Annotated in this window: 48 protein-coding genes and 7 pseudogenes; 17 read left to right on the top strand and 38 right to left on the bottom strand. The window is 68.6% G+C overall.

Features of this window, described 5'->3' with window-relative positions:
* Positions 1–85 precede the first annotated feature (85 nt).
* The 4 genes from rbfA to nusA all read right to left on the bottom strand — a co-directional run bounded on the left by rbfA (position 86) and on the right by nusA (position 4767).
* The gene (gene rbfA, locus K1X59_RS08680) at positions 86–511 is read right to left on the bottom strand and encodes a 30S ribosome-binding factor RbfA (protein WP_021199404.1); all 426 of its coding nucleotides are present in this window, start codon (positions 509–511) and stop codon (positions 86–88) included.
* A gap of 92 nt (positions 512–603) precedes the next feature.
* Entirely contained in the window at positions 604–3372 is a 2769-nt protein-coding gene (gene infB / locus K1X59_RS08675) for a translation initiation factor IF-2 (protein WP_220174149.1), read from the bottom strand.
* Between the two features lie 94 nt (positions 3373–3466).
* Complete coding sequence (locus K1X59_RS08670; RefSeq protein ID WP_183152497.1) at positions 3467–3721, bottom strand: YlxR family protein; 255 nt, start codon at positions 3719–3721, stop codon at positions 3467–3469.
* A 62-nt stretch (positions 3722–3783) separates the two neighbouring features.
* Positions 3784–4767, bottom strand: a complete 984-nt coding sequence (nusA, locus tag K1X59_RS08665) for a transcription termination factor NusA (protein WP_183152496.1) — start codon at positions 4765–4767, stop codon at positions 3784–3786.
* 129 nt (positions 4768–4896) lie between these two features.
* Here nusA and K1X59_RS08660 point away from each other — a divergent pair, with 129 nt between their 5' ends.
* Positions 4897–6252 (top strand): FAD-dependent oxidoreductase, encoded by a 1356-nt coding sequence (locus tag K1X59_RS08660; protein WP_183152495.1) that lies wholly within the window; start codon positions 4897–4899, stop codon positions 6250–6252.
* Here the strand turns inward: K1X59_RS08660 and K1X59_RS08655 are convergent.
* Both K1X59_RS08655 and K1X59_RS08650 read right to left on the bottom strand, forming a co-directional pair.
* Positions 6221–7260, bottom strand: a pseudogene (locus K1X59_RS08655) (TIGR00730 family Rossman fold protein). The gene K1X59_RS08660 and the pseudogene K1X59_RS08655 sit on opposite strands and share 32 nt — an antisense overlap.
* On the bottom strand, positions 7223–8470 hold the full coding sequence (locus tag K1X59_RS08650; protein ID WP_258567189.1) for a P1 family peptidase: 1248 nt from the start codon (positions 8468–8470) through the stop codon (positions 7223–7225). Before K1X59_RS08650 ends, K1X59_RS08655 begins: the two are co-directional and overlap by 38 nt.
* 154 nt (positions 8471–8624) lie before the next feature.
* Here K1X59_RS08650 and K1X59_RS08645 point away from each other — a divergent pair, with 154 nt between their 5' ends.
* The 3 genes from K1X59_RS08645 to K1X59_RS08635 all read left to right on the top strand — a co-directional run bounded on the left by K1X59_RS08645 (position 8625) and on the right by K1X59_RS08635 (position 11314).
* The gene (locus tag K1X59_RS08645; RefSeq protein ID WP_183152494.1) at positions 8625–10085 is read left to right on the top strand and encodes an APC family permease; all 1461 of its coding nucleotides are present in this window, start codon (positions 8625–8627) and stop codon (positions 10083–10085) included.
* 21 nt (positions 10086–10106) lie between these two features.
* On the top strand, positions 10107–10706 hold the full coding sequence (locus K1X59_RS08640; protein ID WP_183152493.1) for a TetR family transcriptional regulator: 600 nt from the start codon (positions 10107–10109) through the stop codon (positions 10704–10706).
* Between the two features lie 104 nt (positions 10707–10810).
* Complete coding sequence (locus tag K1X59_RS08635) at positions 10811–11314, top strand: pyridoxamine 5'-phosphate oxidase family protein (RefSeq protein ID WP_183152492.1); 504 nt, start codon at positions 10811–10813, stop codon at positions 11312–11314.
* A 17-nt stretch (positions 11315–11331) separates the two neighbouring features.
* On the opposite strand, the gene K1X59_RS08630 is transcribed toward K1X59_RS08635, so the two are convergent.
* Both K1X59_RS08630 and K1X59_RS08625 read right to left on the bottom strand, forming a co-directional pair.
* Positions 11332–13092 (bottom strand): proline--tRNA ligase, encoded by a 1761-nt coding sequence (locus tag K1X59_RS08630; protein ID WP_220174148.1) that lies wholly within the window; start codon positions 13090–13092, stop codon positions 11332–11334.
* 40 nt (positions 13093–13132) lie between these two features.
* Positions 13133–13903, bottom strand: a complete 771-nt coding sequence (locus K1X59_RS08625) for an isocitrate lyase/phosphoenolpyruvate mutase family protein (RefSeq protein WP_220174147.1) — start codon at positions 13901–13903, stop codon at positions 13133–13135.
* A 79-nt stretch (positions 13904–13982) separates the two neighbouring features.
* Between K1X59_RS08625 and K1X59_RS08620 the strand changes: the two are divergent.
* The 3 genes and pseudogenes from K1X59_RS08620 (at position 13983) to K1X59_RS08610 (ending at position 16730) form a co-directional block, all read left to right on the top strand.
* Positions 13983–15396, top strand: a pseudogene (locus tag K1X59_RS08620) (RNB domain-containing ribonuclease).
* A gap of 639 nt (positions 15397–16035) precedes the next feature.
* A complete protein-coding gene (locus K1X59_RS08615) occupies positions 16036–16383 on the top strand; it encodes a hypothetical protein (protein ID WP_220174146.1) in 348 nt (115 codons plus the stop codon).
* Positions 16380–16730, top strand: coding sequence for a GntR family transcriptional regulator (locus K1X59_RS08610; RefSeq protein ID WP_183152489.1), 351 nt, complete (start codon positions 16380–16382; stop codon positions 16728–16730). Before K1X59_RS08615 ends, K1X59_RS08610 begins: the two co-directional genes overlap by 4 nt.
* A 16-nt stretch (positions 16731–16746) precedes the next feature.
* On the opposite strand, the gene K1X59_RS08605 is transcribed toward K1X59_RS08610, so the two are convergent.
* The gene (locus K1X59_RS08605; protein ID WP_258567188.1) at positions 16747–17523 is read right to left on the bottom strand and encodes a hypothetical protein; all 777 of its coding nucleotides are present in this window, start codon (positions 17521–17523) and stop codon (positions 16747–16749) included.
* Between the two features lie 133 nt (positions 17524–17656).
* Positions 17657–18787 carry a flavodoxin-dependent (E)-4-hydroxy-3-methylbut-2-enyl-diphosphate synthase gene (gene ispG / locus K1X59_RS08600; protein WP_183152788.1) on the bottom strand — a complete coding sequence of 377 codons (1131 nt, stop codon included), beginning with the start codon at positions 18785–18787 and terminating at the stop codon, positions 17657–17659.
* A 240-nt stretch (positions 18788–19027) separates the two neighbouring features.
* Here ispG and K1X59_RS08595 point away from each other — a divergent pair, with 240 nt between their 5' ends.
* Complete coding sequence (locus K1X59_RS08595) at positions 19028–20911, top strand: chorismate-binding protein (protein ID WP_183152488.1); 1884 nt, start codon at positions 19028–19030, stop codon at positions 20909–20911.
* Positions 20912–20926: 15 nt separating this feature from the next.
* Here K1X59_RS08595 and K1X59_RS08590 read toward each other — a convergent pair.
* Positions 20927–22239: pseudogene (locus K1X59_RS08590) on the bottom strand (M50 family metallopeptidase).
* 65 nt (positions 22240–22304) lie between these two features.
* On the opposite strand from K1X59_RS08590, the gene K1X59_RS08585 reads away from it, so the two are divergent.
* From K1X59_RS08585 to K1X59_RS08575, 3 genes are all read left to right on the top strand, one after another.
* Positions 22305–22889 (top strand): hypothetical protein, encoded by a 585-nt coding sequence (locus K1X59_RS08585; protein WP_183152487.1) that lies wholly within the window; start codon positions 22305–22307, stop codon positions 22887–22889.
* Positions 22890–22996: 107 nt separating this feature from the next.
* Entirely contained in the window at positions 22997–23671 is a 675-nt protein-coding gene (locus K1X59_RS08580) for a YcnI family protein (RefSeq protein ID WP_183152486.1), read from the top strand.
* Positions 23672–23764: 93 nt separating this feature from the next.
* On the top strand, positions 23765–25387 hold the full coding sequence (locus K1X59_RS08575) for a Mur ligase family protein (protein WP_220174145.1): 1623 nt from the start codon (positions 23765–23767) through the stop codon (positions 25385–25387).
* Between the two features lie 58 nt (positions 25388–25445).
* Here K1X59_RS08575 and dxr read toward each other — a convergent pair whose 3' ends face one another.
* Together dxr and K1X59_RS08565 are read right to left on the bottom strand one after the other, a co-directional pair.
* Positions 25446–26528: a 1-deoxy-D-xylulose-5-phosphate reductoisomerase gene (gene dxr, locus K1X59_RS08570; protein ID WP_220174144.1), complete on the bottom strand. Its 1083-nt coding sequence runs from the start codon at positions 26526–26528 to the stop codon at positions 25446–25448.
* Positions 26529–26563: 35 nt separating this feature from the next.
* The gene (locus K1X59_RS08565; protein WP_183152485.1) at positions 26564–27520 is read right to left on the bottom strand and encodes an FKBP-type peptidyl-prolyl cis-trans isomerase; all 957 of its coding nucleotides are present in this window, start codon (positions 27518–27520) and stop codon (positions 26564–26566) included.
* 123 nt (positions 27521–27643) lie between these two features.
* On the opposite strand from K1X59_RS08565, the gene K1X59_RS08560 reads away from it, so the two are divergent.
* The gene (locus K1X59_RS08560; RefSeq protein WP_220174143.1) at positions 27644–28441 is read left to right on the top strand and encodes a 1-acyl-sn-glycerol-3-phosphate acyltransferase; all 798 of its coding nucleotides are present in this window, start codon (positions 27644–27646) and stop codon (positions 28439–28441) included.
* Between the two features lie 13 nt (positions 28442–28454).
* Here K1X59_RS08560 and K1X59_RS08555 read toward each other — a convergent pair whose 3' ends face one another.
* A complete protein-coding gene (locus tag K1X59_RS08555) occupies positions 28455–28949 on the bottom strand; it encodes an OsmC family protein (RefSeq protein WP_183152484.1) in 495 nt (164 codons plus the stop codon).
* Positions 28950–29016: 67 nt separating this feature from the next.
* On the opposite strand from K1X59_RS08555, the gene K1X59_RS08550 reads away from it, so the two are divergent.
* Positions 29017–30012: an asparaginase gene (locus K1X59_RS08550; RefSeq protein ID WP_220174142.1), complete on the top strand. Its 996-nt coding sequence runs from the start codon at positions 29017–29019 to the stop codon at positions 30010–30012.
* A gap of 40 nt (positions 30013–30052) precedes the next feature.
* Here the strand turns inward: K1X59_RS08550 and K1X59_RS08545 are convergent, their stop codons facing one another.
* The 17 genes from K1X59_RS08545 to prmC form a co-directional block, all read right to left on the bottom strand.
* Complete coding sequence (locus tag K1X59_RS08545) at positions 30053–32809, bottom strand: FtsK/SpoIIIE domain-containing protein (RefSeq protein ID WP_220174141.1); 2757 nt, start codon at positions 32807–32809, stop codon at positions 30053–30055.
* A 57-nt stretch (positions 32810–32866) separates the two neighbouring features.
* Positions 32867–33664 (bottom strand): PP2C family serine/threonine-protein phosphatase, encoded by a 798-nt coding sequence (locus K1X59_RS08540; protein WP_183152481.1) that lies wholly within the window; start codon positions 33662–33664, stop codon positions 32867–32869.
* A gap of 87 nt (positions 33665–33751) precedes the next feature.
* Positions 33752–34723: an aldo/keto reductase gene (locus tag K1X59_RS08535; RefSeq protein ID WP_258567210.1), complete on the bottom strand. Its 972-nt coding sequence runs from the start codon at positions 34721–34723 to the stop codon at positions 33752–33754.
* Positions 34606–35613: a hypothetical protein gene (locus K1X59_RS21240; protein WP_258567187.1), complete on the bottom strand. Its 1008-nt coding sequence runs from the start codon at positions 35611–35613 to the stop codon at positions 34606–34608. Before K1X59_RS21240 ends, K1X59_RS08535 begins: the two co-directional genes overlap by 118 nt.
* Positions 35614–35729: 116 nt before the next feature.
* Positions 35730–36476, bottom strand: coding sequence for a YaaA family protein (locus K1X59_RS08530; RefSeq protein ID WP_183152478.1), 747 nt, complete (start codon positions 36474–36476; stop codon positions 35730–35732).
* A gap of 77 nt (positions 36477–36553) precedes the next feature.
* A complete protein-coding gene (locus K1X59_RS08525; protein WP_017830988.1) occupies positions 36554–36814 on the bottom strand; it encodes a F0F1 ATP synthase subunit epsilon in 261 nt (86 codons plus the stop codon).
* 2 nt (positions 36815–36816) lie between these two features.
* The gene (atpD, locus tag K1X59_RS08520; protein WP_183152477.1) at positions 36817–38271 is read right to left on the bottom strand and encodes a F0F1 ATP synthase subunit beta; all 1455 of its coding nucleotides are present in this window, start codon (positions 38269–38271) and stop codon (positions 36817–36819) included.
* 21 nt (positions 38272–38292) lie between these two features.
* The gene (locus K1X59_RS08515) at positions 38293–39189 is read right to left on the bottom strand and encodes a F0F1 ATP synthase subunit gamma (protein ID WP_183152476.1); all 897 of its coding nucleotides are present in this window, start codon (positions 39187–39189) and stop codon (positions 38293–38295) included.
* 19 nt (positions 39190–39208) lie between these two features.
* The gene (gene atpA / locus K1X59_RS08510; protein WP_183152475.1) at positions 39209–40849 is read right to left on the bottom strand and encodes a F0F1 ATP synthase subunit alpha; all 1641 of its coding nucleotides are present in this window, start codon (positions 40847–40849) and stop codon (positions 39209–39211) included.
* A 47-nt stretch (positions 40850–40896) separates the two neighbouring features.
* Positions 40897–41688: a F0F1 ATP synthase subunit delta gene (locus K1X59_RS08505; protein WP_183152474.1), complete on the bottom strand. Its 792-nt coding sequence runs from the start codon at positions 41686–41688 to the stop codon at positions 40897–40899.
* The gene (locus K1X59_RS08500) at positions 41688–42242 is read right to left on the bottom strand and encodes a F0F1 ATP synthase subunit B (RefSeq protein WP_183152473.1); all 555 of its coding nucleotides are present in this window, start codon (positions 42240–42242) and stop codon (positions 41688–41690) included. The genes K1X59_RS08505 and K1X59_RS08500 overlap by 1 nt, the downstream gene beginning before the upstream one ends.
* A gap of 27 nt (positions 42243–42269) precedes the next feature.
* Entirely contained in the window at positions 42270–42509 is a 240-nt protein-coding gene (atpE, locus tag K1X59_RS08495) for an ATP synthase F0 subunit C (RefSeq protein WP_045265023.1), read from the bottom strand.
* A 43-nt stretch (positions 42510–42552) separates the two neighbouring features.
* The gene (atpB, locus tag K1X59_RS08490; RefSeq protein ID WP_244632539.1) at positions 42553–43245 is read right to left on the bottom strand and encodes a F0F1 ATP synthase subunit A; all 693 of its coding nucleotides are present in this window, start codon (positions 43243–43245) and stop codon (positions 42553–42555) included.
* A gap of 237 nt (positions 43246–43482) precedes the next feature.
* On the bottom strand, positions 43483–44007 hold the full coding sequence (locus K1X59_RS08485) for a hypothetical protein (protein ID WP_183152472.1): 525 nt from the start codon (positions 44005–44007) through the stop codon (positions 43483–43485).
* Positions 44004–45176 (bottom strand): MraY family glycosyltransferase, encoded by a 1173-nt coding sequence (locus K1X59_RS08480; RefSeq protein WP_183152471.1) that lies wholly within the window; start codon positions 45174–45176, stop codon positions 44004–44006. Before K1X59_RS08480 ends, K1X59_RS08485 begins: the two co-directional genes overlap by 4 nt.
* Complete coding sequence (locus K1X59_RS08475; RefSeq protein ID WP_183152470.1) at positions 45173–45913, bottom strand: L-threonylcarbamoyladenylate synthase; 741 nt, start codon at positions 45911–45913, stop codon at positions 45173–45175. The genes K1X59_RS08480 and K1X59_RS08475 overlap by 4 nt, the downstream gene beginning before the upstream one ends.
* Positions 45914–45965: 52 nt before the next feature.
* Positions 45966–46826 carry a peptide chain release factor N(5)-glutamine methyltransferase gene (prmC, locus tag K1X59_RS08470; protein WP_183152469.1) on the bottom strand — a complete coding sequence of 287 codons (861 nt, stop codon included), beginning with the start codon at positions 46824–46826 and terminating at the stop codon, positions 45966–45968.
* Here prmC and cysK point away from each other — a divergent pair.
* Together cysK and epsC are read left to right on the top strand one after the other, a co-directional pair.
* Positions 46722–47863: pseudogene (gene cysK, locus K1X59_RS08465) on the top strand (cysteine synthase A). The gene prmC and the pseudogene cysK sit on opposite strands and share 105 nt — an antisense overlap.
* An 8-nt stretch (positions 47864–47871) precedes the next feature.
* On the top strand, positions 47872–48444 hold the full coding sequence (epsC, locus tag K1X59_RS08460; RefSeq protein WP_220174140.1) for a serine O-acetyltransferase EpsC: 573 nt from the start codon (positions 47872–47874) through the stop codon (positions 48442–48444).
* Positions 48445–48506: 62 nt separating this feature from the next.
* On the opposite strand, the gene K1X59_RS08455 is transcribed toward epsC, so the two are convergent.
* The 7 genes and pseudogenes from K1X59_RS08455 to lysA all read right to left on the bottom strand — a co-directional run bounded on the left by K1X59_RS08455 (position 48507) and on the right by lysA (position 56438).
* Positions 48507–49049 carry a dihydrofolate reductase family protein gene (locus K1X59_RS08455; RefSeq protein ID WP_183152468.1) on the bottom strand — a complete coding sequence of 181 codons (543 nt, stop codon included), beginning with the start codon at positions 49047–49049 and terminating at the stop codon, positions 48507–48509.
* Between the two features lie 58 nt (positions 49050–49107).
* Complete coding sequence (locus K1X59_RS08450) at positions 49108–49515, bottom strand: phage holin family protein (protein ID WP_183152467.1); 408 nt, start codon at positions 49513–49515, stop codon at positions 49108–49110.
* Positions 49516–49550: 35 nt separating this feature from the next.
* Positions 49551–50630, bottom strand: coding sequence for a peptide chain release factor 1 (gene prfA / locus K1X59_RS08445; RefSeq protein ID WP_183152466.1), 1080 nt, complete (start codon positions 50628–50630; stop codon positions 49551–49553).
* Positions 50631–50641: 11 nt separating this feature from the next.
* Positions 50642–52587: pseudogene (gene rho / locus K1X59_RS08440) on the bottom strand (transcription termination factor Rho).
* A 144-nt stretch (positions 52588–52731) separates the two neighbouring features.
* Positions 52732–53694: a homoserine kinase gene (thrB, locus tag K1X59_RS08435; protein ID WP_183152465.1), complete on the bottom strand. Its 963-nt coding sequence runs from the start codon at positions 53692–53694 to the stop codon at positions 52732–52734.
* A gap of 2 nt (positions 53695–53696) precedes the next feature.
* Positions 53697–55000: pseudogene (locus tag K1X59_RS08430) on the bottom strand (homoserine dehydrogenase).
* A 21-nt stretch (positions 55001–55021) separates the two neighbouring features.
* Positions 55022–56438 (bottom strand): annotated as a pseudogene (gene lysA, locus K1X59_RS08425) (diaminopimelate decarboxylase).
* A gap of 148 nt (positions 56439–56586) precedes the next feature.
* On the opposite strand from lysA, the gene K1X59_RS21230 reads away from it, so the two are divergent.
* Positions 56587–57069, top strand: a complete 483-nt coding sequence (locus K1X59_RS21230; RefSeq protein WP_258567186.1) for a YihY/virulence factor BrkB family protein — start codon at positions 56587–56589, stop codon at positions 57067–57069.
* The gene (locus K1X59_RS21225; protein ID WP_258567185.1) at positions 57039–57647 is read left to right on the top strand and encodes a YihY/virulence factor BrkB family protein; all 609 of its coding nucleotides are present in this window, start codon (positions 57039–57041) and stop codon (positions 57645–57647) included. Before K1X59_RS21230 ends, K1X59_RS21225 begins: the two co-directional genes overlap by 31 nt.
* Positions 57648–57671: the final 24 nt, after the last annotated feature.

Below are 57671 nucleotides of genomic sequence, written 5' to 3'. Positions count from 1 at the left end.
TCCCCGTCGTGCTGGTTCCCTCTATACCGATCCCCTTGAGCCTCGCGGGTACCTGACCCGCGAGGCCGAGCGTATCAAACCGCGCCTACTCCGCGTCGTCGTCGGTGCGGTACGGATCGGCGTCCCCCGCATGGGAGGCCGACGATGCGAGCTTCGCGACATCGGCATCGCGTTGCTGAGCCTCACGGAGCAGCGCACCGATGTGGTCCGCATTCTCCGGAAGCGCGTCCGGGATGAACTCGAGTGTCGGCACGAGCCTCGTGCTCAGCTGCCGTCCGACCTCGCTGCGCAGCATTCCGGTCGCCGATGTGAGAGCGGCGCCGCTGGAGATCCGCTCCTCCTCCGTGCCCAGCACGGTGTAGAACACGGATGCGTGCTGGAGGTCACCGCTCACGCGGACGTCGGTGATCGTGACGAAGCCGAGGCGCGGGTCACGCAGCCCCTTCTCCAGCCGTTCGGCGAGGATCACGCGGATCCGATCCGCGAGACGCGCCTGTCGTTCGCCTGCCATTGTTCTCTCCCTGTCCAGGAACCCTCAGGGCGTCCTTCGTCCCGCGCTCCGAGGAGCGGGACCGAAGGACGCCCGAAGGTGTTTCGAATTGATCAGCCGCGAGGCTTCTCGACCATCTCGGTGGTCTCGATCTCGTCACCGATCTGGATGTCGTTGTACTTGCCGAGACCGATACCGGCCTCGTAGTCCGTACGAACCTCGGTGACGTCATCCTTGAAGCGACGCAGCGACTCGATGGCGAGACCATCGGCGAGCACGACGCCGTCGCGGATGACACGAGCCTTGGCGTTTCGCGTGATCGTTCCCGACCGCACGATGACACCGGCGATGTTGCCGAACTTCGAGGAGCGGAACACCTCGCGGATCTCGGCGACACCCGACTGGACCTCTTCGTACTCCGGCTTGAGCATGCCCTTGAGCGAGCTCTCGATCTCGTCGATCGCGTTGTAGATGACGGAGTAGAAGCGGATGTCGACACCTTCACGAGCGGCGCGCTCGCGCGCCTTCGTGTCGGGGCGGACGTTGAAGCCCACGATGATCGCGTTGTCGATCGTCGCCAGGTTCACGTCGGACTCGGTGATCGCACCGACACCGCGGTGGATGATGCGCAGCTGCACCGAGTCGTCGACCTCGATCTTGAGGAGCGACTCCTCGAGCGCCTCGACGGCACCGGAGACGTCACCCTTGATGATGAGGTTGAGCGACTCGACCTTGCCCTCTTCGAGAGCACGGGTGAAGTCCTCGAGCGAGATGCGCTTGCGGGCCTTGGCCAGCTGGGCGTTGCGCTCGACCGCTTCACGCTTCTCAGCGATCTGACGGGCCATGCGGTCTTCCTCGGTGACGATGAAGACGTCGCCGGCGCGCGGCACGGAGTTCAGACCCTGCACCTGGACCGGACGCGACGGGTAGGCCTCGAGGACCTGCTCGCCGTTCTCGTCCGCCATCGCACGCACTCGGCCGTAGGCCGTGCCCGCGACGATCGCATCACCGATCCGAAGCGTTCCGGACTGGATGAGCACCGTGGCGACCGAACCGCGACCCTTGTCGAGCTTCGCCTCGATGGCGACACCGCGAGCGGCCTTGTTCGGGTTGGCGGTCAGGTCGAGACCGGCGTCAGCCGTGAGCAGCACGGCGTCCAGGAGCTCCTGGATACCGGTGTTGGCACGGGCGGACACGTCGACGAACATGACGTCGCCACCGAACTCCTCGGCCACCAGACCGTACTCGGTCAGCTGCTGACGCACCTTCGAGGGGTTGGCGTCGGGCTTGTCGACCTTGTTCACCGCGACCACGATCGGCACGTTCGCCGCCTGCGCGTGGTTCAGCGCCTCGACCGTCTGCGGCATGATGCCGTCGTCGGCTGCGACCACGAGGATCGCGAGGTCGGTGACCTGCGCACCACGGGCACGCATGGCGGTGAACGCCTCGTGACCCGGGGTGTCGATGAAGGTGATGGCGCGCTCGATGCCCTCGTGCTCGGTCCAGACCTGGTACGCACCGATGTGCTGGGTGATGCCACCGGCCTCACCCTCGATGACGTTGGTCTGACGGATCGCGTCGAGCAGTCGCGTCTTACCGTGGTCGACGTGACCCATGACGGTGACGACCGGGGGACGGATCTCGAGGTCGTCCTCGCTCTCCGCCTCCAGCTCGGCCTCGAGGTCGAGACCGAAGCCCTCGAGGAGCTCCTTGTCCTCGTCCTCGGGCGAGACCATCTGGATCTTGTAGCCGAGCTCCTCGCCCAGCACCTCGAACGTCGCCTCGTCCAGCGACTCGGTGGCCGTGGCCATCTCGCCGAGGTTGAAGAGGATCGTCACGAGGGTTCCGGGCTGGACCGTGTAACCGGTCAGCGTCTCGATCTTGTCGGCGAAGTCCGCGATCGATGCGCCGCGACGCATGCGGATGATCTCTCCGTTGCCGCGGGTGACGTTGACGCCACCGACGACCGGAGCACTCCGCATCTCGAACTCTTGCCGCTTCGCCCGCCGCGACTTGCGCTGCTTGCTCTTGCCGCCGCCCTTGCCGAAGGCACCTGCGGTACCACCGCCGGGACCACGGCCACGACCGCCACCGCCACCGGGACGACCGGCGAAACCGCCGCCGCCACCAGGACGGGCTCCGGGACCGCCGGCGCCGCCGGGTCCACCGGCACCGCCGGGACGGCCGGGGCCGCCTGGGCGTTGCTGGAACGGAGCGCCGGGACGACCGCCCTGGCCGCCACGAGGGGCACCGGGACGAGGCGAACCGGGTCGCGGAGCGCCCGGGCGGGGTGCACCGGGGCGCGGGGCCTGCGGACGCGGGATGTTTCCCGGCGTCGGGCGCTGGCCCATGCCCTGCGCGGAGGCGAACGGGTTGTTGCCCGGACGCGGACCGGCCGGGCGCTGGCCCATGCCCTGCGCGGACGAGAACGGGTTGTTGCCGGGGCGCGGAGCGCCAGGCGTCGGCGCGCCGTCAGCGGGCTTCGATGCGTCGGACTTCGACGCTTCGGAGGCCGCGGGCGCGGGAGCGGGAGCGGGAGCCGCCGGGGCGGGAGCCGCTGCGGCAGGTGCCGGAGCCGCGGGGGCAGGAGCCTCCGGGGCGGGCTTCGGACCGGGCTTGGGGCCCGGAGTGGGTGCCGGAGAGGCGCCCGGCTTCGCAGCAGGCTTCGCCGCGGACGGCTTGGCCGCGGGAGCAGCGTCGGCGGTGCCCTTCAGCGAGGGATCGGCCTCGATCGCCGCGCGCAGCTTGCGCGCAACCGGCGGTTCGATGGTCGAAGAGGGACTCTTGACGAATTCGCCGAGTTCCTTGAGCTTCGCAAGTGCGATCTTGCTGTCGACGCCGAGTTCGGCGGCGATCTCGTGTACGCGTGGTTTACCAGCCACAATTCTCCTGTCTGAGTCGGTCTACCCAGACAGGGCAGACCACTAGTCGCGGACGGGTCTCATTTCGAGCCGTTCACTTTGTTTCCATAGCTGTTCAGCCTTTGTTTCTTGGTGGGTGCTGTTCGAAGTTCCGTGTGTCCAGCTGAGTGGTCACACGCAGTGCTCGTCCGAATGCCCGTCGCCGCAGAGCGGCCTCCATGCATTCCTGTGTCGGATGCACCCACGCGCCGCGCCCCGGCAGGACTGCACGCTCATCGACGATGAGAATGTCGTTCTGGGACACCACCCTGAGCAGAGTGGAGCGGGGAGCACGCGTGCGACAACCGACGCACGTTCGTACGGGTTCCATCTTACACCTGCGTTTCACCCCGACCCGTCCGCGCAACGCGCGATCCGGAAGGCCGGAGTCTTTCAGTCGAGGATGCTGTCCGGCTGGATGTCGATCTTGGCACCCGTGAGCTTGGCAGCCAGACGCGCGTTCTGACCCTCCTTGCCGATCGCGAGCGACAGCTGGTAGTCGGGGACGAGCGCACGGACGGCCTTGGTGGAGGCGTCGAGCACGAACGAGCTCGTGACCTTCGCAGGAGACAGAGCATGGGCGACGAACACCGGGAGGTCCTGGTCGTAGTCGACGATGTCGATCTTCTCCCCCGCGAGCTCCTCGGTGACGGCCCTGACGCGACGGCCGAGCTCACCGATGCAGGCGCCCTTCGCATTGATCGACGGGTCGTTCGCCTTCACCGCGATCTTCGTGCGGTGCCCGGCCTCTCGGGCCAGGGCGACGATCTCGACCAGACCGGCCGCGATCTCGGGCACCTCGAGGGCGAAGAGCTTGCGGACGAGTCCGGGGTGGGTGCGCGAGACCGTGATCTGCGGGCCCTTGAGCCCCTTGGCGACGCTCGTCACATAGACGCGGAGACGCGAGCCGTGGGTGTACTCCTCGCCCGGCACCTGCTCCTCCGGCGGCAGGATCGCCTCGACCGCGCCGAGATCGACGTGGATCATGCGCGGGTTGGGGCCCTGCTGGATGACTCCGGCGACGATGTCGCCCTCTTTGTCCTTGAAGTCGCCGAGCACCACATCGTCGGCGATGTCACGCAGACGTTGGCTGATGACCTGCTTCGCGGCGAAGGCGGCGATGCGACCGAAGTCGTCGGGAGTGGCGTCCTCCTCGCCGATCACGGCGCCCTCCTCATCCCGGACGACCTGGAGCACGGCGACGTGCCCGGTCTTGCGGTCCAGGTCGACGCGGACGCCTTCGGGAGTCGCGCCGTCTTCGGAGACGTGCTTGGAGTACGCGGTCAGGATCGCCTGCTCGATGATCGCGACGAGCTCATCGAAGGGGATCGCCTTCTCCTTCTCGATCCCTCGCAGAAGACTCAGTTCGATGTCCATGACGGCCTCTCTATTCAGCTCTCGTCGCGCCTGTTCGCACGCGCGACATCCGTACCACGATACCCTGTGCCGACCGACTCCGGCGCGGCCGCGGCGGTGTGGGAAGCGGGATCGTTCGAGGAGGAGCACGTGAGCACATTCGACACCATCGTGATCGGCGCAGGGATGTCGGGGCTCACGAGCGCCCGGATGCTCGTCGACGCGGGGCAGAAGGTCGTCGTCCTCGAGGGTCGCGACCGCATCGGCGGACGAATGCACACCGACCGCAGCGCCGGGTACCCGGTCGACCTCGGCGCCTCGTGGATCCACGGGATCGAGGACTCTCCTCTGTGGGACCTCGTCCAGGCACTCGGCGTTCCCACGATCGAGTACACGGTCGGCAGCTTCCAGGTCGGCGGACGCCCGATGGAGTACTTCGACGGGGACGGTCGGCGCATGGGCTCCGCGGCCACCGCCGAGTGGATCGAAGACGTCGACATGGCCGACCGCCTCCTCCTGGAGGAGATCAGCTCCTCCTCCCCCGGCGACACCTACCTGGATGTCACCGAGCGCGCCCTCGACCGGTCGGGCCTGCCTCCCGAGCGCATCGACGAGATCCGAGAGTTCTTCCGCCACCGGGTCGAGGAGCAGTGCGGCGCGTGGATCGGCGACCTCGACGCGCACGGTCTCGACGAGGACGCGATCGAGGGCGACGAGGTGATCTTCCCCCGCGGATACGACGAGCTGCCGAGACGGATCGGCGCCGGCCTCGACGTGCGTCTCGAGCACGCCGTGACGCGGGTGAGTCGTTCCTCCGACGGGGTCGTCGTCCACGCGAACGGGACCGAATACCACGCGGATCAGGCGATCGTGACCGTGCCGCTCGGCATCCTCAAGGCAGGCGCGATCGCGTTCGAACCGGCGCTCCCCGATGCGGTCTCCGGCCCCATCTCGCGGCTCGCGATGGGTGTGTTCAACAAGGTGTTCGTCCAGTTCCCCGAACGCTTCTGGAACGACGAGGCGTATGTGGTCCGCGCGCTGGGCGAAGCCGGCGAGCACTGGCACTCCTGGTATGACGTCTCCGCCGTCAGCGGCGTCCCGACGCTGCTCACCTTCGCCGCCGGCCCGTTCGGTCGCCGGATGCAGCAGCACGCCGATGCGGAGATCGTCGCCGACGCGCTCGGCGCCCTGCGCCTCCTCTACGGACGTGCCGTCGGCGAGCCGCTCGCACACTGGGTCACCCGCTGGGGCGATGACCGGTTCTCGAACGGCTCGTACTCCTATCTGGCCACGGGTTCGTCGCATCACGACCACGACGCCCTGGCCGGCCCCGTCGACGGCGTCCTGCACTTCGCCGGTGAGGCCACCTGGGGCGATGAGCCGGCCACGGTCGGTGCCGCCTTCGCCTCCGGTCACCGGGCCGCTGAGCGCATCCTCGGCCGTGCCATCGACCTCGCGGACTTCGCCGATCGGATCACCGCGCGGGAGCGGACGGAAGCGCGTTGACGGCTCCGATCAGCCGGAACAGATTCCCCACCTGCCGCTGATCCAGGTGCAGGATCAGCCGGGGAGGTCGAGGTTGTCGTCGTCCGCGACCTCCGGCTGCCGCGGGGCCGTCCGTTCTATCCGCCCCGACGAGAGCATCGAGGCGAACTGCTCGTTGAGCTCCTCGATCTCGGCGTCCGTCGGCTCGGCCTTCAGCCGCAGCACCAGCGCGTCGCCGACCCACCGCAGCGAGTCGTAGTTGTGCCAGAACCCGGTGATCTCGGCACGGGCGGCCTCGACCGAATCGGTGATCACGACGCGATCGAAGTCGCCCTCCGAGATCACGCCGGTGGGCGCGAGGTGGTCGTCGATGAAGCTGCGAAGCCCCTGCCAGAACGTGCCGCCCGGTTGGTCCAGCAGAACGATCGGCGTCGGCTCCGCCTTGCCCGTCTGTTGCAGCGTGAGCAGTTCGAACATCTCGTCGAGCGTGCCGAACCCGCCCGGAAGGCAGATGAACCCGAGGGACTCCTTGATGAGCATCAGTTTGCGGGTGAAGAAGTACTTCATCGCGACGACGTGATCCTGACCCGTGACGAAGCCGTTCGGCTTCTCCTCGAACGGCAGCCGGATCGACACGCCGAGCGAAAGCGCGGGCCCGGCTCCCTCGGAGGCCGCCTGCATGATCCCGGGTCCTGCACCCGTGACGACCATCCATCCGTCGCCGGCCAGTGCTGTGGCGACATCGCGGGCAGTGAGGTACAAGGGGTCGTCCTGCCTGGTGCGAGCCGACCCGAAGACCGTCACTTTCGGGACTCCCCTGAAAGGCGCGAACAGCCGGAACGCGTCGCGCATCTCGGCCAGGGCCGCCGAGGCGATCTTCAGGTCGAGGCGATCGGCACCATCCTCGCCCAACAGGATCGCCGTGCGCAGCATGCGCATGACCAGCCGTCTGTCGGTGTGCACTCCCGCATCGTCCAGGACGGCGTTGATCTCAGAGCTGAGGGCTTCGGGAAGAGGTTCGTCGATCATGACACCAGGGTGTCATGATCCGGGGCGACCGCGACCCTGTGCCACACCGTCGGGACGAGCGACTCGCGTCCGGGCGACCGCCGCACGGATCTCGTCGTGCGGGAGCGCGGGACTCCTGTGGCCGTCTCGCCCCGTCATGTCCCGTGCCGCGACGAGAGCGTTCCACAGCCTCGTCCACGGCCTGGACGGCGGCCGTGAGGAACGGATCGATCCGCCCCCAGGGAATCAGGCGCATGGTCTCGTACTCCGCGTCGGTCCCGTCGGGGAAGGCGGAGGTCAGCGCGCCCTCGTTCGCGGTGGAGAAGGCCAGCACGATGTCGCCCGAGAAGTGGCTTCCCGCCGTTCCGCTGCGTCCGAGACCGAGCGCCCCGCGACGGGCCAGCGCGGCGCACTGCCCGGGAAGGAACGGGGCGTCCGTGGCGATGATCACGATCGCCGAACCGGCGCCACCCGGCGCGCGCTGTCCTCGGTCCCGAGCGAACCAGTCGTCCTCCCCCATCGGATTCGGGACGGTCGAGCACGCTCCGAGGCTCATGCCCGCGAGGTGCAACTCCTCGCGCGATCCGAAGTTCGCCTGGATGAGCACGCCGACCGTGTACTCCTCGTCGCCGTACGACACGACCCTGGACGAGGTCCCCGTGCCGCCCTTGAAGCCGTAGCAGTTCATGCCGGTACCGCCGCCGACGTTGCCCTCAGCCGGAGCATCGGAGGAGGCGGATTCGAGCGCAGCCCATGCATCCCGGGGCGTGACGTGTCCGCCGTTGATGTCGTTGAGGTAGCCGTCCCAGGTCTCCCCGACCACGGGGAGCATCCACTGCGCGGCGACGTCCGGCGCGATCTCGGCCACCCAGGCCTCGATGCCTGCGTGCACCGCCCCGACCGCATGCGAGCTCGTGATGCCGATCGGCATCGCGAGGGATCCGGATTCATCGATCCAGGAGCGACCGGTGAGCTCGCCGTTTCCGTTGAAGGAGTGGACGGCGGCCGCGCACGGCACACCGACGCCGCCCCGCCCACGAGGAAGAATCGCCGTCACTCCGGTGCGCGCAGCCCCGCGCCCTTCGCCCTCGATCAGAGTCCGGTAGCCCACCGCGACGCCCGGGACGTCGGTGATCGCTCCTCCGGGGCCGGTGCGCCCCTCGAACGGGATCCCGAGATCTCGCCCCCTCACCGATTCGCTCGACGATTCCGACGACAGCGATGCACCCATCCGCATTCCGATCTCACTTGAACAGTTGTTCAGATACTAGGTCACAATTCACGTTTTTACTTGACTTAAGAAGAGACAACCTTTTGACTCCATGTTCAGGCGGTCATCCGACCCCGTGCCGCGCCACCCGACCACGCAGATTCCGGAGCCGCAGATGTCTCAGTCGAATCCTCCCGCCGTCCGAACGACCACGACCACGCTCGCGCAGCGACGTCTCGGCGTCTGGGCGATCGTCTTCTTCGTCGTCTCGGCGGCAGCGCCCCTCACGGTCGTCGCGAGCGCAGCGGCCACCGACTTCCGCCTCGCCGGGATCGGAGGTCCGGGCGCGATGCTCGCGAGCGGTGTCGTGCTGATGCTCTTCGCCGTCGGCTTCACGGCGATGTCGCGGTACGTGCGGAACACCGGCGCGTTCTACGTCTACGGGGCTCGAGGTCTCGGGAAGCCGATCGGCATCGGCATCGTCTTCGTCACGATCTTCTCCTACACGGCGCTGTGCATCTGCTTCTACGGGTTCGTCGGCTTCTTCGGCGAGATGACATTCTCCGCGCTGTTCGGCATCGATCTCCCGTGGACGGTGTACGCCCTGCTGGCACTCGTCGTCGTCGGGGTCCTCGGCTACCACAAGATCGACGTCGGAGCGAAGGTCCTGGGCGTCCTGCTCACGGCAGAGGTCGCCATCCTGCTCATCCTCGCCGTCGCCGTCCTCGCCAAGGGCGGGCCGGAACCCGTCTCCTTCGCCTCGTTCGCCCCCGAGAACGTGTTCTTCGCGGCCGGGAGCGGTGCGCTCTTCGTGTTCGGCTTCGGCGCCTATCTCGGCTTCGAGAGCACCGCGATCTACACCGAGGAGGCGAAGGATCCTGCGCGCACAGTGCCGATGGCGACCTACATCTCGATCGCCTTCCTCGGCATCTTCTACGCATTCACCTTCTGGGTGCTGACCGTCGCCTTCGGAGTGGAGGGCGTGCTGAAGCTGGCGATGCAGGACGACTTCCAGGACATGGTGTTCCATGCCGGCGACGCATACCTCGGCGAGTGGGCCTCGGTGACCATGCGCGTGCTCATCGTCACGAGCTTCTTCGCCTGCCTCCTGGCGTTCCATAACGCCAGCTCGCGGTACCTCTTCTCGCTGGGCCGAGAACGCCTGCTGCCCGGCTGGCTCGCTCAGACGCAGCCGACCTCGCAGGCGCCGCACCATGCCAGCCTCGTGATCTCCGTCGTGTCGCTCGCGGCCATCGTGCTGACGATCGTCAGCGGAGCGGACCCGTTCCTCGGCTTCGCGCTCCCGGTGTACTCGATCGGTGTCGCCGGCCTCGTCTTCGCGCAGGCGGTGGCCGCGATCGCCGTCGTCGGGTTCTTCCTCAGAGGACGACGCGGGCACAGCATCTGGCGGGTCCTGGTCGCCCCCGCACTCGGAGCGATCGGACTGATGGTCGGGTTCGCCCTGATCGCCATGAACTTCGACCTCGTCACCGGCCTCACGGGTCCGATCAACCTCGCCCTCCTCGCCCCCACGCCCGTCCTGTTCCTCGCCGGCATCATCGTCGGCCTCGTCCTGAAGAAGCGTCGACCCCAGCACTATGCTGAACTCACCACGCTCGTTCCCGACGACGAGTAGCGCCAGGCACGAGGAGGATACGTGGCCGAGCAGCGCAAGCATGCGACCAGGCGAGCAGAGCTGATCTCCGCGACCCGACGCGTCGCCGGGCGCAGCGGCATCCTCGGAACGAACGTACGAGCGGTCGCGGCCGAGGCATCGGTCAGCGCGGGAAGCGTGCTGTACTACTTCTCGAGCTTCGACGAACTGATGTACGCGACCGTCGAGGGTGTGCTCGAGGAGATGTACGACCGCCGACGCTCCCTGGCCGAACGGGAGCCGGACCCCGCGAAGCGACTCGTGGCGCTCATCGTGGCCGGAGTCCCGGACGAGATCAGCGACCACCTGCGCATGGCATACGAGAGCATCCCGCTTCTGCGCGAGCAACCCCAGTACCGCCCCCTGCACCGTTCGATCGTCGAGCGTCAGGTCGCCCTCTACCGATCGACCATCGAGATCGGCACCGCCCTCGCCGCCTTCCGACCCCGCGCCGACATCGGCGTCATCGCGCGGAACATCGTGGCGCTCGAGGACGCCTACGATCTCTACCCCCTGATCGGCCTCGAACTGGGGGCCGAGACGTACCGCGCCAACATCCTGTCCTACGCCAGCACGGCGCTGGACTGCCCGCTCGAGCCCTGAGCCGCCCCGAGCGATCGTCCAGGACGGCGCCGTGCGCCGATCATGTTCCCGGGCCGCTGTCAACGCCCGTGCCGTGCCCGCACCTCTCGCGGCACAGTTGCATCATGACGGAGATCACAGGACCCGAAGCCCTCGCCCGCGTCGCCGAGCTCGTGGAGGACATCGACTTCACGATGCTCACCACGATCGACGACGACGGCCACCTCGTCAGTCGACCGATGTCGACCCGGCAGATGGACGACGCCGGCGACATCTGGTTCTTCACCGCGGAAGACACCGAGAAGGTCGAGGAGGCTCGACGCCACCATGACGTGGGCCTGTCCTACTGCGACAGCAAGGGGATGCGCTACGTGTCGGTCGCCGGCACCGCCGAAGTCGTGCACGACAGGGCGAAGATGGAGGAGCTCTACACTCCGTCGCTCGACATCTGGTTCGCCGACGGCCTCGACACACCGGGCATCGCACTGCTCAAGGTGACGCCGACCGTGACGGAGTTCTGGGAACCGTCGAAGGGCAGGATCGCCATGGCCGCCGGAGCGCTCAGATCCCTCGTCACCCGCGACACCCCGGACGACGACATCATGAACCACGGCCACATCGTCTGCTGACGACGCGGCCGTGAGGTTCAGACCGCGGCGGTGAGGCGCGCGACGACCTCGTCGACCGAGACCGCGTCGCGATCTCCGCTGACGCGGTCCCACAGTTCGACCTGCCCATCGGCCGCACCGCGCCCGACGATCACGATCTTCGGCACGCCGACCAGTTCCGCGTCGCCGAACTTCACGCCGGGCGAGACCTTCGGGCGATCGTCGTACAGCACGTCGATTCCCGTGGCCTCGAGCTGCGCGGAGAGGTGCTCCGCCACGTCGAACGCGACCTGATCACGGCCAGCCGCGACGACCTGCACATCGAACGGCGCGACGGACGCCGGCCAGATGAGGCCCTTGTCGTCGTTGTTCAGCTCGGCGATGATCGCCAGGATGCGCGTGACGCCGATGCCGTAGGAGCCCATCGTGACCGTGACGAGCTTGCCGTTCTCGTTCAGGACCTTCAGCCCGAGCGCCTCGGCGTACTTGCGGCCGAGCTGGAAGACGTGTCCGATCTCCATACCGCGGGCGAGTTCGACGGGACCCGAGCCGTCGGGGGCGGGATCGCCCGCGCGGACGTTCGCGATCTCCACGATCCCGTCGGCGGCGAAGTCGCGCCCGGCGACGACGGAGTGCGCGTGCTTCTGGTCGATGTTCGCACCCGTGATCCAGCTCGTCCCCTCGCTCACACGCGGGTCGACCAGGTAGCGGATACCGGTGGCCGACTCCTCGCCCAGCACGGCGCCTGTGGGCGACCAGGGTCCGATGTAGCCCTTCACGAGCAGCGGGTTGTTCTCGAAGTCGTCCGCGGTGGCGGTCTCGACCTCGGCGGGCGCGAACGCCACCTCTGCGCGCTTCTCATCGACCTCGCGGTCGCCGGGAATGCCCACGACGACGAGTTCGCGCGTCCCATCGAGGTGGGTGAGCGCCAGAACGACGTTCTTGAGCGTGTCGGCCGCCGTGTACTCGCCGTCCAGCACACGGTTGCTGTGGGCGACCAGGGTCTCGATGGTCGGGGTGTCGGGCGAGTCGAAGATCACAGGGGTCGCGTCGGGGTCGTATGCGATCGCCTCTGGAACAGCGGTCGTGAAGGCCTCGACGTTCGCGGCATAGCCTCCGGCGCTGCGTACGAAGGTGTCTTCGCCGACCGGGGTCGGGTGCAGGAACTCCTCGCTCCGCGACCCTCCCATCGCGCCGGCATCCGCCTGGACGATGACGTACTCGAGGCCGAGACGCTGGAAGATGCGCTCATACGCGTCGCGCTGCGCCTGGTAGCTGACGTCGAGCCCCTCGTCGGACGCGTCGAAGGAGTACGCGTCCTTCATCGTGAACTCCCGGCCGCGGAGCAGCCCGGCGCGCGGGCGGGCCTCGTCGCGGTACTTGTCCTGGATCTGGAAGATCGTGAGCGGCAGATCCTTGTACGACGAGTAGAGGTCTTTCACCAGGAGCGTGAATGCTTCTTCGTGGGTGGGGGCGAGCAGGTAGTCGCCGCCCTTGCGGTCCTGCAGACGGAAGAGCAGGTCGCCGTACTCCTCCCAGCGCCCGGTCGCCTCGTACGCCTCGCGCGGCATGAGCGCGGGGAAGTGCACCTCCTGCGCACCGGCTGCGGCCATCTCCTCGCGGACGACCGCCTCGATCTTCGCCTTCACGCGCAGGCCCAATGGCAGCCACGCGAAGATGCCGGCGGCCTGTGGGCGGATGTAGCCGGCCCGGATCAGCAGCCGGTGGCTGGCGACCTCTGCGCCTGCAGGGTCTTCGCGGAGCGTGCGGAGGAAGAAGTTCGAAAGACGAGTGACCACGCAGCAAGTCTAGTGAGCCGTGGTCACTCTTCTTTCGCGGTCAGTTGAGGGCCGGCAGGTTCGCCGGGACGACGCCGCCCGCGTACAGGTCGGCCGCGAACTCCTGCAGCGCGGTCAGGGCGACCCGCTGGGGAAGAGGGCCGTAGGAGATGCGCGTGACGCCGAGCTTCTCGTACTCGGACGCAGCGAGAGCTCCGGGAAGACCGATCACGCTGACCTTGCGCTCCCCGATGCCCTCGACGAGTTGGCGGGTGACGTTCATGTCGAGGATGCCCGGCACGAAGACGGCGGTCGCTCCGGCGTCGAGGAACGCGCGTCCGCGCTGGATGGCGTCGGCGATGCTCTCCTGCACCGGTCGGTGCCCTGCTCGGACGAACGCGTCGGTGCGCGCATTGAGGGCGAAAGGCACGCCCTCGGCCTCCGCCGCCTTGACGATCGCGTCGACCACGGCGACGGATTCGTCGAGCGGCTTGAGGCGGTCCTCGACGTTGGCGCCGACCACGCCGGCGCCGATCGCGAGCCGGGTGGTCTCCCCCGCGTCCCCGTAGCCGTCGTCGAGGTCGGCGGAGACGGGGACCTCGACTGCCGCGGCGATGCGCCCGACCATGTCGATCATGACCTCGCGAGGGGTCGCGCCGTCGTCGTAGCCGAACGACGCGGCGATGCCGTGGCCGGCGGTGGCGAGGGCCTTCGTCTCCGGGAGGGCGGCGACCGCGCGTGCCGAGACGACGTCCCACACGTTCACGACGCGGAGGATCTCCGGAGCGTCATAGAGTCCGACAAGGGTCTGGGCCTTCGCAGCAGTGGTCATGGCTCCACGCTAACGCGGTCTGGCCGGGCGGGGGCCGGTTCCCTGCTCCTCAGCCGGCTCCTCGCCATAGTGTGGAGCCATGCCCCAGCGCCGATCGCATGTCGCCCCGTCCGCCGCACAGACCGAACTCGCATCCGCGCTCGCCTCTCTGCGGGAGTCGCTGGACGCCCCGTCGTCGTTCCCCGAAGACGTGCTCGCCGAGGCCGAAGCGACATCGCCGACGACTCCCGAACTCGATCTCACCCACCTTCCTTTCGCGACCCTGGACCCCGCGGGTTCGCGCGACCTCGACCAGGCCTTCCATCTCGCGCGCGACGGCTCCGGATACTCGGTCCGCTATGCGATCGCCGACGTCCCCGGATTCGTCCGGCCCGGCGGCGCCGTCGATGCGGAAGCCCGGCGCCGGGGACAGACGCTGTATGCCGCGGACGGCCGGATTCCGCTGCATCCCCGTGTTGAGCGAGGACCGCGCCTCGCTGCTGCCCGGCGTCGACCGCCCGGCGCTGGTCTGGACGCTGGCGCTCGACTCCGCGGGCGCCGTCACGGACTTCCGCCTCGAACGCGCGCTCATCCGCTCACGGGAACAGCTCGACTACGCGACCACACAGGAGTCCCTCGATCGGGGCGCGGACGGCCCCGCGGCTCTCCTGCCCGTGATCGGCGCCCTCCGACTCGAACAGGAGCGGCTGCGCGGAGGTGCGAGCCTCAATCTGCCCGACGAGGAGGTCGTGCGCACCGAGGAGGGCACCTACGCGATCGAACGTCGCAGTCCCCTCCCGGTCGAGGAGTGGAACGCCCAGCTCTCGCTCATGACCGGGATGGCCGCGGCGTCGCTGATGCTCGAGGCCGGGGTCGGCATCCTCCGCACCATGCCCGAGCCGGACGACGCGGCGTTCGACACGTTCCGACTGCAGACCACGGCTCTGGGGCGCCCCTGGACGAGGGGCACGTACGGCGAATATCTTCGCGACCTCGACCGCAGCGACCCGCTCACCCTTCCCGTCCTCGAGGCCGCCGCATCGCTCTTCCGCGGTGCCGGCTACCGGGTGTTCGACGGCGAGACGCCGACGGATGCGCTGCAGGCGGCCATCGCAGCCCCGTACGCGCATGCGACCGCACCTCTGCGCCGCCTGGTCGATCGATGGACCCTCGCCATCTGCCTCGCGGTGTCGAACGGCGATCCGGTGCCGGAGTGGGCGCGCGACTCCCTCGCCGACCTCCCGGCACTCATGCAGGAGTCCGGGCAACGTGCGTCACGACTGAACACCGCCACGGTCGCCTGCGTCGAGGCCGCGGTCCTCACCCCGCTCGTCGGGACGATCATCGAGGCGACCGTGATCGAGCTGCGGGGCGAGCGCGCCGAGGTCCAGATCGCCGTACCGCCGGTCACCGCCACCGCCCCGGTGCCTGATGACGCCAAGCCCGGTGACCTCGTGCGCCTCCGCGTGGTGAGCACCGACATCGCCAAGGGGGACGTCGAGCTCGCCCTCTGAGGCGGCCGTCCGGGTTCGCCTTGAAGTGTGTCACCTCATTGATACATAATGTGTCGATACGGTGACACACTATGGAGGCGACCTTGGCCCTGTTCATGCTCCTTCTCTGGGGGCCGATCCTTCTCGCCCTGGGCATCGCCCTCGCCCTCCGATGGACGCTTCTCCGACACACGCCGCGGATGATGGGGCTGGACGCCGTCGCCGCCGTGATCGCGGGAGCTCTCCCCATCCTGGTGGTGCTGGCTCCTCGCGCGACAGCTTTCGGCGGGGTCCCCCGCTCTGGACCGACCTCGGCTTCCTGGCCGCGCTCCCCCTGGTCCTCGGGATCTTCGGCGTCGTCGTGCTCTCGTTCGCGGCGCGACCCGCACACGGACGAGCACATCCGCCCGGCTCGCGCCCCGCACGATCGGGACGTTCGTCCGTCCGCGCCAGCCGATCCTGCTGGGATCGCTCGCCGCCATCGCGCTCGCGCTCACCCTGGCCGCCGGCGCCGCATCCGAGACCGACGAGCTCGGTCACCACACCCGGTTCACGATCACCCTCGGCACGTCTGGCACCTCCGCGTCGTCGGGTATCTACGGCTGGTACCACTCCCTTCCGTCCCTGGCCCTGCTCGTCACCGTCCTCGTCGTCACCGCCGTGGCATGGATCCGGCTCCCGCGACCGGCATGGGGCGAAGACGTCGCCCACGACACGGCCATCCGCCGCACCCGCGCAGACAACATCACGCGCCTGGCGTCCGGAGCCGTCCTCCTCCACCTCGCCGTCGTGTTCAACTCCCTCCGCGGCACCGCCTCGATCATGCTGTCGGTGTCGGGGAACGAACTAGGCATGATCTCCCTCGGCACCCCTTTCGCCGCCATGCAACCGGTGCTCTTCATCGCGGGAACCGCCGCGACGGTCGCCGGGCTGGCGCTGTGGATGCTCGCGGCACTCACCGGCGTCGCGATCCGCACACGACGGCAGGTCCCGGTGCACACCTCATGATCATCACGATCACCCGGGACAGCGGTGAGTCCCCGGCGGAACAGGTGCACGGGCAGCTCCGCGGCCTGATCACGACCGGACACCTGCTGGCCGGGGATCGGCTTCCCTCGGTCCGCCAACTCGCATCGGACCTCGGCATCGCACCGGGGACCGTCGCCAAGGCGTATCGCATCCTCGAGGATGACGGTCTCGTGACGTCGCGGATCGGCTCCGGCACGAGGGTGAGCGACACCGTGCAGCCCGTCGCCGGAGGCATCGCCGACGTGGCCCGCGCCCTGTCCGCCGCCGCGAAGGCGGAAGGACTCACGCTGGCGGATGCGCAGCGCGTGCTCCGCGCCATCTGGTGACGGTCGGGGCCGGCGATCAGACCGCGGCCGAGGCCGTCGTCGTCATCACGAGCAGCTGCGGGTCGCTCAGATCGAGCGACACCGAGATCGAGGAGAAATCGGCGAGCGACGTCACGTGGGTGCCACCGCACAGGATCACCGCTTCTGCCTCGGGGAGCTCGCAGTGCCAGCGTCGCCTGTCCACGATCGTCGGACCCTCCGTCTCGATCCGGCTGGAGGCACCCGTCGCGATCCATGCGGCGAGCTGCGCGTTGATCCGCTCCTCACGTTCGGCCAGGGTGGCGGCGAAGGTCTCGGTGTCGAAACCCGCGCGACGGAGGCTCTTGCCGAGGCGATACTCATCGACCGCGCCGTCTTCGCGGATGCGGCTGGACTGATTCGCACGACCTTCGAAGTCGGGGTTCCCGATCGCGTCCTGTCCGGGATCCTTGCGCCACAGATCTGCGAGGGCCAGATCGAGGGCGAGGGAGGCGAGGTGGCAGGCGGTATGGCCGCGGCTGAGACCATCGCGATGCGCGACATCGACCGACATGCTCACGGGCGCTCCCTCGACGAGCGCGGCCGGCGGTTCCCCCTCGATCCGGTGTCCGACCAGCCAGGTCCAGCCTTCGGCGCCGCGCTTGACCGGGATGTCGCTTCCGACGGCGAAGGCCCCCTCCTCGGAAGCCGCGACCATGACCGCTTCGACGATCGACGCAGAATCGCCGCCGACGGTGAGAGAGCCGCGGTCACCGGGCTGATCGGGCCACGTGTGGTCCACGGGGTGGAAAGGTGTGGTGTCGACGATCACCACGACTCCATCCTGGCCGCGCTCGACGCGCGTGACGGCGCCGGAGCCCGTGACGGCTCCCCCGGGAAGGTCACGATGGTGGGTGTCGACATGGCTCTCCTCGGTGCGACGGCGCTGCCGTCTCGTGACGCGGGTTTCAGACCGTGACGACCTGGGCGGTGCCGAGAGGGGCGCCAGGACCCATCTCTGCGGCGATCCGGTTGGCTTCTTCGATCAGCGTCGCGACGATGTCGGCCTCGGGCACCGTCTTGATGACCTCGCCCTTGACGAAGATCTGCCCCTTGCCGTTGCCGGACGCCACTCCGAGGTCGGCCTCGCGGGCCTCACCCGGGCCGTTCACGACGCAGCCCATGACGGCGACGCGCAGCGGGACGGTCATGTCCTTGAGCCCCTCTGTGACGTCTTCCGCGAGGGTGTAGACGTCGACCTGGGCGCGACCGCACGACGGGCACGAGACGATCTCGAGCTTGCGCTCGCGCAGGTTGAGCGACTGCAGGATCTGGTGCCCCACCTTGACCTCTTCTGCCGGCGGTGCCGACAGGGAGACGCGGATGGTGTCGCCGATGCCCTCGCCGAGCAGGATGCCGAACGCCGTCGCGCTCTTGATCGTGCCCTGGAATGCCGGACCCGCCTCGGTCACGCCGAGGTGGAGGGGCCAGTCGCCCCGCTCGGCCAGCTGCCGGTACGCCTTGACCATCACGATGGGGTCGTTGTGCTTGACCGAGATCTTGAAGTCGTGGAAGTCGTGCTCCTCGAACAGCGACGCCTCCCAGACAGCACTCTCGACCAGAGCCTCCGCCGTGGCCTTGCCGTACTTGGTGAGGATCCGGCGATCCAGCGATCCCGCGTTCACGCCGATGCGCAGCGAGACGCCGGCGGCCTTGGCGGCCTCTGCGATCTTGCCGACGTTGCCGTCGAACTCCCGGATGTTGCCGGGGTTCACGCGGACGGCTCCGCATCCGGCGTCGATCGCCGTATAGATGTAGCGCGGCTGGAAGTGGATGTCGGCGATGACGGGGATCTGACTCTTCATCGCGATGATCTTGAGCGCGTCGGCGTCGTCCTGGTGCGGAACCGCGACGCGCACGATCTCGCAACCCGACGCGGTGAGCTCGGCGATCTGCTGCAGCGTCCCGTTGATGTCGGTCGTCTTCGTGGTCGTCATCGACTGGACGCTGACGGGAGCGTCGCCGCCCACGAGCACCTTGCCCACCTTGATCTGCCGGGACTTGCGGCGCGGGGCGAGGACTTCGGGGATCTTCGGCATTCCGAGGTTCACTGCTGGCACGCTCCCAGCCTACGCCGCCAGGATGCATGCGGGCTGGACGACCGCGCCATGTCATGCACCAGGGGCGCGCACCGCCGGTGTGGTAGTTTCGGCCCATGCTCGCGAACTTCACCTGGTGGCCCGCCTCCTAGGCGGTGTGTTCGCGTTCCCACGAATCCAGACCGCCTCCGGGGCGGTCTTTTCGTTGCGCCGAGCCGGAGCCTTGCACAGGAGACAGCCATGACCCTCTCACGACTCGCCGAGCTCAGCGCGGACCCGGCAGCATCCTTCGTGCTGATCGCGCGCCACGGCGCGGACACCGTGGAGCTGCTCAGCGGCGACGTCGTCGACGTCGACCTGCTCGCCGACATCCCGCTGACGATCGACGGCACACCGCGCGAGGTCTTCGCCATGGTCCCCTATCGCCAGGTGCGCGAGCGCGGGTTCGTGGCGCAGGACGACGGCGCTCCGTTGCGCTGCGTGATCGTCGACGAACATCTCCATCTGCCGACCGGCGAGCTCCTCACGGCGCTGCCCGATACCCCGGTTCCGCTGCACGACGACGGTTTCGACATCGCGGACGCGGACTACGCGACGATCGTCGAGAAGGTCATCGCCGAGGAGATCGGTCGGGGTGAGGGGGCGAACTTCGTCATCCGACGCGATTTCACCGCGAACATCGATGTCGACGACCGCACGGCCGCACTCACCTGGTTCCGCGCGCTTCTCCTGCACGAGCGTGGCGCCTATTGGACGTTCGCGGTCTTCACTCCAGGGCACATCGCTGTCGGCGCGAGCCCCGAGGCGCACGTCGTCGCCCGCGAGGGCGTCGTCACGATGAACCCGATCTCCGGCACGTTCCGTCATCCTGCCGGCGGCGCCACCAAGGAGACTCTCGTCGAGTTCCTCGCCTCCGCCAAGGAGACCGAGGAGCTGTTCATGGTCGTGGACGAGGAGCTCAAGATGATGAGCGCCGTGTGCTCCGACGGTGGGCGCATCACCGGCCCCCACCTCAAAGAGATGTCCCGACTCACACACACCGAGTACATGCTCCGCGGTCGCAGCGTCCTCGATCCGCGCGACATCCTGCGGGAGACGATGTTCGCCCCGACCGTCACCGGCTCCCCGATGCAGAACGCGTGCGCCGTGATCCGACGCCACGAGGAGAAGCCGCGCGGGTATTACTCGGGCGTCGCCGCGCTGTTCACCCCGAACGCGGACGGCGGTCACGACCTGGACGCACCGATTCTCATCCGCACCGTGTACCTGCGAGACGGCGCCCTCAGCGTCCCCGTCGGCGCGACTCTCGTGCGGCACTCCGACCCGCAGGGCGAGGTGTCGGAGACTCACGGCAAGGCCGCCGGCGTGCTGGGCGCGATCGGCGCCATCGACCGGGACCGGGCGGCGGAGGCCCGCAGCGACGCCGATGCACCGACGCAGCAGCAGGTTCTCGCCGACGATCCGACGGTCGCCGCGCTGCTGTCTTCTCGTAACGCGCGCCTGGCGGAGTTCTGGCTCAACCCGCAGGGCGAAGACTTCACGGGTCCATTCGCCGGGCGCACCGCCGTGGTCGTCGACGCCGAGGATCGGTTCACCACGATGCTCGCCCACCAGCTCCGTCACCTCGGTCTCGCCGTCACGATCGCCCCGTGGAACCAGGTGGAGGACGCGGATCTGGAGAAGGCCGACATCGTCGTCGCAGGGCCGGGCCCCGGGGATCCGCGAGACACGGACAACCCGCGGATCGCTCGTATGCGCGAGGTGGTGGCCGACCGACTCGCGGCAGGAAGCCCTCTGATCGCGGTCTGCCTCAGTCACCAGATCCTCGCCGACGGGTTCGACATCGCGCTGACACCTCTCGACGCCCCGCACCAGGGCCTGCAGAAGTCCGTGCCGGTGTTCGGCGAGGACGCCTCGATCGGCTTCTACAACACCTTCACCGCCCGGGTCACGCCCGGCACGACCGCGACCGGGTCGGTGGAGGTCTCTGCGGACCCGACGTCCGGCGACGTCTACGCCCTGCGCGGTCCGCACTTCGCGTCCGTGCAGGGACACCTCGAGTCGATCCTGTCGCGCGACGGCATAAAGACGCTCGAGCGTCTGGTCGCCCACGCACTCGGGTGAGGGCCCATCGGACGTTCAGCCCAGCAGATCCACCGGGTTGAACACGTCGGCGATCAGGAGCAACGCGCCCATCGCGATCAGGAGCACCGCGACGACGACGGTCAGCGGCACGAGCTTCGTGGCGTCGACGGGCGCCGGCGGCGGACGTCGGAAGAGCTTGGCCCATGCCCGCTTGACGCCGTCCCACAGCGCCACCACGACGTGACCGCCGTCGAGCGGCAGCAGCGGGATCAGGTTGAACACGAAGAGGGCGATGTTCAACGAGCCCAGCAGTCCCAACAGGATCGCGAACCGGTTGAGGATGGGCGCATCGGTCGCCGCGACCTCACCAGCCAGACGACCCACCCCGACCACGCTGAGCGGCCCGTTGGGGTCGCGCTCGCCCCCGGTCACCAGCGAGACGCCGATGTCCCAGAGCCGTACCGGCAGAGTGACGATCAGGGAGGCGACCCGGCCGACGTTCTCCGCTGCCATCTCGGGCCCGGCGGCAAGCGGCTGCTGCACATACCCCATCTGGGAGAACATGCCCGCATAGCCGACCTCCTTCACCACGGGAGCGCCGGCCTCATCCAGCACCGGCGCGCCGCTGGCGTCGGTGATCGTCCGCTCCGCGGCGATCGGCGTCAGGGTCAGGACTCCTCGCTGCCGTCGCGTCGCACCACGACGTCGAGCGACTCCCCGGGTGAGGCCTGGATGATCGCGGTCGCGTCGGCGAAGGTCGACACCGGGCGTCCGTCGACGGCGACGAGCACATCTCCCGGCTGCACTCCGGCCTCGGCGGCCGGGGACTCCGGGTCGTCTGCCGCGCACTCCGTCGCCGTGGACGAGGACGGCAGCACGCACTCGCTCACCGCGGAGATCGTGGTCGTGCCCTGCTGCAAGCCGATTCCGGAGAGGAGCACGGTGAACACGAGGACCGCGAGGAAGAGGTTCATCAGCGGTCCGCCGAGCATCACGATGACGCGCTTCCACACGGGGAGGCGGTAGAAGACACGGTCCTCCGCGCCCTCGGCGATGGTCTCGTCGTTGGCGGAGCGGGCGTCCTGGATCAGGGAGCGGAACACGCCCGTCGCCGCACCGGAGTTCTTCGACGGCGGGTACATCCCGGACATCGAGATGAAGCCCCCGAGCGGAAGCATCTTGAACCCGTACTCGGTCTCACCGATGCGCTTCGACCACAGGCGGGGCCCGAACCCGATCATGTACTGGCCGACGCGCACGCCGAAGAGCTTCGCGGGGACGAGATGGCCGACCTCGTGCAGACCGATCGAGAGCCCGAGGCCGATCAGCATGAAGAGGATGCCGCCCAGATAGAGCAGGAATTCCACGTGCCAACGCTACTGCCCCCAGCTAGGAATCTGCCCGGCGCTGTCGGCGCGGCTAGGCTGTCAGCGTGAATGCCCGGCAACTGCGACTCGTGCGCGCTGCCGTCGTCTCCACGGTCGCGACACTGCTCGCGGCGGTATCGCACACGCTCGGTGGGGGTGCTGCTCCGCACCCGCTGTTGATCCTCGCCGTCGCGACACTCCTCACCCCGCTCTCCGCCGTGCTGGTGGGTCTGCGCCGGTCACGGGTCCGCGTCGCGGTCGCGGTCGTGCTGTCGCAGACCGTCTTCCACGTCCTGTTCCAGGGGCTCGGGTCGCCGACGGGCGCCTCGACCCGCACCACCGTCGGTCACACGCACGTCATCGATCTCACGGCACTCGGATCGACCGAGGCCGCCTCAGCGCCCGGTGCGACGATGCTGCTCGCTCATGCTGTCGCCGCGGCATTGACCGTCCTCCTCGTGTGGCGCGGCGAGACGACCGTCCGTGCCGTCGCCCGCTGGGTCGAGGCGGTGTTCCGTCGTGCCGTCGCCGCCGCTCCGGCGGAGCACCCGCGGCCCCCGCGCCTGCGCTCGGTGCTCCTCCGGCCTCTCGACACCGCAGTCTCGGCGACTGTACGGCGTCGAGGCCCTCCTGCGCTCGTCAGCGACTGATCCTCGATCCGTCGCACCGCAGCCCGCCGCCCCTTCCTGGCGGTGTCCCTTTTCGCGTGAACGCGCCATCGCGGCGCGCCCGCACAACGAGCAACTGGAGTCTTCTCATGTCCCGTAACACCCGTACCCGTCGCACCGCCCTCTCCGTCGCCGGGGTCCTCGGTGGCGCGATCCTCGCCGTCGCCCTCCCGTCGATGGCTTCAGCGCACGTCGGGGTCAGCCCCGACGAACTCGCTGTCGGAGATCACGGCGTTCTCACCTTCTCGTTCTCGCACGGCTGCGAGGACTCGCCCACCACCGCCCTGCGCATCACGATGCCGGACGGGCTCGCATCCGTCGCTCCCACCATGGACGGCGATTGGAACATCCAGGTCGAGCGCGGCGATGACGGCCTCGTCAGCGCCGTCACCTACACCGCTCTCACCCCGGTTCCCAATGGGCTCCGCGGAGCGGTGAGCATGTCTGTGGGGGTGGATGAGAACACACCGGAGTCGCTCGCCTTCCCCGTCGTCCAGGAGTGCGTCGAAGGATCCACCGAGTGGACCCAGCTGGCCGAGGACGGCGAGGATCCGCACAGCCTTGACGCGCCCGCCCCGGTCGTGTCCGTCTCAGCGGACGCCTCCGGCGCGCATGGCCAGCACGACGATGCGCAGTCCGGCGAGGCGACGTCGGCCGCGTCGGGCGCTGCCGATCCGCTGGCCGTCGCCCTCGGCGCAGGTGGACTCGCGGCCGGGATCGCCGGACTCGTCGTCGCGGTGCTCGCCTACCGACGCCGCGCCTGACGGCTTCGCGACTCCTCGCGCGTCGCACGATGGCGCGCGAGGGGTCGTGCCGCAGAGAGGTTCCGCAGGCCGTCGTGAGATCATGGAGGCGACATGTCGATTGAACAACAACCGAGCCTGCCTCCCGTGCTCCGCCCCGCGAACCCGCCCCGGCGTCAGCTGTCCGAACTCGCCTCCCGCTTCGCCCGCGCCGTGCGCGGCGACATCGAAGGGGTCTCGCTCTCCGGGATCACCCTCGCCACGGCGGATCTCCGACCAGGAGAAGCGTTCGTCGCGATCCAGGGCGTCAACCGCCACGGCGCGGACTTCGCCGGAACAGCCGCGGAGAAGGGCGCCGTCGCTGTCATCACCGATGAGCCGGGGGCGCTGATCGCGGAACCCACGGGACTCCCGATCATCGTGGTCGATGATCCGCGCGGCGTGCTCGGCGACCTGAGCGCCTGGGTGTACGGCACCGGAGCAGACGACCCGCTCCCCCTGCTGCTCGCGACCACGGGCACCAACGGCAAGACCAGCGTCTCCCATCTCCTTGCGGGGATCCTCGACCAGATCGGCGTCGTCTCCGGGCTCTCGTCCACCGCCGAACGGCACATCGCCGGAGAGGTCATCGTCTCCCGTCTGACGACGCCCGAGGCCTCAGAAATGCATGCGCTGCTGGCTCTGATGCGCGAGCGCGAGGTCGAGGCCGTCGCGGTCGAGGTCAGCGCGCAGGCGCTGTCACGCCACCGGGTCGACGGGATCCGCTTCGACGTCGCGGGCTTCACCAATCTGAGCCACGACCACCTCGACGACTACGCCGACATGGAAGAGTACTTCGAGGCGAAGCTGCCGCTGTTCCGCCCCGATCGTGCGAAGCGCGGCGTCATCTGCCTCGACTCCCCATCCGGAGCGATCGTCGTCGATCGCGCCGAGGTGCCCGTCGTTACCGTCGGTACGCCGTCGATCGCAGCAGACCCCGAATCGGCCTCCGCCGCCGACTGGGTCGTCGTGATCGACGACGAGCGCGCCGCCGGGACGACCTTCACCATGACCGGCCCGGAGGGATCGCTCACGACGACGGTGCCGGTGATCGGCCCTCACATGGCCGCCAACGCGGCACTCGCGATCGTGATGCTGCTCGAGGGCGGCTACGAGTGGACGCGGATCGTCGATGCGCTCACCCGTGACGGCGGCATCCGCGCCTACCTGCCCGGCCGCACGCAGCTCGTATCCGGCGAGCGGGGACCGGCGGTCTTCGTCGACTTCGGCCACTCGCCCGACGCGTTCGAGAAGACGCTCGCCGCCGTCCGCCGCGTCACCCCGGGCAAGGTGCTCATGCTGTTCGGCGCGGACGGCGACCGTGACGCGAGCAAGCGCTTCGACATGGCACGCACCGCGGTGGAGGGAAGCGACATCCTCGTCGTCACCGACCACCACCCGCGCTTCGAAGACCCGGCTTCGATCCGTGCGACGCTCGTCGAGGGCGCGCGCAAGGCACGACCGGATGCGGAGATCCACGAGGCATCGCCTCCAGAGAACGCCATCGTCACGGCCGTCGGCCTGGTCGGCGACGGCGACGCGATCCTCTGGGCTGGCCCGGGGCATCAGGACTACCGCGACATCCGCGGTATGCGCACGCCGTACTCGGCGCGAGAGCTCGCAGCAGCGCTGCTGCGCGCCGCCGGCTGGCCTGTCCCCGACTCGCAGTGGCCCGTCCCCTACCCCGACGAGGACTGACCACTCGGTGCTGGACTGACCGCTCGGTGGTCGCCGCGTCACACGCCCGGCGCGTGGATCAACGCGCCGCGATCATCCGATCGGCCGTCGTGCGCGCCCAGGCTTCGGCGGCGGCGAGCGTCTCGACCGTCAGTGCATCCGGCGCCTCGTGGGCGTCGACCACCCGAGCGATCGTGTCGACGATGCCGAGGAAGGGCAATCGCCCCTCGTGGAAGGCGTCGACCGCCTGCTCGTTGGCTGCGTTGTAGACCGCGGGGAAGGTGCCCCCGGCACGCCCGACGGCTTTCGCGAGTGCGACGGAGGGGAACGCCTCACCGTCGAGGGGCTCGAAGGTCCAGGAGGTCGCGCTGGTCCAGTCGAGTGGCCGTCCGACCCCGCCGACGCGATGCGGCCAGTCCAGGCCCAAGGAGATCGGCAGCCTCATATCGGGTGGCGATGCCTGGGCGATGGTCGACCCGTCGATGAACTCGACCATGGAGTGCACGATCGACTGGGGATGCACGACGACCTCGATGTCGTCATACGGCACGTCGAAGAGCAGGTGCGCCTCGATGACCTCGAGACCCTTGTTGACCAGGGTCGCGGAGTTGGTGGTGACCATGCGCCCCATGTCCCAGGTCGGGTGCGCGAGTGCCTCCGCGGGAGTGACGTCGACGAGGTCCGCCCGGCTGCGTCCGCGGAAGGGACCACCCGACGCCGTCACGACGAGGCGTCGCACCTCGGCGTGGGTGCCGGCACGCAGAGCCTGCGCGAGAGCGGAGTGCTCGGAGTCGACCGGAACGATCTGATCGGGAGCCGCAGCGGCCAACACGAGGTCACCGCCGACGATCAGCGACTCCTTGTTCGCGAGCGCCAGCGTCCGCCCGGCCTTCAACGCCGCGAGCGTCGAGCCGAGACCGATCGAGCCGGTGATCGCGTTGAGCACCACGTCTGCGTCCACATCGCGGACCAGCTGCTCGGCCTCTTCGGCGCCGAGCGCGGTGTCTTCGACGTGGAACTGCGCCGCCTGCTCCGCCAGCATCGCGGCGTTGGAGCCGGCGGCCAGGCCGACAAGTTCGAACCTTCGAGGATTGGCGCGGATCACGTCCAGCGCCTGGGTGCCGATGGAGCCGGTGGAGCCGAGGACGATGACGCGACGCATAACGCCAGCCTAGGACACGGCCCGGCCCGGCCCTCTTACTGCTGGACGGCGGTGGTCGCCAGGATGTCGACCACGAACACGAGGCTCTCCTTCTGGAGTTCGTGGCCTTCGCTCGCTCCGTAGCCGTCGGACGGCGGCATCACGACGACCACCTGCGAGCCGACCTTCTGCCCCTCCAGAGCCTTCTGGAAGCCCGCGACGACACCCGTGGTCTGGAACTGCGCGGGCGCGGCGTCGCGGCTCCAGCTGGAGTCGAACTCCGTGCCGTCTGACCACTTGACACCGAGGTACTGCACGACGACGAGGTCGCCGGATCCGACGGTCGGCCCGTCACCCTGCTTGAGGACGGCGACCTTCGTCTCGGCCGGCGCATCTCCGTCGGGGATCGTGACTGTCGGCGCACCCTTGTCGTCGAGTTCGACGGTCGGCATGCCCGGCGTGGGGTCGACGGGGGTACCGGTCGCCACCTCGGGCAGGTGCTCCACGGCCTGGGCGTAGACGACGACGTTGTTCTGCCCCTCGCCCAACGCACTGCCGGGGAGTGACAGCACGATTCGCGAGCCGACGGGCTCGCACTCGAGCGCCGCGACGAAAAGGGACGACTGGTTGGTGTCGAGGAGGACGGGGAGGAGACCGTCCTCACCCCGCGCTGAGGAGTCGACGACCTCGTTGGTGGTCGCGTCGACGATCTGGTACTCGACCGAGACCAGGTCGTTGACGTAGACCTCTTCGCCATCGCCCTCCGACACCACCGTGCGCTCGACGCCCGCGAATGCGGCATCGGCCGGGACGGTCACCTTGGTGTCCGCCCCTTCACCCTCGACCTTCACCGCATCAGAGGTCGCACCGGGCTGCGCGTCCAGAGCGCAGGCACTCGATGCGGACGGGCTCGGCGTGCCGGAACTCGACGGCGCGGAGCTTCCGGCGCAGCCCGCCAGCAGGAAGGTCGCCGCGGCGACGGTGGACAGGACGATGAGCGGACGCTTGCGCACAGTGAGACCTCGGGATCGCGGGCGGGACACTCCATCCTCCCCCATACCCCTTTGCCCTCGCTGGGAGGCGCGGCGCGAATCTTCATTCCCACGAGGGCATGGATCCGGGAGTAGCCTGCTCTGATGACCTCTGCGCCGTCCGTCGAGCCCGAACCCTCGTCAGAAGAGGCATCCTCGTCGACCGGGACTGCGAAGCCCCGTCATGCCGGACTCGCGTACACCCTGGGGCGGAGCCTCATCACTCCCCTCGCGAGGACCGTGTACCGTCCGCGGATCGAGGGCCGGGACAACGTCCCGCTGACCGGACCCGTCATCTTCGCGAGCAACCACCTGTCCTTCATCGACTCGATCGCGATCCCGGTCGCGGCGCCTCGTCCGGTTCACTTCCTCGCCAAGTCGTCGTACTTCGAAGGCACCGGCTTCAAGGGGTGGATGAGCAAGACGTTCTTCGAGTCGATCGGTGCGATCCCGGTTCGCCGCGGAGCGGGCCAGGCGGCATTGGATGCCCTCGACCTGCAGCGCCAACTGCTCGACGAAGGTCTCGCGGTCGCCTTGTATCCGGAGGGCACGCGGTCCACGGACGGGCGACTGTACAAGGGCCGCACCGGGGTGGCGTTCCTCGCGCTGCAGACCGGCGCTCCCGTCGTCCCCGTGGGGCTGATCGGCACGGACACGGTGATGCCGGTGGGCGCCAAGGTTCCCACGCTCAAGGAGCGCATCACGGTCCGCTTCGGAGAGCCCCTCGACCTGTCGCCGCACGGACCGGCGACGAGCGGGCGCGCGCGCCGCCTCGCCACCGATGAGATCATGGCCGCGATCCACGGGCTGTCCGGGCAGGAGCTCGCGGGCACCTACAACGAGGCGCCGGCACAGGGCACGATCGAGAAGATCAAGCAGGCGCTCCCCCACGAACGTCGCTGACCCGACGCGGGACTCAGCCGACTGCGCTGACCGTCGCCTGGTGGTGCACCGGGAAGTTCATCGAGTTCGCGATGAAGCACCACTCGTTCGCCGTCGCGTGGGCGCGCTCTGCCGCCTCGATCATCGATGCCTCCGCGACGACCACCTCGGGCCGCAGCATCACCTCGACGAAGGCCCCTCCGCCCTTGCCGTCTTCGCGCATCATGCCGCTCGCGTGGTCACGGTACGACACCACGACGACGCCCGCGGTGACGCACGCGTGCAGATAGGACAGCAGGTGGCACTCCGAGAGCGAGGCGAGCAGGAGGTCCTCGGGATTCCACCGCGACGGATCTCCGCGGAACGGCTTGTCTGCCGAGGCCAGGAGCTCGGGCTTGCCTGCTACCTCGATCGTCACGTCGCGACGGTAGTCGCGGTAGCCGCTCGTGCCGGCACCCGTGTTGCCGGTCCACACGGAGGTGAGCGCATAGTGATGTTCGCCGAGGGCGCGGGGGGTCGACTCTGCCATGACGACAGTCTGCCAGGGGCGACGGGCCCGAGGTGAGCCATCGGACGCCCGACGCTAGAGTTGACGGGTGCTGGAGACTCTCACCGTTCAGGATTCCGTGGAACTCGCCGTCGTCGAGCGGAGCGGTTTCATCGAATCCCGTCACGCCGGTGCTGCCGTGGTCCTCTCGTCCGAGGGAGAGATCGTGGCCCGCCACGGCAACACCGACGCTCTGATCCTGCCGCGCTCGAGCCTCAAGCCCCTCCAGGCGATCGCGTGCATCACGGCCGGCGCGGTCCTCGAAGGCGAGCAGCTCGCGATCTCCACGGCGAGCCACGTCGGCACCGACCGGCATGCCGCCGTCGTGCGGGACATCCTGACGGAGGGCGGGCTGACCGAGGACGCCCTCGGGTGTCCTGCGTCGTGGCCGAGCGACTCCTCGACACGCGATGATCTCGTCCGCGAGCACGGAGAGCCGAGTCGCGTACGGATGAACTGCTCGGGGAAGCACGCCGCAATGCTGCGGGCGTGCGTCGCGACCGGGTGGCCGACCGATGGATACCTCGACCCCGCGCATCCGCTTCAGGCCCACATCCGCGAGGTCGTCGAGCGGCTCACGGGAGAGAAGGTCGCGCACACCGCGATAGACGGCTGCGGCGCCCCGGTGTTCGCGATGACTCTCACCGGCCTGGCACGTGCACTGCACCGCGTCGGCACGGCGTCTGACCGTTCGCCGTTCGCACTCCATCGCGTCGCGGGTTCCCTGGTGCGTGCCGTGCGCGAGCACCCGTGGACCATCGAGGGGCCCGGCCGCCCCGACACCGTCGCCATCGAGAAGCTCGGAGTCTTCGCCAAGCACGGCGCCGAGGGCGTCATGGTGATGGTCGCTCCGAACGGAACGACCGTGGCGTTGAAGATGCTCGACGGCGCCACCCGCGCATCCACGATCGTCGCCGCCACTCTCCTCGCACGCGCGGGCGGGTTGAGCGACTCCGATGTGTCGGCTCTCCGCGAAGCGCTCCCTCTCACAATCAGCGGCGGAGGTGCCGAAGTCGGCGTCATCCGACCGGCGACCGGGATCTGACGCCACCGTCCCCTCGACGTCTTCCGCCCCTCGGTCTCGATCATCGGGGCATCAGCTCCGGGATGATGACCCGTCGGGGCGAACCCGCGCCGACGATCGCCCAGGCTCGACCTGCATGGGGACGCGCATAGGGCGGAAGTTCGCGTACACCGGCAAGCTGCCGGAGGTCTACGGATTGTTCCGCGCGGATCACGATCTCGCCGTCTGCGCGGATGCGCTGCCAGGAAGACCAGTTGCGCTGCCAGGTCTCCCCGTCTCCCACGACGAGGCAGGGGCGCTCCGGTTCGACGGCTTCCGTCCCCGCGACGATCACCTCGAAGGACGGATGCGCCTTGCGCAACCGAGCCGCGACGGATCGAGCGCCGGCAGTGACGACGCCCGTCACCGCGTAGGACGGGGTCCACGCCGCCGCGGTCGCCTCTTCGTCGCGGCTGTCGGGGCCGTCAGAGCCGTCGGGATCCTCGGGCACCCAGGCCACTTGCACCTCGCGATCACCGATTCTCGCGCGCCCCGGCACGCGATCATGCACGAAGGACGAGGCGTCTCCGCCGGCGGCGAGATGGTCGACGCGCGTCGGCATCCTCAGCAGCGCCCGCTGCGGAATCAGGTCGAGCACCCTTCCCAGAGTCCCTGACGCCCTGGCCGCCGTCACCGCGAACGTCGTTCCTTCCCCGTTCCGCAGGAGCATTTCCCAGTACTGTGCGAACTGCTGTGCGTACTCTGGCGGCAGCCGGGAGATGAGCGCATCCATGTCGTCTGAGAGCACCAACGACGGAGCGCGTCGGCTCCCGGTCGCCCACCCGACGGTGAGGTCCCATGCCTCTTCCGGGTCTCTCGGCACCCATCTCGCATCCGCGCGTTGCGCTGCCAGAGCACGCAGAGCCGCCGTACGCCCAGACCCCGGCATACCGAGGAACAGCACTCCCCTCTCTTCCCCGCAGCGCAGGGTCACGGCAGGCTGGGCCTGATGCGCGGGGTCGTCGGAACGCCCGAGCACAAGGGTCTCCGCCCCGGCTGCGTCGGAGACGACCAGGTCGGTGAGGGGCACGCACGCGGGAAGGGCAGCGAGCCAGGGACTGCGCGGGGGCGCCTCCGTCGCCCAACGCTGTTCCGCAGTGCGAAGGTCGGCAGCACCCGTCAATGCCACACGCATCGCGACGGGCTCGGTGTCGACCGGTCGCCGCACGAGCGCCAGTCCGCGCGAGTCCGCGCCGCCGGGGAGCGCGGAAGCCGCCTCCGATCCGATCATGAGGCGACTGTCGCTGGGATCGCCGACACGAAGGCTGATGCGGAGGGGGCAGTTGGCAGCCAGCGCATCCCGCACGACGCCCGCTGCCCGCTGGGTGCCGAGGATCAGATGCATGCCGAGCGCACGGCCCCGAGCCGCGACATCGGTGAACACCGCTCCCAGGTCGGGGTGTTCCGAGAGCAGCGCGGCGAACTCATCGACGACGATCACCAGTCGAGGCATGTCGACTTCGCCCACGTCTCGCGCGCCGGCCGCGGTGAGGACGCTCTCACGACGTCGCAGCTCTGCGGTGAGGCTGGAGACCCCGCGCCGTGCGCCTTCCTCGTCGAGATCGGTGATGACGGCGGCGACCTGCCTCAGACCGCGCAGCGGCTCGAATGTCGTGCCGCCCTTGAAGTCGGCCAGGACGAAGACGACCCTGTCTGGTCCATTGCGTGCGGCGATGGCCGTGACCCAGCTGACCAGCAGTTCGCTCTTACCTGTGCCGGTCGTGCCCGTCACGATCGCGTGCGGTCCGTCCTCCACGATGTCGAGCACGACCTGCCCACGTGCGCTTCGTCCGATCGCCGCGCTCAAGCCGCTCCTCGGGTCCGGCTGCTCCAGCTCGTCCAGCGACACGGCGTCGGGGAGGACATCGGCGGCATCCTCCGACACGGCGAGGTCTTCCACGATCGCTCCCGTCTGCGCGAAGGAGAGACACTCGACGGCGATCTCGGTCGCGTCGTGCAGCGTGCGCAGACGCGCCCTGCACGGTTCGATGATGTCGATCACCGTTGTGACGCCCTCCGGAACCTCCGCGTCAGCGGGCGCGAGCCAGATCACGGCATCCGCCTCCGTGCGCGCCATCTCGCTCGAGTCGATCGCGAGGACGAACCTGCCTCGACCTCCGCGCGCCGCATGCGGCGCCGCCCCCACGCCGCACGCATCGAGGCCCGTCCCCCGCAACGACAGCTGCGCCGGGCTGAAGCGCATACCGAGCTGGATGACCAGTGCTCGTGCAGCGGCGGCGATCAGCGGTTGCGCTCCCCGCAGGCAGATTCCACCGCCGAGCGGCACCACGACCGGAGCCGCATCGAGGACGGAGCATCGCTCTCGGAATTCTCTCCCTCGTCGATCATCGCCACCGCTGCAGCGGACGCTGCTCGAGATGCTTCCGGCGCCGACGACCACAGGCGTCGCCGATGCGGGCGGCTCCGCGCTTCGCAGCGGCGGTTGCGCGAGACACGCAGCCGCGTCAGGGTGCCGAAGCCGCAGCGCCGTCCGCTCGTCACCGTGCCGACGCCTCAACTCGGCCTCGGCGAACGCCCACTCCCGCTCGGCCCGCGCATCGCCGTCGCGGCGCTCGCGACGCCGGGCACGAGCCGCATCCAGCAGCGAGGCCCCCATCATCAGGGGCCCCAGAGCCGCGAAGCAGAGCGCGAACGCCGAGCCGGTCACCAGCCACAGCACGACTCCGCCGAGCACAGGAACGACCGGCGCGAGGATCGGCAGAGGAGCACGGCGCGACGGGGCAGGGGCCGTCGGGAGCACGATGGGAAGGGATTCCATCCATCCAGTGGATCGCAACGCGTGCGGTGATCCGGCGCTGTCCACAGCGCCGAACCGCTATTTCGCGGTGTCTTCGTCTGGGGAGGATGAGTCGTCTTCGTCCGAGACCTGGACGATGATGAGAGTCACGTTGTCGCGGCCCCCGTTCTCGAGCGCCGCAGCCAACATCGCATCCACACCGTCGCTCGGATCGCTGTTCTCCCGGAGGAAGTGCTGGATGCCGTAGTCGGTGAGCTCCTTCGTGAGCCCGTCGGAGCAGATGACGAACCGGTCGCCCGGTCGCACGTCGATCGTGACGTAGTCGGGCGCGGTCAACTCGCTCGCGCCGACCGCGCGGGTGATCACGTTGCTGTACGGATGCCCTTCGGCCTCCTCGGGGCTGAGCTTGCCCGCCGTGATCAGTTCCTGGACCACCGAATGATCGGTCGTCACCTGCACGAGGCGCTCATCCCGGAGCAGGTAGACCCGCGAATCGCCGATGTTCAGCGCCACCCACTGCGCGTCTTCGCCCTCGGTGTGGAAGTAGACACCGGTGAGTGTCGTCCCCGTGCCCTCGTCGGTCGTCTCCGGGTGATCCGCGATGTCTCCTACGGCCAGCTCGAGAGCCTTCTCGATCGACGGGCCGCTCACCTCGCCCGAGGATACGACGGCCTGCAGCCGCTCGACCGTGCTGCGACTCGCGATCTCGCCGCCCGCGTGACCACCCATGCCGTCGGCGACGATGAACAGCGGGAACTCTGCGAGAAAGGCGTCCTGATTCGTCTCGCGTCGCCGACCCAGGTCGGTGACCCCCGCCCAGGACAGCAGCAGAGGGCGCTGCGCAACCGTGACGCGATGCGTCTTCGTCTCAGCCACGTGCTGCCTCCGATGGACCTGCGACGGGTCGGGCGTCCGCAGGATACTCACACATCGTAGTAGAACTCCCCTGTCCCATGATCACACTCAGGCCGCCGGATCGGCGGGCAGCGGGAAAAGTCCGTCGATGATCTCGAGGTCGGCGGCATCCGGACGCCACGCATCCCCCGCGGCGGCATTCGCCTCCACCTGCGCCACAGACGTGGCACCGGCGATGACGCTCGACACCGCGGGCCGCGCGAGAAGCCAGCCAAACGCCGCCTGCACCATGGTGATGCCTCGGTCGTCGCAGAAATCTCGGAACGCGTCGAGCGCATCCCAGGGCGCCCTCTCCCACAGGTGGCGGCGCTCGGACATGATCCGGCTCGACGACGGACCTCCATCGCGGGTGAACTTCCCCGTGAGCAGCCCGTTGTGCAACGGAAAGTAGGGGAAGAAGCCCAAGTGGAAGCGTTCCACCGCAGGAAGCACCTCACGCTCCGCGGCCCGTGAAAGGAGGGAGTAGTGATTCTGCGCAGACACGAAACGACCGGTCGAACGTGCGCGCGTGGTGAGCTCGGCTTCCGCCACCTGCCACCCGGTGAAGTTCGAGTGGCCGTAGTAGCGGATCTTGCCTTCGCGCACGAGCTCGTCGAGCGCGTCCGTCGTCTCGGTGATCGGCGTCTCGGGGTCGGGCAGGTGCAGCTGATACAGGTCGATCCAGTCGGTGCGCAGTCGCCGCAGCGACTCCTCGACGGCGCGACGGACATATCGACGCGACCCGCGGGCCGCCGGGAACGCGTACCCCATGTCACGCTCCTGCCCGAACTTCGTCGCCAGCACGACGCTGTCGCGCCGTCCCTCCAGCGCTTCCCCCATCAACGCCTCGCTGGCACCGGCGACCGCTCCGTACATGTCGGCGGTGTCGAAGAAGGTGATCCCGTTGGCGAGGGCGGCGTCGATCACCTCGCGCGTTCCGGCGAGGGACTCGGTCGCGGTTCCCGCGCGTCCGAAGTTGTTGCAGCCGAGGCCTGTGGACGAGACGAGAAGACCGGACGCGCCGACGCGGCGCTGCGACAAGACCATGGCTTCCACGTTAGCGGCCGCTCCGGATCGAGGACCACCCGGGAACGCCACAGGGCTCCCGACCGAGGTCGGGAGCCCTGTCTCAGATGGTCAGGCCGGCGGCTGCGTCGGGTCGCTCGGCGGTGCCGGAGGCGCGGGAGGCGTGGTCGGCGGTGCAGCCGGAGGCGCCGTCGGAGGCGCGGGCGGCGTGGCCGGAGGTGCCGGCGGGGTGGTCGGCGGAACCGGGGAACCGGGGCGCCGGTCGCGGGGGCCGCGGGGCCTGCGGGCGGTGCGTAGCCAGGCTGCGCGGGCGGAGCATAGCCGGGCTGTGCCGGTGGTGCGTAGCCCTGCGGCGCCGGAGGAGCGTAGCCCTGAGGAGCGCCGTACCCCGCCTGCGGCGCAGCGGCCGAAGGCTGAGCGGGGATGCCGTCCCACACCGTGCGGTCACCGAGGAATCCGTTGCCCGCCCAGGAGGCCGGCTGGATGTTCGGGTTCCAGCGGGACTTGTCGAAGGCGTTGATGCCGAGCCAGACGATGCTCAGGAAGACGTAGAGGATGACCCAGACCGCATCCTTCTGGAGCTTGAGCCCGACTCGCCACGCCGCGATGGCGGAGAGGACGGCGAGTGCGACCGAGAAGACGTAGCCGACTCCGATCCAGCCCAGCAGGGCAGTGCCGGCGATGCCGTAGAGCACGAGCCAGGGGCTCAGATCACCCAGCTTGAAGAAGATCATCACGTTGTACACCGGCACCCAGGCGCGCCAGGCACCCTGCACACCGGCCTTCTGGAAGATCTTCATGTAGAAGAGCGACCCCAGGACGTATCCCGCGAGCCCGATGATGATGCTGAAGATGACGATGCCGGCTATCGCGGCAAGGTATCCCGAGTCGTAGTAGGAGTCCATGATCCCCTCCGGATCTGAATGAACGGACGCGATTCACGCCGCGACACCACCATATCGGTGTGCAATACCCCCGGCAATGAGCCGCGCGGGCGACATGAGGCGCGCCGAACCGGGCGCTATTCGGTGACGACGAGCTCCACGACGCCGGAGTGTTCGCCGTCACGGAACACGATCCCGTGCGCCTGCGCCCACGACCGGAAGCCTCGGAGAGTACCCGTACGTGGCTTGTCCTGGGCCAAAGCACGGACGAGGAGCCCCTTGGACTTCTTGTTGAAGTGGTTCAGCGCCCTCCCCTGTTCGGTCACCACCCGCACGTACACGGATGGAACGGTCGCGGGAACCGGGCCGAGGGCGACGTAGGCCTCGCTGCGCAGGTCGAGAACGAATGACGGTGCGGCGTCGGCGAGGGCGGAAGTGGTCGCGGCGCTCCAGTGGCGTCTGAGCGCAGGAAGACCGGGGAGCGAGGTGCCTGCCGCCAGCCGATATGCGGGGAGCGGATCGAGAGCCCCGACCGGTCCCAACGGGGCGCTGTGGATCCAGACGTGCGTCGCCAACCAGCGACGAGACGCAGCCGGGAGCGTCCGCGCGTCGAGCGCATCGAACAGGACCCCCGTGTAGCGGTCTACGGCCGGCATCGTCGGCGACGTCCGCAGTCTCCTGTTGTGGGCGATATCGCCGGTCTGTCGGTCGCTCAACTTGAGGACGCGTCTGGCGGCGGACTCGTCAGCCGCGAGATCGACCAGCGCGTCGAGGACAGCAGACCGGTGCGATCCGAGCGCCGGCAGTGCGAGGGCATCGAGATCGAGCGGCGGACCGTCACCGCCCTCGCGCTTGGTCTCCGACGGAGGGAGCAGGATCTTCATGAAACCTCTGTGGATGCAGACGCGTCCGCCCCGGGACCCGAACGGGTACCGAGGCGGACGTGTCGAAACGGTTGTCGCTAGGCGATGAGAGCCGCGTTGCCGGCGACGATCGTCAGGGTGTCACCCTCCATGGAGAGGAACCCGTCCTGAGCGTTGGCCAGCACCTTGGTGCCATCGGACTGCGTGATCCGGACCTGGCCTTCGGCGAGGATGGCCAGGACCGGCTCGTGGCCGGTCATGAAGCCGATCTCACCCTCGACGGTCTTGGCGACCACGAGGCTCGCCTCTCCCGTCCAGACCTCCGCATCCGCGGAGACGAGGCTGACATGCAATGCCATGGTCAGCCGTTCTCCTTCTGGATCTTCGCCCACTGCTCTTCGACGTCGGAGATGCCACCGACGTTGAAGAAGGCCTGCTCGGCGACGTGGTCGAAGTCACCCCGGGTGATCGCATCGAACGACTCGATGGTCTCCTTCAGCGGAACGGTCGAGCCCTCGACACCGGTGAACTTCTTCGCCATGTAGGTGTTCTGCGAGAGGAACTGCTGGATGCGACGTGCACGCGACACGACGATCTTGTCCTCTTCGGAGAGCTCGTCGACACCGAGGATCGCGATGATCTCCTGCAGTTCCTTGTTCTTCTGGAGGATCTGCTTGACCGTCGTCGCGACGCGGTAGTGGTCCTCGCCCAAGTAGCGGGGGTCCATGATGCGCGACGTCGAGGTCAGCGGGTCGATGGCCGGGTACAGACCCTTCGAGGCGATCTCACGGGAGAGCTCGGTCGTCGCGTCGAGGTGGGCGAAGGTGGTCGCCGGGGCCGGGTCGGTGTAGTCATCGGCCGGCACGTAGATCGCCTGCAGCGACGTGATCGAGTGACCACGCGTCGACGTGATGCGCTCCTGGAGCACACCCATCTCGTCGGCGAGGTTCGGCTGGTAGCCCACGGCGGAGGGCATGCGGCCCAGCAGCGTGGAGACCTCGGAACCGGCCTGCGTGAAGCGGAAGATGTTGTCGATGAAGAGCAGCACGTCCTGCTTCTGCACGTCACGGAAGTACTCCGCCATCGTCAGAGCCGAGAGGGCGACGCGCAGACGCGTTCCCGGCGGCTCGTCCATCTGGCCGAACACGAGCGCGGTCTTGTCGAAGACGCCCGCCTCCTCCATCTCGTGGATGAGGTCGTTGCCCTCACGGGTGCGCTCACCGACACCGGCGAACACCGACACACCACCGTGGTCCTGCGCGACGCGCTGGATCATCTCCTGGATGAGGACGGTCTTGCCGACACCGGCGCCACCGAACAGACCGATCTTTCCACCCAGCACGTACGGGGTGAGGAGGTCGATCGACTTGATGCCGGTCTCGAACATCTGAGTCTTGGACTCGAGCTGGTCGAAGTTCGGCGCCTTGCGGTGGATGGGCCAGCGCTCGGTGACCTCGATCGTCTCGCCGGGCTCGAGGTTGAGCACCTCGCCGATGACGTTGAACACCTTGCCCTTGGTCACGTCGCCGACGGGGACCGAGATGGCCTCACCGGTGTCGCGGACCTCCTGGCCGCGGACGATGCCGTCGGTCGGGTTCAGGGCGATGGCGCGGACGAGGTCGTCGCCGAGGTGCTGAGCGACCTCGAGCGTGATCTCGGTGGTCTCTTCGTCGACCGTGATCGACGTCTTGAGAGCGTTGTAGATGTCGGGGATCGAGTCGTGCGGGAACTCGATGTCGACAACCGGACCGTTGACGCGTGCGACGCGCCCGACGACCGCGGTCGCCGGCTGGTCAGCCGGAGCGGTGAGGGTCATTTTCGTCTCTTTCCTGATGGTCTATTTGCTCGAGAGAGCGTCGGCGCCGCCGACGATCTCGGCGATCTGCTGCGTGATCTCCGCCTGACGCGCGTTGTTGCGCAGGCGGGTGTAGTCGGTGATGAGCTTGTCGGCGTTGTCGCTGGCCGACTTCATCGCCTTCTGCGTCGCCGCCTGCTTGGCGGCAGAGGACTGCAGGAGGGCGTTGAAGACGCGGCTCTGGATGTACACCGGCAGGATCGCGTCGAGAACGGTCTCGGCGTCCGGCTCGAACTCGTACAGCGGGTAGACGGTATTACCGGCTTCCGACTCATCGGCTTCCGTGATCTCCAGCGGGAGCAGACGCACCGACTCGGGCGACTGCGTCATCATGCTGACGAAACGGTTGTACACGAGGTGGATCTCGTCGACGCCGCCGCCCTCGCCCCCGCGGGAGAAAGCATCGAGCAGCGTCGCGGAGATCTCCTCGGCGGTGTGGAACGACGGGGTGTCGGTGTCTCCGGTCCACTCCGCAGCGGCAGCGAGGCGTCGGAACTGGAAGTATCCGACGGCCTTGCGGCCGATGAGGTAGAAGACCGGCTCCTTGCCCTGCTCACGCAGGAGCTCAGCCACCTCGAGACCCTCACGGAGGATCTGCGAGTTGAAGGCTCCGGCGAGGCCGCGGTCCGAGGAGAAGATCACGACCGCGGAGCGGGTGATGTTCTCGGACTCGCGGGTCAGCGGGTGATCCACGTTCGAGTGCGTCGCGACGGCGGACACGGCTCTCGTCACGGCACGCGCGAAGGGGGTGGACGCCTTGACGCGTGCCATCGCCTTCTGGATGCGCGAAGCCGCGATGAGTTCCATCGCCTTCGTGATCTTCTTGGTCGTCTGAGCAGAAGAGATCTTCTGCTTGTAGACCCTGAGTTGAGCGCCCATATGTCAGTACCTCACGCGGTTACGCGCGACGACCCTTGACGATCTTCTCCTGGTTGACGTCTTCAGCCTCGGCTGCAGCGTGCTCCTCGTGACCAGGGGCGCCGATGGCGTGGCCCTTGCCGCCCTGGAACTCCAGGACGAAGGCATCCGTCTGCTTCTCGAGCTCTGCGACAGTGGCGTCGTCGAGGACGTTGGTGTCGCGCAGCGTGTCGAGAACCGAGGTGTTGCGACGCAGGTAGTCCAGGAGCTCGCGCTCGAAGCGCAGGACGTCTTCGACCTCGATGGTGTCGAGCTTGCCGTTCGTGCCGGCCCAGATCGAGACGACCTGCTCCTCGACGGGGTACGGCGAGTACTGCGGCTGCTTGAGCAGCTCGGTCAGACGCGCACCGCGGGAGAGCTGACGACGCGAGGCCGCGTCGAGGTCGGATGCGAACATCGCGAACGCCTCGAGCGAGCGGTACTGCGCGAGCTCCAGCTTCAACGTTCCGGAGACCTTCTTGATGGACTTGACCTGCGCGTCACCACCGACTCGCGAGACCGAGATACCCACGTCGACCGCCGGACGCTGGTTGGCGTTGAAGAGGTCGGACTGGAGGAAGATCTGGCCGTCGGTGATCGAGATCACGTTGGTCGGGATGTAGGCCGAGACGTCGTTGGCCTTGGTCTCGATGATCGGGAGACCCGTCATGGAACCGGCGCCGAGCTCGTCGGACAGCTTCGCGCAACGCTCGAGCAGACGCGAGTGCAGGTAGAAGACGTCACCGGGATATGCCTCGCGGCCCGGCGGGCGACGCAGGAGCAGGGAGACGGCACGGTAGGCCTCGGCCTGCTTCGACAGGTCATCGAAGATGATGAGGACGTGCTTGCCGCCGTACATCCAGTGCTGACCGATGGCGGAACCCGTGTAGGGAGCCAGGTACTTGAAGCCGGCGGGGTCGGACGCCGGAGCAGCCACGATCGTGGTGTACTCCAGGGCGCCGGCCTCTTCGAGCGCGCCCTTCACCGAAGCGATGGTCGAGCCCTTCTGGCCGATGGCGACGTAGATGCAGCGGACCTGCTTGTTGACGTCGCCGGACTCCCAGTTCGCCTTCTGGTTGATGATCGTGTCGATCGCGATCGCCGTCTTACCGGTCTGGCGGTCGCCGATGATGAGCTGACGCTGGCCGCGACCGACCGGGATCATCGCGTCGATGGCCTTGATGCCGGTCTGCATCGGCTCGTGCACCGACTTGCGCTGCATGACGCCGGGGGCCTGCAGCTCGAGGGCACGGACGCCCTCGGTGGCGATCGCGCCGAGGCCGTCGATCGGGTTGCCGAGCGGGTCGACCACGCGGCCGAGGTAGCCGTCGCCGACCGGAACCGAGAGGACCTCGCCCGTGCGGGTGACTTCCTGACCTGCTTCGACACCGGTGAAGTCGCCGAGGACGACGACGCCGATCTCGTGCTCGTTCAGGCTCTGCGCGAGCCCCTTGGTGCCGTCCGCGAAGATCACGAGCTCGTTCGCCATGACGCCGGGCAGTCCCTCGACGTGCGCGATGCCGTCTGCGGCGTCGATGACGGTGCCGACCTCGGTCGCCCCAGCCCCGGAGGGCTCGTATGCTGCGGCGAAGTCCTTCAGCGCGTCACGGATGACGTCGGGGCTGATCGATAGTTCTGCCATTGTCTTCCCTTTGTATCTGGGTGCGCGGTTCCCCGCGCGAAGTCGTGTTAGCCCGCGAGCTTCTGGCGAAGGTCTGCGAGTCGTGCGGAGATGCTGCCGTCGATGACGTCATCGGCGATCTGCACACGCAGACCTCCGACCACGGCAGGGTCGATGACGACGTTGAGAGACACCTGACCGTCGTAGCGACGCGAGAGCGAATCGCTGAGACGTGCTCGCTGCGCATCGCTCAGTGCAGCGGCGGTGTGCACCGTGGCCACCACGCGACCGCGCTGGCTGGAGACGATGCTCATCGCCCGGTTCAGCAGGCGCCGCACACGACGTTCGCGCGGCTGGCGCACGAGCGACGTGATGATCAGCGATGCCGCAGCGCTCGTGGAGCCTTCGGCCAGGAGGCGCTCGACGAGCGCACCCTTGGCGTCTTCTCCGCCGAGGCGGCTGCCCAGCGCGAGCTCGAGCTCGGGATTGGCTGCGATCACGCGGGAGAACCCGAAGAGCTCTCCCTCGATGTCCGCATCCGGATCGGCGATCGCGGCAGCGCGGATCGCGAGCTCCTCGATACCGTCCACCAGCTCGCCGGCGTTCGACCAGCGTTCCGCCACGGCGGTCTTCAGAACATCCTGAGTACCCGTGGAGAACCCGCCGAACACCGCGGCGACGACGTTCTGCCGTGCCGCGGCGGGTGCGGAGGGATCAGCAAGCGCGCCGCTCAGCTGAGACGACTCGCTCACGGCACGTGCGGCAGCGAGCAGCTCCCGCGCGGTGTCGAGAGTGACGTCCTTCGCTGCGGCAAGCGTCTGGATGGATGCCGCGAGTGCCTGAGTGGTCGCGCTGCCCATTACTGAGCCGCCTTCTCGGATGCCTCGAGGTCGGCGAGGAAGCGATCGACGACAGCCGTCGCACGAGCATCGTCGGAGAGCGTCTCGCCGACGACGCCACCGGCGAGGTCGAGAGCGAGCGATCCGACCTCGCTGCGCAGCGAGACGAGAGCGGTCTGACGCTCCGCCTCGATCTGCGTGTGCGCGGTGGCGGTGATGCGAGCAGCCTCGGCGGTCGCGGTGTCCTTCGCCTCGGCGACGATCTTCTTGCCGTCCTCACGGGCGGCTTCGCGGATCTCGCCGGCCTCGGTGCGCGCCTCAGCGAGCTGACGCGTGTACTCCTCGAGAGCCGCCTCGGCCTGCTTCTGGGCCTCGTCGGCCTTCGCGATGTTGCCCTCGATGGCGGCGGAGCGCTCGTCGAGCATCTTCGTCAGCCGGGGAAGGGCGACCTTCCAGACGACGATCAGGATGACGATGAACCACACGCCCGACCAGATGATGTCGTACCACGCAGGGATGAGGGGGTTGTTCGGCTCCCCCTCAGCTGCGAGGTTCGTGACAAGAGCGTTCAGCATCCTGTCTCCTTCTGAAGTCGGTGAGAATTACGCGGGGAACGGGATGAATGCGACGGCGATGCCGACGAACGCGAGCGCCTCGGTGAAGGCGATACCGATCCACATGAGGACCTGGAGACGGCCGGCCAGCTCGGGCTGACGGGCGACGCCCTCGATGGTCTTGCCGACGACGATGCCGACGCCGATGGCCGGGCCGATGGCTGCGAGGCCGTAGCCGACCGCTCCGATGTGACCGTTGATTTCAGCGAGAACCGTAGTAGCGTCCACGGGTTTTTCCTTTCGTTGGGTGGGAAGGCTGATGCCTGCCCGCTCAGTGCTCTTCTGCGACCGCGAGCTGGATGTAGACCGCGGTGAGGACGGTGAAGACGTATGCCTGGAGGACGGCGACCAGAATCTCGAAGAGAGTGAAGGCGCCGCCGAAGGCGAGGGTTCCGACACCGAGCGCGGCCCAGCCGCCGCCTGCGGTGAAGAAGAAGAACTGGGTCGCGGAGAACGCGAGGACCAGGATCATGTGCCCCACGACGAGGTTCATGAGAAGACGCAGCGTCAGAGTGACGGGGCGGAGGATGAAGGTCGAGATGAGCTCGATGATCGCGACGATCGGCATGGCGGCCACCGGCACACCCTGCGGGAAGAGCGAGTTCTTGAAGAACTTGAATCCGTGTCGCTTGATGCCGGCGTAGATGAAGGTCACGTAGCTGACCACCGCGAGGGTGAGCGGCACCGCCACGATCGCCGTTCCCGGCATGTTCAGGAAGGGGATGATCCCGGTGATGTTCATGAACAGCACCATGAAGAAGATCGTCGTGAGGATCGGCAGGAAGCGATCGCCGTCCTTGCGACCCAGCATGTCGTGGGCGACGTTGGTGCGGACGAAGCCGAGCCCCATCTCGACCAGGCTCTGGAATCGTCCGGGGACGACCTTCATCCGACGCGTGCCGAGCCAGAGGATCAGGACCACGGCGATCACCGCGAGCAACTGGACCAGATGGATCCGGTTCACGGGGATCGGGCCGACGTTGAAGAGGATCTCCGGGAAGAAATCGTCAATCGAAGGGCCGTGGAACTCGCCGTCGGAGGCAAGTCGGGGGGTCAGGGTCGCAGCAAGATTAAACAGCGCGGGCTCCAGCTTCGGGGCACCGGTCTAAACCGGGGCGACGATGGTCGGTGTGCTACACAGCGCAAGCGCTCGCGGGCGAGCGGCGGGCACGTTTCAACAGTATCAGAATCTGAGGGTGCCCTAAGACCGCGGGCCGCCCTCGGCCGGCTCCGGTCCGTCGCCGATCTCGTTCGCACGGCCCGGTGCACGGTCCTCGGGGACCTCGGTCGGCAGGCTCGTGTCGCTGACGTGGGGCAGGCGCATACGGGTGAGGACGATGACGTCGATCGCCAGCGACATCAGCACGCCGGCCACGATGGAGAGGAAGAACACCATCGGATGCAGCCACGGCTGCCCGGCGAGCAGGATCATCGCGACGACGAAGAGCCCGAGCTTGAGCAGCCAGCCGCCGAGGACGATGGCGAAGAAGAGCTGCACGTAGATCGGATCGCCGTACCAGCGGTTGGCGATCAGGATGCTGATGCCGGTGATCGCGAGGAAGAGCGCCGCCAACAGGACGCCGAGCAGGCCGCTGACCAGACCCTCGCCCTGAGCGACGATGTAGCCGATGCCGGCCGCGACGACGGCGAGAACCCCGGTCGCCACAGCCGACCAGATCAGGGTCCGTCGCAGGATCGGGGTGCTGGAAACAGGGCTCGGGCTCATCGGGGCTCCACGGGGGTCTGGTCGGGTTCGGCGGCCGCTGCACGCTTCCTGCGGCGGGTGGGGCTCAGGGTCACGACGAGGCAGGCGGCGATGCCCACGATGCCGAAGCCGACGCCGGGCAGGTACTGACCGGGCCAGTCCTCCCGCGCGCCGACGTACATCAGCAGGACGGCCAGCGAGATGACCGCCGTCCATGCATAGAAGATCAGGACCGCGTCGCGGTCACGGTGTCCGAGATCGAGCATCCGGTGATGCAGGTGCTTGCGATCGGGCGAGAACGGCGAACGGCCGGCGCTCATGCGTCGCAGCACGGCGAGCCCGAAGTCGAGCAGGGGAAGGAGCACCACCAGCAGCGGCAGCAGGATGGGCAGGAACGCACCGACCAGCTGCGAGCGTCCGAGCCGCTCGGGGTCGAGGGCCGAGGGGTCCATCTGCCCGGTGATCGCGATCGCCGACGTCGCCATGAGCAGACCCACCACGAGGGCTCCGGAGTCGCCCATGAAGAGCTTCGCCGGGCTCCAGTTCAGCGGCAGGAAGCCCAGGCAGGCCCCGATCAGCGCGGCGGCGAGGAACGTCGACAGGTTGAAGTAGCTGGAGGCGCCGGAGTCGCGCGTGAAGATGTAGGAGTACGCGAAGAACACGCCGTTCGAGATCAGGCAGACGCCGGCCACGAGACCGTCGAGTCCGTCGATGAAGTTCACCGCGTTCATCACGATCACGATCGCGAACATCGTGATCGTGATGCTCAGCCAGCTCGAGACCACGATCAGATCGCCGAAGGGCAGCGAGAGGATCTGCAGCCCTCCCCCGACGGTGATGACACCCGCGGCCAGGAACTGCGCACCCAGCTTGATCATCCAGTCGATGTCCCAGAGGTCGTCGACGACCCCGATGATCGCGATCAGCAGGGAGGCTCCGAGGATCGACCACATCGTCTGCGGCGGTATCCAGATGCTCTGGAAGAAGGGGTTGATGGCCGAGAACCCGAAGGCTGCGGCGATACCGAGGAAGATGGCGACGCCGCCGAGACGCGGCGTCGGCGTCGTGTGCACGTCGCGCTCACGGATACCCGGGTACAGCTTGAACCGCAGACTCAGTCGCCAGACCGCCCAGGTCAGCGCGAACGTGATCGCTGCCGTGATGATGATCGTGGCGAGGTACTGCTTCACGAATCCGCGTCCTGCTGCTCCTCCACGTGCGCCTGCTCGGCGTGCTCGTGCTCCCCTTGCTCCTCGGGCTCGAGCAGATCGCCGAGCACCTCCTGGAGCTGCTCACGCGAGACCGCGCCGTCGCGGAGGATGCGGACGCCGCCTGTCTCGGAATCGGAACCACGGCGGACCAGAGACGTCGCATCGACGATCGTGGAGGCGATGCCGTCCTTGCTGAGGCCGTCTGCGAGATACACGGAGACGCTGTCACCCAGCATCTTCTCCGCATCCAGTGCGGAGATCGCAGCCGGTCGGCCGGTGAGGTTCGCGCTGGACACGGCCAGAGGCCCGGTCTCGGCCAGCAGCTCCAGGGCGACGCGTCCCTCCGGCATCCGCACGGCGACCGTTCCCAGCGTCTCCCCCAGATCCCACACCAGGGAGGGCTGGGCCGGGAGCACGATCGTCAGCCCGCCAGGCCAGAAGGCCTCGATGAGGCGCTCGACGGGTTCCGGGACGGACTCCGCCAGGGCGGCGAGCGTCTCCTTCGAGCCGATGAGGACGGGCGGTGGCTGATCGCGCCCCCGTCCTTTCGCATCGAGGAGCCGCTGGACGGCTGCCGGGGAGAAGGCGTCGGCGGCGACGCCGTACACGGTGTCTGTGGGCATCACGATGAGGTCGCCACGGCCGATCGCCTGGCGCGCATGGCGCATGCCGGCGAGCAGCTGCGAGTCGTCGCGGCAGTCGAAGATGGTTGACATGACGGTTCGATTCTATGCGGCGCGGATACGGAGGATGCTCGGAGCCTGCTGATCAGGGCCTGAGTGCCGTGGTGGCACGGTCCCGCAGCGTGAGATCGCGATGCGTGGCGGCTCCTCGCCAGCCGTCGGCGGTCAGGATCTCCCTGATCGATTCGCCCTGGAGTTCGCCGTGCTCGATCACCAGAAGGCCACCGGGATGCAGCAGGCGCAGCGCTCGGGTGCTGAGTACGCGGACGATGTCGAGTCCGTCCTCTCCCCCGTACAGCGCCATGTCGGGATCGAAGAGACGCACCTCCGGATCACGCGGGATCGCGGCGTCAGGAACATACGGCGGATTGGAGATGACGACGGATGCGGTGCCGTCGAGTTCGGGGAACGCCTCCGCCAGGTCGGACAGGACGAGGGTCAGATTGTCGACGCCCGCCACGTTGCGGCTGGCCCACGCATGCGCATCCGTGGAGAGCTCTGCGGCGAAGACACGGGCGTGCGGCACCTCGGTCGCCATCGCGAGAGCGATCGCCCCGCTCCCGGTGCCGAGATCGACACCGATCGGCGAAGGCTCCGCCGACGCGAGCAGCGCATCGATCGCGTACTGCACGACGGTCTCGGTCTCCGGGCGCGGCACGAAGACACCGGGACCGACCGCCAGTTCGAGGTGACGGAAGGGCGCTGTGCCCGTGATGTGCTGCAGGGGCTCGCGCGCTGCGCGGCGCATCACCAGTGCGTCGAGAGCAGCCGCAGCCTCGTCGTCGACCTCGTCTCGGCGGATGATCGCCGCCTGCACCTCACCGCGTCGGAGTCCGAGGGCATGACCGGCGAGCAGTTCGGCGTCGACCGCGGGATCCGGGACGCCGGCATCGGCGAGGCGCTGAGCTGCGGCGCGGACGACCGAGCCGAGAGAGGTGTCGGGCATGGGTTCCAGCGTAGAGTGCGCGAGCCCGTCACATTGCCCTCGCGCATAGCCTCCTCCCCTAGGCTGGTGCGGCAGCGAACCCGCACAGGAAGGCTCCCCATGCCCGGCATCCACTCCGACATCACGACCGCTTTCGGCAACACGCCGCTCGTGCGTCTGAACCGCGTGACCGAAGGCCTTGGTGCGACGGTGCTCGCCAAGCTTGAGTACTACAACCCCGCCTCCAGCGTGAAGGATCGCATCGGCATCGCCATGATCAACGCGGCCGAGGCCTCGGGCGACCTCACCCCCGGCGGGACGATCGTCGAGTCGACCAGCGGGAACACGGGCATCGCTCTCGCGATGGTCGGCGCGGCGCGTGGCTACCGGGTCATCTTGACGATGCCGGCGTCGATGTCGAAGGAGCGGCGCGTGCTGCTCAAGGCGTTCGGCGCCGAGATCGTGCTCACCGACCCGACGAAGGGCATGAGCGGTGCGATCGAGGAGACCAAGCGCATCGTCGCCGAGACCCCGGGCGCGATCTGGATCCGTCAGTTCGAGAACGCTGCGAACCCCCAGATCCACCGTGAGACGACGGCTCAGGAGATCCTCCGCGACACCGACGGCGCCGTCGACATCCTCGTCGCCGGTGTCGGAACCGGCGGCACCGTGACCGGGACGGGCCAGGCCCTCAAGGCCGCGAAGCCCGGGGTTCAGGTCATCGCCGTCGAGCCGAAGGACTCCCCGTGCTCACCGAGGGACACCCCGGCCCGCACAAGATCCAGGGCATCGGCCCGAACTTCGTCCCTGACGTGCTCGACCGTGCGGTGCTCGACGAGATCCTCACCGCCGAGTTCGATGAGTCGTTGCGGGTCGCCCGCGACCTCGCGGCCAAGGAGGGTCTGCTCGTCGGCATGTCGTCCGGCGCGGCGGTGGCCGCAGCGCTCAAGGTCGCCGCCCGCCCGGAGAACGCCGGCAAGACGATCGTCGTCGTGATCCCGGACACCGGTGAGCGCTACCTCTCCACCGCGCTGTTCGAGGATCTCCGCGAAGACTGAGCCGTCCGATGGGCATGATCGGGCGAATGCGCGAAGACATCGCGGCGGCTCGCCTCCGGGACCCGGCCGCGCGCAGCGGCATCGAGGTCGCTCTGCTGTACCCGGGTCTCCACGCGATCTGGGCGCACCGCGTCGCGCACGCACTCTGGCGTCGCCGCCTGCGGCTGCTCGCACGGGCGGGCTCGCAGGTCACCCGATGGCTGACCGGCATCGAGATCCATCCGGGTGCGCGGATCGGGCGTCGCTTCTTCATCGACCACGGCATGGGTGTGGTGATCGGGGAGACGAGCGAGGTGGGCGACGACGTGATGCTGTATCACGGCGTCACCCTCGGAGGACGCACCAGGACCTCTGGCAAGCGGCACCCGACGCTCGCCGACGGAGTCATGGTCGGCGCCGGGGCGAAGATCCTCGGCCCCGTGACGATCGGCGCACGCTCGGTGGTCGGCGCCAACGCCGTCGTCACCCGCGACGCCCCGGAAGACAGCGTCCTGGTCGGCGTGCCCGCCAAGCCTCGTCACCGCACCGTCGGCGACGACACCAGAGCGCTGCTCACCGCGCCGGACTACTACGCGATCTGACCGACGCGGAGTGGACCGCAGGAGGGCACGTGCTTCCGGCGCCGCGACGCCGATCGGCACGCTCAGCGGAGGACGCGGTAGCGCAGATGGGTTTCGCTCGCGAAGGCCGATGTCTCGAGGCGCTCCAGCTCGATGCGTCGCCCGAGCCCGGCGAACAGCGAGATCCCCCCACCCAGCAGAACCGGCGCGACGTCGAGGTGCAGTTCGTCGACGAGTCCGAGCTGGAGGCACTGTCGCGAGATGCTCCCGCCGAGCAGACTGACCCACTTGTCGCCCGCGGCCTGCATGGCCGTCTCGACCGCCTTCGCGATGTCGTCGACCACGAACGTGTAGACGATGCCGTCTCGCTCGATCGGCTCGTGCGCGGTGTGGGTCATGAGGTACACCGGCACCTTCAGCATGCCGCCGTAGGGGATCTCGCCGTCCTCGATGGTCCTGGTCCTGTTCGCTCCCCCGACGATGGCGCCGATGTGCTCCATGGTCTTCTCGACGACGAGATCGTCTTCCGGTGCGGATGGGCGGCCGAACATCCACTCGACCCCGCCATCCTCATCCGCGAGGAACCCGTCGAGGGTCACCGTGGCATGGACGATCACTCGAGCCATGATCTGCTCCTTCTGTGAGAGGTGAGTGGCAAGAGTCACCCGCCGGCGGCGACGGAGGCTAGCGACGCGCGGTCTTGACCGCGTCGACCTTCTTGCGCAGGAAGATCAACGGCAGCAGCACACTTCCCAGTGCGGTGATCAACCACACGATGACCGCTCCGAGGAGCCACCCGGTGAGGTCGGTGATGCGGAGCCCTCCGATGGGCAACAGCACCACGATGATGAGCGAGATGAGCGTCGAGACGATGCCGATGCCGCCCATCAGCACCGGGGCGTAGCGATCGGCGATCTTGCCCACCCAGGGCGAGAGCACGCTCTGCAGGACCGCGAAGATCAGGATGCAGATGACGAAGCCCCACCACTTGTCCCACTCGATCACGAAGCCATCGAGAAGGAGATCGGCGGCGATCAGGCCGAGGCCCGCCGACACGACGTACATGAGGCCGCGGAACAGGAATGTGATCACGGCCAGAGCCTAGCGCTCGGACGGCGTTCCGCGCGTCAGGATTCGGAACCGACCGCGGCGAGCCGAGCTTCCTCATCCGCGGTGATCGCGCTCTCGATCAGCGGATCGAGCGCACCGTCCATCACCTGATCGAGGTTGTACGCCTTGAACCCGGTGCGGTGGTCGGCGATCCGGTTCTCCGGGAAGTTGTACGTGCGGATGCGCTCCGAGCGATCCATGCCGCGGATCTGCGAACGGCGGGCGTCGGATGCGGCGGCGTCCAGCTCCTCCTGCTGCCGCGCGAGCAGCCGCGCACGCAGCACACGCATTCCGGCCTCGCGGTTCTGCAGCTGCGACTTCTCGTTCTGCATCGAGACGACGATGCCGGTCGGCACGTGGGTGATGCGAACCGCGGAGTCGGTCGTGTTGACGGACTGCCCACCCGGACCGGACGAACGGAAGACGTCGATCTTGAGATCGTTCTGATCGATCTGGATCTCCTCGGGCTCGTCGACCTCGGGGAAGACGAGCACCCCGGTGGTCGACGTGTGGATGCGGCCCTGCGACTCCGTGGCAGGGACGCGCTGCACGCGGTGCACTCCGCCTTCGTACTTCAGATGTGCCCAGACGCCCTGCGCAGGATCGGACGAAGAGCCCTTGATCGCGACCTGCACGTCCTTGTAGCCGCCGAGGTCGGACTCGTTGCGCTCGAGCAGCTCGGTCTTCCAGCCCTTGGACGCCGCGTACTGGATGTACATGCGCAGCAGATCGGCGGCGAACAGCGCGGACTCCGCACCGCCCTCCCCCGCCTTGATCTCCATGATCACGTCGCGAGCATCGTCCGGATCGCGCGGGATCAACAGCCGCCGCAGACGCTCCTGGGAGGCCTGCAACTCCTCCTCCATCGCAGGGATCTCCGCCGCGATCGACTCGTCCTCGCGCGCGAACTCGCGCGCGGTCTCGAGATCGTCGGTCGCAGCGACCCAGGCCTCATACGCCGAGACGATGCGCGAGAGCTCGGCGTAGCGCCGGTTGACGCGCTTCGCTCGGGCGGCGTCGGCGTGCACCGCCGGGTCGGAGAGCTCCTCCTGCACCCGGCGATGCTCGTCGATCAGAGTCTGGACGGACTCGAACACGGCTCAGCCGCTCAGCGGATGTTGTTGTCGTGCCCGTGCGCGCCGGAGGGGAGCGTGGGGATCGACTTCTGCATCTGCACGAGGAACTCGACGTTCGAGTTGGTCTCCTTCAGCTTGCCGAGCACGACCTCGAGAGCCTGCTGCTGGTCGAGGCCGGCGAGGGCACGACGCAGCTTCCACGTGATCTTGACCTCGTCGGCCGAGAGCAGCATCTCTTCGCGACGGGTGCTCGACGCGTTCACGTCGACCGCCGGGAAGATCCGCTTGTCGGCGAGGGCGCGGGACAGACGGAGTTCGCTGTTGCCGGTGCCCTTGAACTCCTCGAAGATGACCTCGTCCATCTTGGACCCGGTCTCGACGAGCGCGGTGGCGAGGATCGTCAGGGATCCGCCGTTCTCGATGTTGCGTGCCGCTCCGAAGAAGCGCTTCGGCGGGTACAGCGCCGACGCGTCGACGCCACCGGTGAGCACGCGGCCGGAGGCCGGAGCCGCCAGGTTGTAGGCGCGGCCGAGGCGGGTGATCGAGTCGAGGAGGACGACGACGTCGCGGCCGAGCTCCACGAGACGCTTCGCGCGCTCGATGGCCAGCTCGGCGACCGTGGTGTGGTCTTCGGCCGGACGGTCGAACGTCGAGGCGATGACCTCGCCCTTGACGGAGCGCTCCATGTCGGTGACCTCTTCGGGGCGCTCGTCGACGAGCACGACCATGAGGTGGACCTCGGGGTTGTTCTGTGCGATCGCGTTCGCGATCTGCTGCAGGACGATGGTCTTGCCGGCCTTGGGCGGCGCGACGATCAGGCCGCGCTGTCCCTTGCCGACCGGGGCGACCAGGTCGATGATGCGCTGGGTCAGCTTCTCGGGAGCCGTCTCCAGGCGCAGACGCTCCTGCGGGTACAGCGGGGTGAGCTTGCCGAACTCCACACGCGTGGCGGCGTCATCGACGGACAGGCCGTTGATCGAGTCGACCTTCACCAGCGCGTTGTACTTCTGCCGACCCTGCTGCTCGCCCTCGCGCGGCTGCTTGATCGAGCCGACGACCGCGTCGCCCTTGCGGAGGTTGTACTTCTTCACCTGGCCGAGCGAGACGTAGACGTCGCTGGGACCGGCGAGGTACCCGGTGGTGCGGACGAAGGCGTAGTTGTCGAGCACGTCGAGGATGCCGGCGATCGGGATCAGGACGTCGTCCTCGCCGATCTCGGTGTCGAACTCGTCGGTCGGGGCGCCGTTGCGGCGCTTGTTGCGCTGGCGGTTGCGGCTGTTGCCGCCGGCCTGGTCGTCGTCGGCGGCGGGCTGAGCCTGCTGCTGCTCCTGCGTCGCACCGTTCTGGCCGCGTCCACGGTTGCGGCTGCGGTTGCGGTTGCGGCCACGGCCGCCCTGCTCCTCGCCACCGTCGGAGGAGTCGGATCCACCGTCGTTGTTCTGGGCGGACTCGGCAGGCGCCGACTCCGATGCGGCATCGGCAGCGGGTGCTGCCGCGGGGTCGCCTCTGCCTCGGCGGCAGGCTTCTGGGCTCCACGGCGGCCACGGCCGGTCGACTTGGGCGCGGGCTCCGCAGTTGCCTCCACCGGAGCAGCGTCGACGGCGGGTGCCTCGGCGGGCGCGGATTCTGCGGCCGGGGCCTCGGCATCGGCCTTCTTCGCCCGGCTACGCCGCGGTGCCTTCGCCTTGGGCGCTGCCTCCGCAGTGTCGGCCGCAGCGGCAGGGGCCGACTCGGTCTTCGGCGCGGCGTCGGTCTTCGGCTCGGTCTTGTCGGCCTCCGGCGCTGCGGCCTTGGCGGCCTCGGCCTTCTCCGCCTTCGCCGCAGCTGTCGCGGTGCTCGCGCGGCGCGGCGCGCGCTTGCGCGCCGGCGCGGCTTCGGTCTTCGCCTCGGCAGTGGCCGCAGGCGCTTCGGCGGCCGGAGCCGACTGGTCGTTCTGGGTCTCGGAGAGGTTCTCCACGAGTACTCCCTTATATGTCATGGGGAATGAGCGTTGAACGCGCACAACGGGTGCTGCGCACGATCGCACGGGCTGACGCTCGGCGCCAGCCAGCCTCGGCACTTGTGCCTCAAGGGTTTTGCGTGCGGGTCTTGCAAGAGTTGCAATGGGGCCAGATTCACGTCGTTACGTGGAGCCCTCCGCTCGATTCCCCACTGTACCACCACGGACGTCGACTGCGAGCAGGAGCGCTTCCCACGGGGTGTCGGTGACCCGGTCGGCCAACTCGACCGCGTCCTGACGACTGCCAGGGCCGTCCGCCAGCACGAGCACGCTCGGCCCGGCGCCGGAGACGACGGCGGCGAATCCCGCGGCTCGCAACGCCTGCACGAGCCGCTGCGTCTCGGGCATGGCCCCCGCCCGGTAGTCCTGGTGCAGCCTGTCGGCGGTCGCATCCAGAAGAAGTTCGGGGCTCTGCATCAGCGCCGCGATCAGCAGTGCGGAGCGGGAGACGTTGAACACGGCATCGGCGGTCGAGACCTGCGGCGGCTGGAGCGAGCGTGCCTGCGACGTCGACATCGTATAGGCGGGGACCAGCACCAGCGGCGAGACTCCGCGGTGGACGAGGAGCTTCTTGTGCTGCGGTCCGCGCTCCGACATCCATGCGATCGTCAACCCGCCGAACAAGGCGGGCGCCACGTTGTCGGGGTGCCCTTCGATCTCGGTCGCCAGGCGGAGGAGGTCGGTGTCGCCGATCTCGACATCGCCCTCGAGCAGCCCCTTCGCGGCGAGCACTCCGGCGGCCACGGCGGCACCGGACGAACCGAGCCCGCGACCGTGCGGGACCCCGTTCTCGGCGACGATGCGGAGTCCGGGCATCGGGCGCTGCGCGTCGGCGAACACGTAGGCGATCGTGCGGACGATGAGGTTCGACGCGTCGCGCGGGATCTCAGCGGCACCGGAACCCGACACCTCGATCTGCAGCTCCCCCGCCGGGAGCGCCGTGACCTGGAGGGTGTCGTAGATGCTGAGGGCCAGGCCCAACGTGTCGAAGCCGGGGCCGAGGTTCGCGCTCGTCGCGGGCACGCGGACCTCGACGGTACGCCCCTCGACCGTGTCGCCCGCGGTGGGCTCGAGGGCTGCGGCCATCGTCACTCGCCTTCCACCCGGAGCACCGAGACCACGCGGGCGACGACATCACTGTCGGCGAGAGCATCGACGGTCGCGCTGAGGGCTTGCTCGGTCGCTCGGTGCGTGCCGATGATCAGGCGCGCCGTCGGCTCGTCCTCCCCTCGACGGTCTGCACCACAGTGGCGACCGACACGCCGCCGTCGCTGAGGATCCCGGCCACGGTGGCGAGCACGCCCGGTGCATCGGAGACCTCGAGGGTGATCTGGTAGCGCGTGGTCACGTGTCCGATCGGGACGACCGGCAGGTTCGCCCTCGTGGATTCACCGACGCCGACGCCTCCCGCGATGTGGCGCCGAGCAGCCGAGACGACGTCGCCGAGCACGGCGGATGCGGTCTGCACGCCACCGGCGCCCGCGCCGTAGAACATCAGGGACCCGGCGGCCTCGGCCTCGACGAACACCGCGTTGTTGGCGCCGTGCACGGATGCGAGGGGGTGCGAGTTCGGCACGAGCGCGGGGTAGACGCGCACCGAGATCGACTCGGCACCGTTCGCCTCGATGCGCTCGCACACGGCCAGGAGCTTGATCACGAAGCCCGCTGCGCGCGCCTCCTCGATCATCGAGGCTGTGATCGAGGTGATGCCCTCGCGGTACACGGCATCCAGCGGCACGGCCGTGTGGAAGGCGAGGCTCGCGAGAATCGCGGCCTTCTGTGCGGCGTCGTACCCCTCGACGTCGGCGGTCGGATCGGCTTCGGCATAGCCCAGGCGCTGCGCGTCGGCCAGCACGTCGGCGAAGTCCGCTCCCTCCGTGTCCATCCGGTCGAGGATGTAGTTGGTGGTGCCGTTCACGATGCCCATGATGCGCACCACGCGGTCGCCGGCGAGCGAATCGCGCAGCGGACGGATGATCGGGATCGCTCCGGCGGCCGCGGCCTCGTAGTAGACGGACGCTCCGACGCGGTCTGCGGCCTCGAAGAGCTCGGGGCCGTGCGTTGCGAGGAGGGCCTTGTTGGCCGTGACGACGTCGGCACCGGAGCCGATCGCCTGCAGGATGCTGGTGCGCGCGGGCTCGATGCCCCCGATGAGCTCGATCACGATGTCGGCGCCCAGAATCAGAGATTCGGCGTCGGTGGTGAACAGCTCCTTGGGCAGGTCGACATCGCGCGGCGCATCCACGTCGCGCACGGCGATGCCGGCGAGCTCCAGCTCGGCCCCCGCGCGGTCAGCGAGCTCGGCGCCGTGGCGCAGCAGGAGCGCCGCGACCTGCGAGCCGACCGCTCCCGCGCCCAGCAGTGCCACGCGAAGTCGTCGGTAGTCAGTCATGGTTGCTCCTTCGGAGGTGGGTCATTGGTTCTCCCTCGGGGCGTCGGCCCCGTCGATGCCCGCGTCACGGGCCAGCACATCGTCGATCGTCTCGCCGCGGACGATGATCGTCGAGCGACCGTCTCTGACGGCTACGACGGGCGGACGCGGAACATGGTTGTAGTTGCTGGCCAGCGGAGCGCAGTACGCGCCGGTCGCAGGGACCGCCAGAAGATCGCCTGGCACGAGATCGTCCGGCAGGTACTCGTGGTCGACGACGATGTCGCCGGACTCGCAGTGCTTGCCGACAACGCGGCTGAGCCGCGGCTCACCCGTGCCGACGCGCGATGCGAGGCGTGCCGAGTACTCGGCGCCGTAGAGCGCGGGTCGTGCGTTGTCGCTCATGCCGCCGTCGACGCTGACGTACCGGCGGACGGACCCCGACTCCACGGTCACGTCCTTCGTCGTGCCGACCTCGTAGATCGTGACTCCTGCCGTGCCGACGATGGCCCGGCCGGGCTCGAACGACAGGGCGGGGACCGGGATCCCCGAGCGGCGCATCCCTCCGCCACGGCGCTGACGATGGCGCCGGCGAGGTCCTCGATCGGTGTCGGGTCGTCGACGCGCGTGTAGGCGATGCCGAAGCCGCCGCCGAGGTTGAGCTGCGGGACCGGGCCGTGCGCGAGCAGCGCGGCGTGGAGGTCGAGGACGCGCGAGGCCGACTCACGGAATCCCGCGACGCCGAAGATCTGCGAACCGATGTGGCAGTGCAATCCGGCGAACACGAGGCCGGGGATCTCGCGGATGCGTGCGACCGCCGTCTCGGCCTCCCGGAGAGGGAACCCGAACTTCTGGTCCTCGTGGGCTGTCGCGAGGAAGTCGTGCGTCTCGGCATGGACTCCGCTCACCACGCGCACGAGCACGCGCTGGGTCGCCCCGGTGCGGGCGGTGATCGCCGCGAGGCGCTCGATCTCGATCGCACTGTCGACGATGACGGTCCCGACACCGACCTCGACGGCACGCTCGAGCTCGGCGACCGACTTGTTGTTGCCGTGGAACCCGAGCGATGCGGGCGCCACGCCGGCGGCGAGGGCGACGGCGAGCTCTCCCCGGTGCAGACGTCGACCCGCAGCCCCTCGTCGACCATCCACCGCGCGATCGTGGTGCACAGGAACGCCTTGCCCGCGTAGTACACCTGCGCCGTGGTGCCGTTCTCGGCCGCCGCCCGATCGAACGCGTCCCGGAAGCGACGGGCTCGACCGCGCACCTCCTCCTCGTCGAGCACGAGCAACGGGGTGCCGTACGTACGAGCCAGAGAGGTCGCGCTGACACCGGCGATCTCGACGGCGCCGTCGTCGTCGCGCACCGCGGATGCCGGCCACACGCCGTCGGCGAGATCGTTCGCGTCCTCGGGGACGACGAGCCATTCCGGAGCGAGCGAATCGGCAGGGAGAAGCACTTGTCACCAATCGTGGGAAGGACCTCGGGCGGGGGGCGCACATCGAGGTTGACCCCGATTCTAGGGCACCGACTCGATCGCCCTGGCCATGGTGACGCGCCGCGTCAAGCCCCTGCATGGCCTCCTCCCCTGCTCCTAGGGTGGGGGCGTGGCGAACACCGAGACACGAGACGACAGCCCCCGAACGGACGCACGGGCGAAGCCCGGCCTCATCGCGCGCATCACGACGCCGGTCATCGCCTGGGCCCTCGCCAGGCGACCAGTGCGGGCCGCGCTGCTCTACTCCGAGAAACGCGGTCCCGCACTCGCCGACAGCGTGACCTACCGCGCACTCTTCAGCGTGTTCGCCGGCGTCCTGCTCGGCTTCTCGCTCGCCGCACTGTGGCTGGCGGGCAACCCCGATGCCTGGCGCGCGATCGTCGAAGCGGTGCAGTCCGCCGTCCCTGGGCTCATCGGCAAGGACGGTGCGATCGACCCCGCAGACCTCCGCGCCCCCGCATCCCTGTCGATCGCCGGCATCATCTCGCTGGTCGCCCTCGTCGCGCCGCACTCGGCGCCATCGGCTCCCTCCGCACCGCCGTCCGGGTTATCGCGGGCACCGTGCAGGACGACATCCTGTGGATCTGGGTGATCCTGCGCAACCTCGCGCTGGCGCTGGGGATCGGACTCGCGTTCGTCGTCTCGGCGGCGCTCACGTTCGTCGGGCAGCTCGGCGTGGCGTGGATCGCGGACGCCCTCGGACTCCCTGCGGACTCCCCCGCGGTCGCCTGGACGGTTCGCGCCCTCTCCCTGCTCATCGTGTTCGCCCTCGATGCGGCCCTCATCATCGGGGTGTTCCTGCTGCTCTCCGGAGTGCGTCCGCCCGCACGCTCACTGTGGCCCGGCGCCCTGCTCGGCGCGTTCGGGCTCCTCGTCCTGCAGGAGTTGTCCGGGCTGTTCGTCGGCGGCGCCACGAGCAACCCGCTCCTCGCGTCGTTCGCGTCGCTGCTCGCGCTGCTGATCTGGTTGAACTTCTCCGCACAGGTGATGCTGTTCGCGTGCGCGTACATCGTGACCGCCGAGGAGGAGAGGGCCGATCGGGTGCACGCGCGCTTCGCGGCCACCACCTTCGCTCAGCGGCGCCTGCAGCGCGCCGAGGCCGAGGTCGGTATCGCCACGGCGGAGCTGCGTGCCGCACAGCGCGCCGCAGCGGACGAGCACGCACCCTGACCCGGGTCCTTGTTGTGACCAGTC

The sequence above is a fragment of the Microbacterium sp. Se5.02b genome (assembly GCF_019464375.1).
Lineage (GTDB): Bacteria > Actinomycetota > Actinomycetes > Actinomycetales > Microbacteriaceae > Microbacterium.
Note: the sequence above shows the minus strand (reverse complement) of the source record. Positions and strands in the feature narration are given on the sequence as shown.

Bases quoted from the DNA above. Each gene is read 5' to 3' on its own strand.
- rbfA (WP_021199404.1), bottom strand. From the start codon at position 511: ATGGCAGGCGAACGACAGGCGCGTCTCGCGGATCGGATCCGCGTGATC.
- K1X59_RS08670 (WP_183152497.1), bottom strand. From the start codon at position 3,721: ATGGAACCCGTACGAACGTGCGTCGGTTGTCGCACGCGTGCTCCCCGC.
- nusA (WP_183152496.1), bottom strand. From the start codon at position 4,767: ATGGACATCGAACTGAGTCTTCTGCGAGGGATCGAGAAGGAGAAGGCG.
- K1X59_RS08650 (WP_258567189.1), bottom strand. From the start codon at position 8,470: ATGGGTGCATCGCTGTCGTCGGAATCGTCGAGCGAATCGGTGAGGGGG.
- K1X59_RS08645 (WP_183152494.1), top strand. From the start codon at position 8,625: ATGTCTCAGTCGAATCCTCCCGCCGTCCGAACGACCACGACCACGCTC.
- K1X59_RS08635 (WP_183152492.1), top strand. From the start codon at position 10,811: ATGACGGAGATCACAGGACCCGAAGCCCTCGCCCGCGTCGCCGAGCTC.
- K1X59_RS08625 (WP_220174147.1), bottom strand. From the start codon at position 13,903: ATGACCACTGCTGCGAAGGCCCAGACCCTTGTCGGACTCTATGACGCT.
- K1X59_RS08610 (WP_183152489.1), top strand. From the start codon at position 16,380: ATGATCATCACGATCACCCGGGACAGCGGTGAGTCCCCGGCGGAACAG.
- ispG (WP_183152788.1), bottom strand. From the start codon at position 18,787: ATGCCGAAGATCCCCGAAGTCCTCGCCCCGCGCCGCAAGTCCCGGCAG.
- K1X59_RS08595 (WP_183152488.1), top strand. From the start codon at position 19,028: ATGACCCTCTCACGACTCGCCGAGCTCAGCGCGGACCCGGCAGCATCC.
- K1X59_RS08580 (WP_183152486.1), top strand. From the start codon at position 22,997: ATGTCCCGTAACACCCGTACCCGTCGCACCGCCCTCTCCGTCGCCGGG.
- K1X59_RS08575 (WP_220174145.1), top strand. From the start codon at position 23,765: ATGTCGATTGAACAACAACCGAGCCTGCCTCCCGTGCTCCGCCCCGCG.
- dxr (WP_220174144.1), bottom strand. From the start codon at position 26,528: ATGCGTCGCGTCATCGTCCTCGGCTCCACCGGCTCCATCGGCACCCAG.
- K1X59_RS08560 (WP_220174143.1), top strand. From the start codon at position 27,644: ATGACCTCTGCGCCGTCCGTCGAGCCCGAACCCTCGTCAGAAGAGGCA.
- K1X59_RS08555 (WP_183152484.1), bottom strand. From the start codon at position 28,949: ATGGCAGAGTCGACCCCCCGCGCCCTCGGCGAACATCACTATGCGCTC.
- K1X59_RS08545 (WP_220174141.1), bottom strand. From the start codon at position 32,809: ATGGAATCCCTTCCCATCGTGCTCCCGACGGCCCCTGCCCCGTCGCGC.
- K1X59_RS21240 (WP_258567187.1), bottom strand. From the start codon at position 35,613: ATGGACTCCTACTACGACTCGGGATACCTTGCCGCGATAGCCGGCATC.
- K1X59_RS08530 (WP_183152478.1), bottom strand. From the start codon at position 36,476: ATGAAGATCCTGCTCCCTCCGTCGGAGACCAAGCGCGAGGGCGGTGAC.
- K1X59_RS08525 (WP_017830988.1), bottom strand. From the start codon at position 36,814: ATGGCATTGCATGTCAGCCTCGTCTCCGCGGATGCGGAGGTCTGGACG.
- atpD (WP_183152477.1), bottom strand. From the start codon at position 38,271: ATGACCCTCACCGCTCCGGCTGACCAGCCGGCGACCGCGGTCGTCGGG.
- K1X59_RS08515 (WP_183152476.1), bottom strand. From the start codon at position 39,189: ATGGGCGCTCAACTCAGGGTCTACAAGCAGAAGATCTCTTCTGCTCAG.
- atpA (WP_183152475.1), bottom strand. From the start codon at position 40,849: ATGGCAGAACTATCGATCAGCCCCGACGTCATCCGTGACGCGCTGAAG.
- K1X59_RS08505 (WP_183152474.1), bottom strand. From the start codon at position 41,688: ATGGGCAGCGCGACCACTCAGGCACTCGCGGCATCCATCCAGACGCTT.
- K1X59_RS08500 (WP_183152473.1), bottom strand. From the start codon at position 42,242: ATGCTGAACGCTCTTGTCACGAACCTCGCAGCTGAGGGGGAGCCGAAC.
- K1X59_RS08485 (WP_183152472.1), bottom strand. From the start codon at position 44,007: ATGAGCCCGAGCCCTGTTTCCAGCACCCCGATCCTGCGACGGACCCTG.
- K1X59_RS08475 (WP_183152470.1), bottom strand. From the start codon at position 45,913: ATGTCAACCATCTTCGACTGCCGCGACGACTCGCAGCTGCTCGCCGGC.
- prmC (WP_183152469.1), bottom strand. From the start codon at position 46,826: ATGCCCGACACCTCTCTCGGCTCGGTCGTCCGCGCCGCAGCTCAGCGC.
- epsC (WP_220174140.1), top strand. From the start codon at position 47,872: ATGGGCATGATCGGGCGAATGCGCGAAGACATCGCGGCGGCTCGCCTC.
- K1X59_RS08455 (WP_183152468.1), bottom strand. From the start codon at position 49,049: ATGGCTCGAGTGATCGTCCATGCCACGGTGACCCTCGACGGGTTCCTC.
- thrB (WP_183152465.1), bottom strand. From the start codon at position 53,694: ATGGCCGCAGCCCTCGAGCCCACCGCGGGCGACACGGTCGAGGGGCGT.